38 protein-coding genes and 1 riboswitch are annotated in these 40560 nt (G+C 69.6%); of the genes, 22 read left to right on the forward strand and 16 right to left on the reverse strand.

Features of this window, described 5'->3' with window-relative positions:
• The first annotated feature begins 279 nt into the window (after positions 1–279).
• The 3 genes from G406_RS0138605 (at position 280) to G406_RS0138615 (ending at position 4062) form a co-directional block, all read left to right on the forward strand.
• Positions 280–2592, forward strand: a complete 2313-nt coding sequence (locus G406_RS0138605) for an FdhF/YdeP family oxidoreductase (RefSeq protein ID WP_051343248.1) — start codon at positions 280–282, stop codon at positions 2590–2592.
• A 62-nt stretch (positions 2593–2654) separates the two neighbouring features.
• The gene (locus tag G406_RS57540) at positions 2655–2798 is read left to right on the forward strand and encodes a hypothetical protein (protein WP_156935374.1); all 144 of its coding nucleotides are present in this window, start codon (positions 2655–2657) and stop codon (positions 2796–2798) included.
• A gap of 10 nt (positions 2799–2808) precedes the next feature.
• On the forward strand, positions 2809–4062 hold the full coding sequence (locus G406_RS0138615; RefSeq protein WP_028938005.1) for an HNH endonuclease signature motif containing protein: 1254 nt from the start codon (positions 2809–2811) through the stop codon (positions 4060–4062).
• Here the strand turns inward: G406_RS0138615 and G406_RS0138620 are convergent.
• A complete protein-coding gene (locus G406_RS0138620; protein ID WP_028938006.1) occupies positions 3960–4532 on the reverse strand; it encodes a hypothetical protein in 573 nt (190 codons plus the stop codon). The two genes, G406_RS0138615 and G406_RS0138620, sit on opposite strands and share 103 nt — an antisense overlap.
• Positions 4533–4784: 252 nt before the next feature.
• On the opposite strand from G406_RS0138620, the gene G406_RS57545 reads away from it, so the two are divergent.
• Entirely contained in the window at positions 4785–4946 is a 162-nt protein-coding gene (locus G406_RS57545; protein WP_156935375.1) for a hypothetical protein, read from the forward strand.
• 9 nt (positions 4947–4955) lie between these two features.
• Here the strand turns inward: G406_RS57545 and G406_RS52495 are convergent, their stop codons facing one another.
• From G406_RS52495 to G406_RS57555, 3 genes are all read right to left on the reverse strand, one after another.
• Positions 4956–5861, reverse strand: a complete 906-nt coding sequence (locus tag G406_RS52495) for a C40 family peptidase (RefSeq protein ID WP_051343249.1) — start codon at positions 5859–5861, stop codon at positions 4956–4958.
• A 258-nt stretch (positions 5862–6119) separates the two neighbouring features.
• Positions 6120–7124 (reverse strand): C40 family peptidase, encoded by a 1005-nt coding sequence (locus G406_RS58625; protein WP_084216697.1) that lies wholly within the window; start codon positions 7122–7124, stop codon positions 6120–6122.
• Positions 7125–7512: 388 nt separating this feature from the next.
• The gene (locus tag G406_RS57555) at positions 7513–8478 is read right to left on the reverse strand and encodes a C40 family peptidase (protein WP_051343251.1); all 966 of its coding nucleotides are present in this window, start codon (positions 8476–8478) and stop codon (positions 7513–7515) included.
• A 381-nt stretch (positions 8479–8859) separates the two neighbouring features.
• Between G406_RS57555 and G406_RS55010 the strand changes: the two genes are divergently transcribed.
• The 3 genes from G406_RS55010 to G406_RS0138660 all read left to right on the forward strand — a co-directional run bounded on the left by G406_RS55010 (position 8860) and on the right by G406_RS0138660 (position 11461).
• Entirely contained in the window at positions 8860–9723 is an 864-nt protein-coding gene (locus tag G406_RS55010) for a protein kinase family protein (protein ID WP_156935376.1), read from the forward strand.
• Positions 9724–9882: 159 nt separating this feature from the next.
• The gene (locus G406_RS52510; protein WP_084216698.1) at positions 9883–11013 is read left to right on the forward strand and encodes a nitric oxide synthase oxygenase; all 1131 of its coding nucleotides are present in this window, start codon (positions 9883–9885) and stop codon (positions 11011–11013) included.
• A gap of 88 nt (positions 11014–11101) precedes the next feature.
• Positions 11102–11461, forward strand: a complete 360-nt coding sequence (locus G406_RS0138660) for a hypothetical protein (protein ID WP_156935377.1) — start codon at positions 11102–11104, stop codon at positions 11459–11461.
• Between the two features lie 107 nt (positions 11462–11568).
• On the opposite strand, the gene G406_RS0138665 is transcribed toward G406_RS0138660, so the two are convergent.
• Together G406_RS0138665 and G406_RS0138670 are read right to left on the reverse strand one after the other, a co-directional pair.
• Positions 11569–12933: an aminotransferase class V-fold PLP-dependent enzyme gene (locus tag G406_RS0138665; protein WP_028938009.1), complete on the reverse strand. Its 1365-nt coding sequence runs from the start codon at positions 12931–12933 to the stop codon at positions 11569–11571.
• Between the two features lie 45 nt (positions 12934–12978).
• Positions 12979–13092: riboswitch (SAM riboswitch) on the reverse strand.
• A gap of 222 nt (positions 13093–13314) precedes the next feature.
• On the reverse strand, positions 13315–13908 hold the full coding sequence (locus G406_RS0138670) for a TetR/AcrR family transcriptional regulator (RefSeq protein WP_028938010.1): 594 nt from the start codon (positions 13906–13908) through the stop codon (positions 13315–13317).
• Positions 13909–14013: 105 nt separating this feature from the next.
• Between G406_RS0138670 and G406_RS0138675 the strand changes: the two genes are divergently transcribed.
• The 7 genes from G406_RS0138675 to G406_RS0138705 all read left to right on the forward strand — a co-directional run bounded on the left by G406_RS0138675 (position 14014) and on the right by G406_RS0138705 (position 24194).
• The gene (locus tag G406_RS0138675) at positions 14014–15153 is read left to right on the forward strand and encodes an acyl-CoA dehydrogenase family protein (protein WP_028938011.1); all 1140 of its coding nucleotides are present in this window, start codon (positions 14014–14016) and stop codon (positions 15151–15153) included.
• A 35-nt stretch (positions 15154–15188) separates the two neighbouring features.
• On the forward strand, positions 15189–16718 hold the full coding sequence (locus G406_RS0138680; protein ID WP_028938012.1) for an acyl-CoA carboxylase subunit beta: 1530 nt from the start codon (positions 15189–15191) through the stop codon (positions 16716–16718).
• A 21-nt stretch (positions 16719–16739) separates the two neighbouring features.
• A complete protein-coding gene (locus tag G406_RS0138685) occupies positions 16740–18662 on the forward strand; it encodes an AMP-binding protein (RefSeq protein WP_028938013.1) in 1923 nt (640 codons plus the stop codon).
• 91 nt (positions 18663–18753) lie between these two features.
• A complete protein-coding gene (locus tag G406_RS0138690; protein WP_028938014.1) occupies positions 18754–19794 on the forward strand; it encodes a 4Fe-4S binding protein in 1041 nt (346 codons plus the stop codon).
• Between the two features lie 818 nt (positions 19795–20612).
• Complete coding sequence (locus tag G406_RS0138695) at positions 20613–21284, forward strand: Crp/Fnr family transcriptional regulator (protein WP_028938015.1); 672 nt, start codon at positions 20613–20615, stop codon at positions 21282–21284.
• 58 nt (positions 21285–21342) lie between these two features.
• Positions 21343–22116: a hypothetical protein gene (locus G406_RS0138700; protein ID WP_028938016.1), complete on the forward strand. Its 774-nt coding sequence runs from the start codon at positions 21343–21345 to the stop codon at positions 22114–22116.
• 8 nt (positions 22117–22124) lie between these two features.
• Complete coding sequence (locus tag G406_RS0138705; RefSeq protein WP_028938017.1) at positions 22125–24194, forward strand: hypothetical protein; 2070 nt, start codon at positions 22125–22127, stop codon at positions 24192–24194.
• Here G406_RS0138705 and G406_RS52515 read toward each other — a convergent pair.
• Positions 24133–25008, reverse strand: coding sequence for a poly(ethylene terephthalate) hydrolase family protein (locus tag G406_RS52515; protein WP_037080743.1), 876 nt, complete (start codon positions 25006–25008; stop codon positions 24133–24135). The two genes, G406_RS0138705 and G406_RS52515, sit on opposite strands and share 62 nt — an antisense overlap.
• A 342-nt stretch (positions 25009–25350) precedes the next feature.
• Positions 25351–26190 (reverse strand): metallophosphoesterase family protein, encoded by an 840-nt coding sequence (locus G406_RS52520; RefSeq protein WP_051343253.1) that lies wholly within the window; start codon positions 26188–26190, stop codon positions 25351–25353.
• A 249-nt stretch (positions 26191–26439) separates the two neighbouring features.
• Here G406_RS52520 and G406_RS58040 point away from each other — a divergent pair, with 249 nt between their 5' ends.
• The 3 genes from G406_RS58040 to G406_RS52525 all read left to right on the forward strand — a co-directional run bounded on the left by G406_RS58040 (position 26440) and on the right by G406_RS52525 (position 27691).
• On the forward strand, positions 26440–26595 hold the full coding sequence (locus G406_RS58040; protein ID WP_169736567.1) for a DUF6131 family protein: 156 nt from the start codon (positions 26440–26442) through the stop codon (positions 26593–26595).
• 120 nt (positions 26596–26715) lie between these two features.
• Positions 26716–27336 (forward strand): alpha-ketoglutarate-dependent dioxygenase AlkB family protein, encoded by a 621-nt coding sequence (locus tag G406_RS0138725; protein ID WP_245607370.1) that lies wholly within the window; start codon positions 26716–26718, stop codon positions 27334–27336.
• Positions 27337–27385: 49 nt separating this feature from the next.
• Entirely contained in the window at positions 27386–27691 is a 306-nt protein-coding gene (locus G406_RS52525) for a DUF3040 domain-containing protein (protein ID WP_037080746.1), read from the forward strand.
• Between the two features lie 5 nt (positions 27692–27696).
• Here G406_RS52525 and G406_RS0138735 read toward each other — a convergent pair whose 3' ends face one another.
• The gene (locus G406_RS0138735) at positions 27697–28692 is read right to left on the reverse strand and encodes a zinc-dependent alcohol dehydrogenase family protein (protein ID WP_028938019.1); all 996 of its coding nucleotides are present in this window, start codon (positions 28690–28692) and stop codon (positions 27697–27699) included.
• Positions 28693–29553: 861 nt separating this feature from the next.
• Positions 29554–30186, reverse strand: a complete 633-nt coding sequence (locus G406_RS52530; RefSeq protein WP_051343254.1) for a TetR/AcrR family transcriptional regulator — start codon at positions 30184–30186, stop codon at positions 29554–29556.
• A 100-nt stretch (positions 30187–30286) separates the two neighbouring features.
• Between G406_RS52530 and G406_RS52535 the strand changes: the two genes are divergently transcribed.
• Complete coding sequence (locus G406_RS52535) at positions 30287–31945, forward strand: DHA2 family efflux MFS transporter permease subunit (RefSeq protein ID WP_084216699.1); 1659 nt, start codon at positions 30287–30289, stop codon at positions 31943–31945.
• Positions 31946–31998: 53 nt separating this feature from the next.
• Here G406_RS52535 and G406_RS55015 read toward each other — a convergent pair whose 3' ends face one another.
• The 3 genes from G406_RS55015 to G406_RS55020 form a co-directional block, all read right to left on the reverse strand.
• Positions 31999–33060 (reverse strand): sigma factor-like helix-turn-helix DNA-binding protein, encoded by a 1062-nt coding sequence (locus G406_RS55015; RefSeq protein ID WP_051343256.1) that lies wholly within the window; start codon positions 33058–33060, stop codon positions 31999–32001.
• A gap of 273 nt (positions 33061–33333) precedes the next feature.
• Positions 33334–34119 (reverse strand): non-homologous end joining protein Ku, encoded by a 786-nt coding sequence (gene ku / locus G406_RS52545; protein WP_051343257.1) that lies wholly within the window; start codon positions 34117–34119, stop codon positions 33334–33336.
• Between the two features lie 39 nt (positions 34120–34158).
• Positions 34159–35046, reverse strand: coding sequence for a hypothetical protein (locus tag G406_RS55020; protein WP_051343258.1), 888 nt, complete (start codon positions 35044–35046; stop codon positions 34159–34161).
• A gap of 118 nt (positions 35047–35164) precedes the next feature.
• Here G406_RS55020 and G406_RS58045 point away from each other — a divergent pair, with 118 nt between their 5' ends.
• Entirely contained in the window at positions 35165–35326 is a 162-nt protein-coding gene (locus tag G406_RS58045) for a DUF6131 family protein (RefSeq protein ID WP_169736869.1), read from the forward strand.
• A gap of 272 nt (positions 35327–35598) precedes the next feature.
• Here the strand turns inward: G406_RS58045 and G406_RS52555 are convergent, their stop codons facing one another.
• The gene (locus G406_RS52555; protein WP_156935378.1) at positions 35599–36639 is read right to left on the reverse strand and encodes a glycoside hydrolase family 43 protein; all 1041 of its coding nucleotides are present in this window, start codon (positions 36637–36639) and stop codon (positions 35599–35601) included.
• Positions 36640–36765: 126 nt separating this feature from the next.
• The gene (locus tag G406_RS56365; RefSeq protein ID WP_084216701.1) at positions 36766–36981 is read right to left on the reverse strand and encodes an FmdB family zinc ribbon protein; all 216 of its coding nucleotides are present in this window, start codon (positions 36979–36981) and stop codon (positions 36766–36768) included.
• 136 nt (positions 36982–37117) lie between these two features.
• On the opposite strand from G406_RS56365, the gene G406_RS0138775 reads away from it, so the two are divergent.
• On the forward strand, positions 37118–37876 hold the full coding sequence (locus tag G406_RS0138775; protein ID WP_028938020.1) for a 3'(2'),5'-bisphosphate nucleotidase CysQ: 759 nt from the start codon (positions 37118–37120) through the stop codon (positions 37874–37876).
• A 45-nt stretch (positions 37877–37921) separates the two neighbouring features.
• Here G406_RS0138775 and G406_RS0138780 read toward each other — a convergent pair whose 3' ends face one another.
• Entirely contained in the window at positions 37922–38899 is a 978-nt protein-coding gene (locus G406_RS0138780; RefSeq protein WP_028938021.1) for an NAD(P)H-dependent flavin oxidoreductase, read from the reverse strand.
• Between the two features lie 123 nt (positions 38900–39022).
• Here G406_RS0138780 and G406_RS0138785 point away from each other — a divergent pair, with 123 nt between their 5' ends.
• Both G406_RS0138785 and G406_RS0138790 read left to right on the forward strand, forming a co-directional pair.
• Positions 39023–39778: an SDR family NAD(P)-dependent oxidoreductase gene (locus G406_RS0138785; protein WP_028938022.1), complete on the forward strand. Its 756-nt coding sequence runs from the start codon at positions 39023–39025 to the stop codon at positions 39776–39778.
• 110 nt (positions 39779–39888) lie between these two features.
• The gene (locus tag G406_RS0138790; RefSeq protein ID WP_028938023.1) at positions 39889–40458 is read left to right on the forward strand and encodes a TetR/AcrR family transcriptional regulator; all 570 of its coding nucleotides are present in this window, start codon (positions 39889–39891) and stop codon (positions 40456–40458) included.
• Positions 40459–40560 lie beyond the last annotated feature (102 nt).

The following is a 40560-nucleotide window of genomic DNA, read 5'->3' on the forward strand; positions in this document are numbered from 1 at the left end:
GGCAGTGAATGTCCGCAACCAACGTCGTCAACTCCGTCGGCGGCTCCCCAGTCGGCCACAAGCGCGCGGTTGGGCGAGTCCTCGAGCCTTTTTTTCTGGGAGTACCCCAGCGAGCGTTTACGCGAGCCGGGGTGGTCACAGAAAAATATCGCGCGGAACAGGCCCAAGAGCACGAGTGGCGGAGGTCTCCCCCCTGAGGCGGGGGCGCGTTCTTCTCGCGGACTAGCATTTTGGTTGAGAGTGACGGCAATGGCGCCGTAGCAGTCGATCTCGACGCCGATGTCCGGAGGTCTCGTCCGCGTGTCCAGCAGCACCCCTATCGATGCCGAAGAAGCCGATCTGAAGGTCGGCAAGGCGAAGACCCACGCGGCCGGGCTGACCGCGGTGCGCATCAGCATGGCGACGGCCCTCAAGCAGATGGGCCCGGTCCGCACCGCGCGCAACCTGCTGCGGCTCAACCAGGTCGAGGGTTTCGACTGCATGAGCTGCGCCTGGCCGGACCCGGACAACAAGCACCGGCACACCGCCGAGTTCTGCGAGAACGGCGCGAAGGCGGTGTCCTGGGAGGGCACCCGCGACACGGTCGGGCCGGAGTTCTTCGCACAGCACTCGGTCGCCGAGCTGAACACCCAGACCGAGCACTGGCTGGAGAAGCAGGGCCGGCTGACCCATCCGATGGTGCTGCGGCCCGGCGCGACCCACTACGAGCCGATCGACTGGGACGATGCGTTCCGGTTGATCGGTGAACAGCTCAACGCGCTGGGCAACCCCGACGAGGCGTTGTTCTACACGTCCGGCCGCGCATCGAACGAGGCCGCGTTCGTGTACCAGCTGTTCGCCCGCGCGTTCGGCACGAACAACCTGCCGGACTGCTCGAACATGTGCCACGAGTCCACCGGTGTCGGGCTGTCGGAGAGCATCGGCATCGGCAAGGGCTCGGTGTCGTTGCAGGACATCCACGAGGCCGACCTGATCGTGGTGTGCGGGCAGAACCCGGGCACCAACCACCCGCGCATGCTGTCCGCGTTGGAGCAGGCGAAGCACCGGGGCGCGCGCATCCTGGCGATCAACCCGCTGCGCGAGGCCGGTCTGCTGAAGTTCAACAACCCGCAGACGCCGAAGGGCATGCTGAAGGGCGCCCAGCTGGCCGACCAGTTCCTGCAGATCCGCTCGAACGGCGACCTGGCGCTGTGGCAGGCGTTCGGCCACCTGCTGCTGGAGGCCGAGGAGCGCAACCCCGGCACGGTGGTGGACCGCGAGTTCGTCGAGTCCAGCACCGTCGGGTTCGAGCAGTACCGCAAGCACCTCGGTGAGCTGGACTGGGACGAGGTCCTCACCGCGACCGGCCTGACCCGCGAGGAGATCGAGAGCGCCGCCGAGCTGCTGGCGACCTCGAAGAAGATCGTGACCTGCTGGGCCATGGGCATCACGCAGCACCGCAACGCGGTGGCGACGATCAAGGAGATCGTCAACGTCACGCTGATGCGCGGCATGATCGGGGTACCCGGCGCGGGCCTGTGCCCGGTGCGTGGCCACTCGAACGTTCAGGGCGACCGGTCGATGGGCGTCTGGGAGCAGTCGCCCGACTCGTTCCTGGACAAGCTGCGCGACGAGTTCGGTTTCGAGCCGCCGCGCCATCACGGCTACGACGCGGTGAACGCGGTCCGCGCGCTGCGCGACGGCAAGGCCAGGGCGTTCATCGGGCTGGGCGGCAACTTCGTGTCGGCCATGTCGGACACGACGGTGACCGAGGCCGGTATGCGGTCGGCGGCGCTGACGGTGCAGATTTCGACGAAGCTGAACCGCTCGCACCTGGCGCACGGCTCGACGGCGCTGATCCTGCCCACGCTCGGCCGCACGGAGAAGGACCTGACCGGCGGGATCGTCCAGCGGGTCACGGTCGAGGACTCGATGTCCGCGGTGCACGCGTCGCGGGGCCGTTCGGAGCCGGCGGGTGAGCTGCTGCGGTCCGAGGTGGACATCCTGTGCGGGATCGCCTCGGCCACGCTGGGCGACCGGGTCGACGTGCCGTGGACGGAGTTCGCGCGGGACTACGACCAGATCCGTCAGCGCATCGGCCGGGTCGTGCCCGGGTGCGAGAACTACGCGGAGGTCATCCGGGAGCGCGGCGGGTTCACCATGCCGCACCCGCCGAGGGACTCGCGGACGTTCCCGACACCGGAGGGCAAGGCGGTGTTCACGGCCAGCCCGCTGCAGGTGCTGACGGTGCCGGAAGGCCGGGTCGTGTTGCAGACGATGCGCAGCCACGACCAGTTCAACACCACGATCTACGGCCTGAACGACCGCTACCGGGGCATCAAGTCGGGCCGCCGCGTGGTGTTCATCTCGGCGGCCGACCTCGCGGAGCTGGGCTTCGCCGACGGCGACGTGGTGAACCTGGTCAGCGAGTGGGAGGACGGCATCGAGCGGCGGGCCGACGAGTTCCGGCTGGTGGAGTACTCGACGCCGAAGGGTTGCGTCGCCGCCTACTACCCGGAGACGAACCCGCTGATCCCGCTCGACTCGACCGCGCTGGACAGCAACACACCCACGTCGAAGTGGGTCGTGGTGCGTTTGGAGCGGCGCGCCTAGCTGTCGTCGACCAGCAGCGTCGAGCTTCCGGTTTTGTCGGTGCTCGAATGTATGTTCTATGCATGAGGTCATCGGCGCAGGTCACGGGGCTGGCGGACTGTCCGCCCGGTCCCGGGCTGGCTGCCGCGCTGGCCTCGGTCGTGGTGTCCGAGGTGTGCGGCGAGGACCTGGTGGTGGTGTTGCGGGCCGAGTACCGCCAGCGCTGATTTCGCTCGGATGGTGGTGTCCGGTCTGCCGTTGGTGCATGCCGCGATGTATGGGGGCACTCTGGATCGGGCGAAGGCCTGGGTGTTCGCCGATGTGCTGGCTGATCTGACCGAGCCGCAACGGGCCGCGATCTGTGCGGACACCGTCCGGCCCGCCGAGAAGTGGACGACCGGGCAGCTCCGTGCCCGGTTGCAGCGGCTGGTGATCGAGATCGATCCCGGCTGGGCCGCCCGGCGTCACCGAGCAGCGTTACGGGAGCGTCGGGTGGTGGCCTATCTCCAGGCGAACGGCACGGTCACTCTCGCCAGCAGCGGCCTGCCCGTCTGCGAAGCCGCTGCCGCCGACCGTCGACTCGCCCACCTGGCCGACCGTATCCATCGAGCCTGGCATCCCGCCTCGAAGGCACACCTCAAGGCCGATCTGTACCTGGGCCTGCTCGACGGTTCGCTGCAGCTCTACACCGATCAACAGATCTTCGAGCTGTTCCTCGCCCGCTCGGCCGCTGAGGGGGTCCGGGCGGGTATCGAGCTGCGGGTGGGTCTGACCATGCTCCTGGGTCTGGACGAGCGGCCTGGCGAGGTTCCCGGGCTGGGCCCGGTACTGGCGTTCGAAGCGCGGGCCCAGGTGGCTCGTCAGAAACGCGGCGGGGAGTGGCGCTTCGCGGTCACCGACGCCGACGGCAGGTTGATCTACGGCGGCACGACTCGGCGCCGGCCCAGCTATCGGGGTGGCACCAGCCGCGGCGGGATCATCGAGCTGCAGGTCTCGGCCGAGTGCCTGGCCCGACTCGCCGCGAACCCGGCCGAGGGTGGGCAGTGGGCCGGGGTGATCGCCGACCTCGCCGCCCGATACGCGGTCCGGGAGCAGGCTTCGGCGCGGCTCAACAACACACGTGATCGCCGCTTCGCGCCGGCGGGGCTGGACCGCCATGTGCAGATGCGGGACCGGCAGTGCGTCGGCGTGGGCTGTCGACGAGCGGCGGCCGACTGCGACACCGACCACACCCGCGACCACGCCACCGGTGGGGAAACCACCGACGCCAACACCGGCCCGGTATGTCCTCGGCATCACGGGTACAAGACCCGAGGCTGGTGGCAGCTGAGACAGCCCCGACCGGGACAGTGCATCTGGACCAGCCCGCTGCGCCAGGCCTATCGCACTCAGGGCGAGGTCGTCATCCCAACCACGATCGCGCCGCGTCCGCGAACCGATCCCGCGGCACCGCCGGCGCCGCGGCCCCCGCCGGCCGACCCGTCATGGTGAGACCGCGGCTGCAGGGAGGGCAGGCCGAGCAGTCGGTCGGCCTTGTCGGCGGGGAACAGTAGGCGCCGGGCGTGCTCGAGGGCGTCGGTGGGGATCAGGTGGGGCCACGAGATTCCGGGGGTGATGAGGGTGTCGTCCGAATCGAGCATGATCTCCAGCGCTGGTGCCAGACCGGTGAACTTGCCCTGGCTGTAGGTGCGTTCGGCGGGGTCGGCCGCTGAGGTGGCGCGGCCGGTCGTGTAGACCGGCGCGTGCCGGATGGCTGGAGCGGCGTACTGGTACGCGGGCCCGAAGGGGCCGATCAGGCTCTCGACTTTCGTCTCCAGCCGGCTGTCCTTGCCGATCAGGACTCTGCTCGCACGCACGATCTCGTTGGTGTGGGCGAGGTTGGTGCTGCCGTACGGCCGAGGGTCGTCCGTCGGGCGATCGCCCAGTCGCTCGACCGTGCCGTCCGGACGGTCCAGGTACACGACAAGAAGGTGGTCGATCTAGAGAGCAGCGCACCTCGTTCGTTCGCGCACGGCGCGATGGCTGTGCCGGGCCTGACTCAGACCGAGGACTACATCGCCAACTTCGCACGGGCGTATCGACCCGTGCAGTCGGCGGCGGAGGTCGATGAAGAATGTCACGATGACGTTCGTCCCGTTCACCCATGGCCCCTATCACGGGCAGGAGCACGATTTCGGCGTGTTCGAGTACGACATGAGCCTGGGCAGCCAACCGTGACAGTCGGGTACGCCGAATACACGGGCGCGCTCACGGTCTTCCACGATGAGCACCGCATCGGGTGGCATCGTGGACTCGCGGCCGAGCAGTGGCGGGTTGCGCTCTCGCCGGAGCGCTCTCGCTGGTTCCTCTCGCTGCTGACCGGCGGAGATGTCTAACCGGACGAGCTAGGAGACGCGGCGGACGTTGTGGATCGGGAAGGCGTCCACAGAGGAGATCTTGACCGGCTTGCCGGGCTCGGAGGCGTGCAGCATCTTGCCGTTGCCCAGGTACATGCCGACGTGCGTGACCGGTGAGTAGTAGAAGACCATGTCGCCGGGCTTCATCTGCGAGACCGGCACCGCTGTGCCGTACCGGGCCTGGGCCGAGGAGTTCGGTGGGATCTTGATGCCGGCCTGCTTGAACGCCCACTGCATCAGTCCGGAGCAGTCGAACGCGTTCGGGCCCTTGGCGCCCCACACGTAGGGCTTGCCGAGCTTCGTGGCGGCGTTGCGCAGCGCGACCGCGCCGCTCTTGCTGCCGGCCAGGCCGACGATCGGTACCCCACCGATCTTCGCCGGCAGTGCGAGCGCGGCGTTCAGTACCGAACCGACGGCGTCGGTGACCTTGTCGACCGCCTGCGACACGGCCTGGGCCGGGTTGGCGGCCGTCACGGACCCTCGGTTGAGGTCGACCGCGCGGGACAGCGCGGCGATCTGGGAGGCGTCGCTCTGGTGCAGGTCGGTCGCCATGACCGTGCCGCCCTTCGCGCCCGTGGACGGAGCGCCGGACAACGACGACGCGTGGCGTGGCGCCGCGGCGGGGGCCAGAGCGGCCATCGGGGTGCTGGCGGCGGCGGGTTCGATGATGTGGGCGACCGGCTGCGCGTCGAAGCTGGGGATCGCGGGGAACGTGCCGGTCACGCTCGCGGCGGCCGCTCCGGCGCCTGCCGCAGCGGCGGCGGCCAGGGTGAACGCGGAGCGGTTCGGGGCGACCGTGGCGACGCCGCCGGGCGTTGCGGTGACCTGCGCAAGGATCTCGCCGACCGACCGTCCGCCTGCGGATGCGCCGTGGCGCGCGCGGTGTGCACTCATCTCGATACTCCGCGTCTGCGCAGCGCTCGTGCGGGGAGCGAAAGCGACTGCGTCCCCCGCCCTCACTTGCTGGCGGGGCGCCCGGGGGAGTGCCGGTTGGCGGGGGTGACGAACCGGCCAGGCGCACCAGCCGGCGGAGTGCCGGCTAGCCGAGGCCTACCGTAACCAATCCGTGATCGTGTTGCGCGCATCACGGCCGCGCTTTACAGCCGAACGTAACCGATCGGGCGACAAACGGTGTTATCAACGATGCCGTGCTCAGGCGATGATCCTGCGGGCGTTGTGAATGGGGAACGCGTTGACGTTCGAAATCTTGACCGGCTGACCAGCCTCGGATGCGTGCAGGATCTTGCCGTTGCCGATGTACATGCCGACGTGGCTGACCGGGCTGTAGTAGAAGACCATGTCGCCGGGCTTGAGATCCTTGGTCGACACGGGCGTGCCGAAGCTGGACTGCTGCTTCGACGTCCTCGGGATGTTGATGCCGGCCTGCTTGTACGCCCACATCATCAGGCCAGAGCAGTCGAAAGAGCTGGGGCCGACGGCGCCCCACACGTAGGGCTTGCCGAGCTTCGTCGCGGCGTTCTTCAGCGCGGTCGCGGCGCCCTTGCTGCCGGCGAGCCCCACGATCGGCACCCCGCCGATCTTCGAGGGCAGCGCCAGCGCGTTCTCCACGACCGAGCCGACCCCGCCCAGCACGCCAGCGACGGCCTGGGCGGCGTCGGGTGCGGCGGCGGGCGCCGGGGTGGCCGCCGCGCGGTTCAGGTCCATCGCGCGCGACAGCGAGGCGATCTCGTTGGCGTCGGCCTGGTGAAGGTCGGTCGCCATGACGGTGCCACCGGTGGCACCGGACTTGGCCGACTTCGGTGCGTCCAGGGCTGGCTTGGCCAGCGCGCTCGCCACGGGAACGATCGGAGCCGCCTGCGGCGCGGGGATCACCTCGGCGGCGGGGGCCTGCCGCTGCGCGGGGACCAGAGCCGGGGCGGCGGCGGGCGCCGCCTCGGCGACCGGTTCGACGATGTGGGCAACCGACTGCGAGTCGCCCGTGCCGAACAGGGTGGGCGCCTTGATCGCGGGGAACGTCCCGGTGATGCTGGCCGCCGCGGTCCCGGCGCCGACGGCGGCGGCCGCCGCGACGGTGAACACGGAACGCTGAGGTGCCAGTGCCGCCGCATGGGCCGGGCTCGTGGAGACGCGGGCAAGAATCTCGTGGACCGGCCGTCCGCCGCTGGACACACCGTGGCGCGAGCGCTGTGCAGTCATGTTCGTACTCCGCGTCTGGCGCGGCGCCGTAGCGGGGAGCGAGGCACCACGTCCCCCGCCGCATCGTGCTGGCGAGGCGCCCGGGGGAATGCCGGTTGGCGGGGGGATGACGAACCGGCCAGGCGCACCAGCCGGCGGAACACCGGCTAGCCGAGAATGACCGTAACCAATCCGTGACGCTGATGTCCCCATCAGTGGGATGCCTCACCGGCGAACGCGCCCGCGCGGGCGGCGAGCGGCGTTTATGTCACGATCAGTAATCAGTTCGATGCCCGTGCGTGTGTCAATGGGTGAATCGACCTCTGGGCGCACAATCAGCGACGGGGGTGGCTTCCTCGAGTGGGGAAGCCACCCCCGTCGCTGGCTGGGGAGCGGGAAATCCGAGAACTCAGGCGGTGACGCGCCGAGCGTTGTGAATGGGGAACGCGTTGACGTTCGAAATCTTGACGGGCTTGCCCGTCTCGGAGGCGTGCAGGATCTTGCCGTTGCCCAGGTACATGCCCACGTGGCTGACCGGGCTGTAGTAGAAGACCATGTCGCCGGGCTTCAGGTCCTTGACCGAGACGGCCTTGCCGAACTTGGCCTGCTGCGACGAGGTGCGCGGGATGTTGATGCCGGCCTGCTTGTAGGCCCACTGCATCAGCCCGGAGCAGTCGAACGCGTTCGGGCCGACGGCGCCCCACACGTACGGCTTGCCGAGCTTGGTCGCGGCGTTCTTCAAGGCGGTGGCGGCGCTCTCGCTGCCGGCCAGCCCGACGATCGGCACCCCACCGATCTTCGAGGGCAGGGCCAGCGCGGCGTCCAGTACCGAACCGACGGCGCCGGCGACGGCCTCGACCGCTCCACCGACCGGGTCGCTCCCGTTCGAGGCGGTCAGCGCGGAGGGCGACGACGAGCGGGTGAGATCGGCGACGCGGGACAGCGCGGCGATCTCCTTCGCGTCGGCCTGGTGCAGGTCCGTGGCCATCACGGTGCCGCCCTTGGCGCCGGTGCTGTAGCCCTGAGAGCGGGGGGCACCGGACAGGGCCGAGGTCACCGATGATGGCCGGGCCGCCGAATGACCGGCGGCGGGAGCGGAGGCGAGCGCGGCGGCCGGGGCGCTGGACGCGGCCGGCTCGACGATGTGGGCCACCGAATCCGAGCCGAAGCTCGGGGCCTGGATCGCCGGGAAGGTGCCGGTGACACTCGCGGCGGCGGCACCGGCGCCCACGGCGGCGGCTGCCGCAACGGTGAACGCCGACCTGGTCGGGGCCAGGGTCGCCGTGCCGCCGGGACTCGCGGTCATCTGCGCGAGGATCTCGCTGACCGACCGTCCGCCGCTGGACGCGCCGTGGCGCGCGCGGTGTGCACTCATATGCTCGAACTCCGCGTCTGCGCAGCGCCCAACGGGGGAGCGAGGCACTGCGACCCCCGCCCACTCTTGCTGGCGGGGCGCCCGGGGGAGTGCCGGTTGGCGGGGGTGAAACGAACCGGCCAGGCGCACCAGCCGGCGGAATACCGGCTAGCCGAGGATGACCGTAACCAATCCGTGACTCAGATGTATGCACCAGGGCCACGACTCGCCGTCGAACGTGGCGTAACGGTCGGTGAGCGGCGCGCTTTGGTACCAATGGGTCAGCGGAGATCGTTCCGCGTTGCAGTCGAGCGGCGGAACGGGCGGGGCGAGCTGGTGGGCGGACCGGATAACTGGGATCGGAACACGCCCGACGGGCCCCGCGAACGCACACTGCGAGAGTTGTTGTCGCAGCAACCGTTGCGGCTGTCCGAAGTGCGCCGGATCGGCAGCCAGATCGCCGACGCCTTGGCGCGAGGGCACGCGCAGGGCGCTCCACACGGCGGTGTCTCGCCGAGCACGATCCGGGTCGGGGCCGACGGCAGGGCGCGGCTCGCGGCCCCCTCCGGTCGTCCGCCCGAGGACGCCTACGTCTCGCCGGAGTACGTGCGGGGTGAGCAGGTCGGGCCGGCCGCCGACGTCTATGCGCTCGGGCTCGTGCTGCTCGAGGCGATCAGCGGCCGCCAGGTGTACCCGGGCAGCGGCCGGGCGGCCGCCGAGGCGCGGCTGGATGCGCCGCCGCTGGTCCCGAACGACGTGCCGGGGCCGATGGCGCGAGCGCTGCTGGCGATGACCGAGACGTTGCCGAGCGCGCGACCGACCGCCTCGCGCGCCGCCGCGATGCTGGCCGGTGAAGCGGTCGTGGAACAGGCGCCGGTCGCGGCGACCGGTCCGAGTGCCGGCAAGATCGCCGCGATCGGGCTGCCCGTCCTCGTGTTGCTCGTGCTGCTCGGCGTCGCGCTGTGGGGCAGTGGCAGCGCCGACACGACCGGCGGGGTCTCGCCGGACTCGACGACCAGGGCCACCGCCACACCGACCCACTCGGCGACGCGCACCGCCACGCCGACGTCGGCACCCACCAAGACCTCGACGAGCGGCAAACCCACGCACACGACGTCCCGCGAGACGCCCGGCTTCACGATGCCCTCGCTGCCGACGAAGCTGCCCGACCTGCCGGACAAGCCGGAGATCCCGTCCTCGGTCACCGACAAGGCGGAGAGCCTGTGGACCGAGATCAAGGACTGGTTCGGGAAGTTCTTCGGGTAACTCTGCGTCCTGCTTCCCGCAACGCTCGGTGACCCGGTAGAAATAAGCGGCCCCGAACGGGCGACCCTGAGCGAGTGAAGCGGAGGTTCATCGTTGACCGCATTTGCCAGCCCGTCGGTCAGCGAGACGCAGTCGGGATGCCCGGTCACCGGGCGGCAGGTGGTCCCCGCTCAGCGCTCCGGTGAACACCGCGACGGTGAGCGGCGGTCGGTCGACCTGTACGAGGCGCTGGAGTTCCTGGAGCTGTACTACACCGAGACCCGTCCCGCGTCGTCGCTGGAGCAGCGGCTGCACCAGGTGCGCGACGAGATCGCGGAGACCGGGACCTACCGGCACACGAACGCCGAGCTGACCTTCGGGGCGCGGGTGGCCTGGCGGAACTCGGCGCGGTGCATCGGGCGGCTGTACTGGCAGAGCCTGCGGGTCCGCGACCGGCGACACGTCGACACGTCGGAACGCATCGCCGACGAGTCGTTCCGGCACCTGCGCGGCACGACCCGCAGCGGGCAGATCCGGTCGACGCTCACCGTGTTCGCGCCGGACACCCCGGATCGCCCCGGGCCGCGCATCCACAACGAACAGCTGCTGCGTTACGCCGGGTACCGGTCGGCGGACGGCACCGTGCTCGGCGACCCGCGCTACGTCGACTTCACCGAACGGGTGTCCTCGTTCGGGTGGCAGCCGCCCGCGTCTCCGGGGCGGTTCGACCTGCTGCCGTTGATGATCACCGGGGCCGACGGGCACACCCAGCTGTTCGACGTGCCCGGCGATGCGGTGCTCGAGGTCGCGCTGAGCCACCCCGAGTTCCCCTGGTTCGCCGAGCTGGGGCTGCGCTGGCACGCGGTGCCGGCGATCAGCAACATGCCGCTGGTCATCGGCGGTATCCGGTACCCGGCGGCGCCGTTCAACGGCTGGTACCTGAACACCGAGATCGGCGCCCGGAACCTGACCGACACCGACCGCTACGACCTGCTCCCCGAGCTGGCCGCCCGGATGGGGCTCGACACCAGCTCGGTGCGCACCATGTGGCGCGACCGTGCGCTGGTCGAGATGGTCCGCGCGGTGCAGCACTCGTTCGACACGGCCGGGGTGAAGATGGCCGACCACCACACCGAGTCCGAGCGCTTCCTGGACCACGTGGCCAGGGAGAAGGCGGCCGGTCGCACCTGCCCGGCCGAGTGGAGCTGGATCGTGCCGCCCATGTCCGGCGGTCTGACGACGGTCTTCCACCAGGACTACGACCAGCCCAACCCGCACCTGCGCCCGGCGTTCCTGCCGCCCCAGTTGTGAGCTCAACTGCTCGACTCTGAAATGGCCTGGATGTTTTCGCCTGGAATGGCACTGGCGAAGGACCACTTGCGCGCGTAATCCTGAGTACGTGGGTTTGGTATGGACGCTCGGTGGGGTGCTGACCGTCGCGGGGGTCGGCACGTGGGCGCGGTGGTGGTACGCACCGCTGCTGCGAGTGCTGAACGGGATTCACCCGCGCTGGCTGGGGCCTGCGCACATGTCGGTCGGCGCCGCCGTCCTGCTGTACGGCTGGGCGACGGTCGTGACGTCAGCGGGTCTGCGCGCGACCCTGCTGATCTGCGCCATCGATGCGGTGGTCTCGACGATCGCCTGTCTGTCGGTGGGCTTTCGCCTGCGCGGCCACACCTCGTCCTCGGAGACCCCGCGCCGCCGCCAGTACCCCACCGGCGGCCCCCTGCGCGAGCGCCCCGACCCCTGCGATCACTGACCGCCCCGCCCCCAACGACACGGTCCCCGACGACACGAATGTGGCTTCAGGGACCTTCAGCGTCCCTAAAGCCACATTCGTGTCATTCGGAGCGGATCGTGGACCGGTCAGTGGTGGCCGCAGGCTGCGCCGGTGCTGGTTGCGGTGCCGACCGCGAACGGGTCCAGGTCGCGGGGGTCGGGGGTGGGGGCCCAGCGGCCGTCGACCGGCGCGTACGTCCAGGTGGCGCCCTCGGTGACCAGGGTGCGCAGTGCGGCCAGGAGCGTGTCGATGTCGTCGGTCGTGGTGCCAAGGCCGATGCTGGCGCGCAGTGCGTCGCCGCCGTCGGCGCTGCCGCACAGCCTGGCCAGCAGCGGGTGCGCGCAGAACTTGCCGTCACGCAGGCCGATGCCGTGCTCGGCGGACAGGTAGGCGGCGACGTAACCGGACGGGCGGTCCGCGACCAGGAAACTGATCACCGCGATGCGGTCGGCGCTGTCCGGCCAGATGCGCAGGACGGTCACGCCGGGGATGTCGGCGAGGCCGTTCTCCAGCCGGGTCAGCAGCGTGCGCTCGTGGTCGAGGGCCGGTCCGTCGAGCACCGGGGCGAGATCGCGGCAGGCCTGCGCGAGCGCCGCCGCGCCGAGGACGTTCGGCGTGCCGCCCTCGTGCCGGTGCGGCGCGGACGCCCACACCTCGGTGCGGCCGGTCACCTGACGCACGGCGCCGCCGCCCGCCAGGTGCGGCGGCGCGATGTCGAGCCAGTCGCGGCGGCCGATCAGCGCACCGGCGCCGTACGGGGCGTAGAGCTTGTGGCCGGACAGCGCGAGGTAGTCGACGCCCGTCGCGGCAAGGTCGATGCGGCGGTGCGGCGCAAGCTGCGCGGCGTCCAGAGCGACCCGGGTGCCGGCGGCGTGCGCGATCGCCACGATCCGGTCCAGCGGCAGCACCTCACCAGTCACGTTCGAGGCGCCGGTGACCGCGAGCAGCGCGGTCGGTCGCTGTGCCAGTGCCTTCTCCAGGTCGACGAGGGTCTGTTCGACGGTCTCGGCGGCGCGCAGCGTGCGGTGGCCTCGGCCGCGCCAGGGCAGCAGGTTCGCGTGGTGCTCGATGTCGAGCGAGAGGACGCTGCCCGGGACGGCGCGGGCCAGCAGGTTCAGCGCGTCGGTGGTGTTGCGGGTGAAGATGACGACGTCGTCGCGGCGGGCGCCGACGAACTCGCCGACCGTGTCGCGGGCTCGCTCCAGCAGACCGGTGCAGACCTGCGAGCCGTAGCCGGCGCCGCGGTGCACGCTCGCGTAGTACGGCAGGACCTGCGCGACGTGCTCGGCGACCGAGGTCAGCGCAGGTGCGCTGGCGGCGTAGTCGAGGTTGACGTTGCGGGTCCACTCGCCGGTGACCAGCGGGACGTTCAGGTCCCGGCCGGTGACGGCGGGCAGCTCGGCCGTCTCGGTCGTGTCGGGGGTACAGGGGCGGGCAAGGGCGAGCGTCATCACGGGCCTCCGTGTGTCACAAGGGACCCGTGCATCGTCGGTGCGGGTCCGCGCTTGCCGACGTGTGTGTCACGACGGCCTGGTCGTCACCCGGAGCACCCCACCGCGGAGGAGGGTTGCCGGCCAGCTAGCCGGGGCTGAACGCTGGCACTCTTGACCTGTTTTCGACCATACGATGCCCCTCCGCCGCCCGTCAACTGAGACCTGGCACACGCCACCGACCCGCGAGTCGGGCACGAGAGCACCGCGAGTCGGGCGTGTGGGCACACCGAGTTGCGTGTTTCAGCACACGCCTGCCACTCACCTGTGTGCCGAGAGGCCCGACTCGGTGTGCTGAGACGACCGACTCGCGGTGCTGACGACCCCGACTCGCGGAGTGGGTCAGGTGAGCACCGCCGTCAGGGTCGTTGCCAGTTGGTGGCCCAGTTCGTCGGGGGTGTTCGTGCCTCCGGGGCGGTACCACTTGTAGCACCAGTTGACCGCGCCGAGGCACATGTTGACGTACACCTTCGGCGCCATCGGCAGCCGCAGGTCCGGGTGCGCCGCGAGGTGGCGTTCGAGCTCGCCGACGAAGAAGCGCTCGAATGCCCGACGCCGCTGCAGCACCTCCTCCGCCAGCTCGGCGGGCAGTTCGTGTTCCTCCTCGAAACACACCTTGAGCAGCGCCTGGTGCTCGCAGGTGTAGACGACCCGGGAGCTGATCAGGTCGCGGACGGCGTCCAGCGGGCTCGCCGCATCGGCGACGGTCTGGCGGCCCAGGTCGAGGCTCTCGTCGAGCACGTCCGAGTAGATGCGGACGAGCAGCTCTTCCTTGCTGCGGAAGTAGTGGTAGAGCGTCGGCTTGGAGAGGCCGACGGCGGCCGCGATCTCGTTCATCGACGTCGCGCGGAAGCCACGCTTGCTGAATATCTCCGCCGCTGTCGCCGTGACCCGGGCGCGCTGAGCGTCCGCCCGGCTGGTCACCGTCTCGGTCATCCGCGCCTCCCCGCCCACACCGCACCAGACCGTACTTGACAGTCGCTCCCACCTCGGATTCGATGGTATCGACCGTCCGGTCGGTCGGGAACCCTTGGAGGTCGGATGAGCTGGGAGCTCGACCAGGTACACCAGGACTTCCAGGCGAGCGCTCGCGCGTTCGTCGACAAGGAGGTGCGCCCGCTCGTCGAACCGGCCGAGAAGGCCGGGCGGTTCCCGGCCGAGCTGTGGCCCGAGCTGGGCGCGGCAGGCATGCTCGGCCTGATCACGCCCGAGGCGCACGGCGGTGCGGACGGTGACGGACTCGCCGTGGCGCTGCTGGCCGAGGAGCTGGCCCGCGCCAGCGGTGGGATCGCGGTGACCGCGCTGGTCAGCGCCTACATGGCGGCACCGCACGTGGTCCGGCACGGCACCGAGGCGCAGCGCGAACGCTGGCTCGCCCCGCTCGCGTCCGGCGAGGCCGTGGCGGCGATCGCGGTGACCGAACCGGGCACCGGATCCGACTTGGCTCGGGTGTCGAGCACCGCGCGCCGGACCGAGGACGGCTGGGTGCTGAACGGTCGCAAGATGTTCATCACCAACGCCGGGCTGGCCGACCTGATCATCGTCGCGGCCCGCACCGGCGGTGAGGGACGCGGCGGGCTGACCCTGTTCCTGGTGGAACGCGGCACCGAGGGGCTGAGTCTCGGTGCTCCGCTGGCGAAGATGGGCTGGCACTCCTCCGACACCCGTGAGGTGCTGCTGGACGACGTCGCGCTGCCTGCCGACGCGGTGCTCGGCACCGAGAACCGCGGCTTCTACCAGATCATGGAGGCGTTCCAGCTGGAACGCGTCGCGCTGGCCGCGATGGGCGTCGGGCACGCCGCCGAATGCCTCGACCTCGCCCGCGACTACGCCGGTCAGCGCGAGGCGTTCGGCGAGCCGCTCCTTCATCTGCAGACGATCCGGCACCGGCTCGCCGAGATGGAGGTGCAGCTGGAGGCTGCCCGGTTGATCACCTACCAGGCCGCCGCCCGGCTGGACGCCGGTCATCCGGACGCACCGCGGTCGGTGGCCCGCGCGAAGTACCTCGCGGCGATCGCGGCCAACCGGATCGTCGACGACGCCGTCCAGCTGTTCGGCGGTGCGGGCTTCGTCGAGGAGTCGCCGGTCGCCAGGCACTACCGTGACGCGCGCATCCTGCGCATCGGCGGTGGCACCGATGAAATCCAGCTCGAAATCCTGACCAGAAACCTGACCCCGTGAGTGCGGCACTCACGGGTCGTGAACAGGGGAGATGCGTGAGCGACGGGGCACCGGGGATCGAAGACGTCGAGAAGGCGACCGAGCGGGCCATGGCGGGCGGTGATCCCGCGCGGTGGCCGGACAAGCTGCCGGTGCGCGACCGGCTTGCCGTGCTGTTCGACCCTGGCACGTTCGTCGAGGACGGGCTGCTGGCGACCGCGTCCGCGACCGACCATCTCCCCGCGGACGGTGTGATCACCGGCGTCGGCCGCGTCTACGGGCGGCCGGTCGCGGTCATTGCGCACGACTTCACCGTCAAAGCCGGCTCCTGGGGCGAGCTGACCTGCGAGAAGCAGATCCGCATCCTGGAGCGCGCGGACCGTGACCTGGTACCGGTCGTCTACCTCGTCGACTCCGCCGGCGGCCGGCTCACCGACCAGATGGGATTCTTCCCCGGTCGTCGCGGCGCGTCGGCGATCTTCAACCTGCAGGTCAAGCTGTCCGGGCGGGTGCCGCAGCTGTGCTGTCTGCACGGTCCGTCGGCGGCCGGCGGGGCCTACATGCCGGCGTTCTGCGACTGGGTCGGCATGGTCAACGGCAACGCCTCGATGTACCTGGCCAGCCCCCGCGTCGCGGAGAAGGTGACCGGCGAGCGCACCACCCTGGAAGCCATGGGCGGCGCGATGATGCACGCCGAGATATCCGGCTGCGGCGACGAGGTGTTCGACGAGGACTGGGAGGCGGTCGCGGCCGCGCGGCTGCTGCTGTCCTACCTGCCCGACGACTTCCGCGCCCCGCCCGCCCGGATCGAGACCGTCGAGCCGGAGAAGCCGGACTGGCCGGACGGGCTGGTCCCGCTGGACCCGAACGTCGGCTACGACGTGCGTGAGGTCATCGACCGGCTCGTCGACGGCGGCACGTTCTTCGAGATCAAGGCACGCTGGGCGAAGGAGCTGGTCGTCGGGCTGGCGCGGCTGGACGGCCGGGTGGTCGGCCTGATCGCGAACCAGCCGAGCGTGCGCAGCGGCGCGATCTTCGTCGACTCGGCGGACAAGGCCGCGCGGTTCATGTCGCTGTGCGACGCGTTCAACATCCCACTGGTGTTCCTGCAGGACGTCCCGGGCTTCATGGTCGGCGTCGAGGTGGAACGCCAGGGCATCATCCGGCACGGCGCGAAGATGATCGCCGCGATGGCGTCCGCCGAGGTCCCCAAGTACAGCGTCGTGCTGCGCAAGGCCTACGCCGCCGGTTTCTACGCGATGTGCGCACCGGGCTTCGAACCGAGGGCGACTCTGGCGCTGCCGACCGCAACGATCGGCCCGATGTCGGCCGAGGCCTCGGTCAACGCCGTGTACGCCAACAAGATCGCGGCGATCGCCGACGAGGCCGAGCGCGCCGAGTTCGTCGCGGCACGCACCGCCGAGCAGCGCGCCGACATCAACCTGCTGCGCATGGCCGGCGACCTGATCGTCGACGCGGTCGTCCAGCCGGACCGGCTGCGCGCCGAGCTGTCCGCCCGGATGGTCGACGCCGACCGCTGGACCAGGACCCCCGGCCGCCGCCACCATCTGATCAGCCCGGTGTAGAAGCCTCACGAGAGGACAACGATGTCCGACAGCTTGGCGCAGTTGATCGACACCCCGTTGCGGGAGCTGCGGCCCGAGTGGCTGGTCCCGGAGCGGGTGGACGGGCTGCGCGCCGCGCGTGCTTTCGTCGACCCGGACGACTACTGGACCTGGGTCGCCGAGCAACAGCGCTGGTCGACACCCTGGACCAGCGTCCGGACCGGTGAGCTCGCGGACATGCGGTGGTTCGACGGCGGACGGCTCAACGTCGCCGACAACTGTCTCGACCGCTGGGCCCAGGACCCGGCGACCGCCGACCGGCCCGCCGTCGTCTGGGAGGGCGAACCCGGCGACAGCCGCACCTACAGCTACGCCGAGCTCGCCGCCGAGACCGAGGCACTCGCCGCCGGTCTGCTCGACCTCGGCGTGCGCAAGGGCGACGTCGTCGCGCTCTACCTGCCGAACCTGATCGAGGCGTTCACCAGCATCCAGGCCTGCAACCGGATCGGCGCGATCTACACGGTGCTGTTCGCCGGCTTCGGTGTCGACGCGGTCGCGTCCCGGCTGCGTGCCTCGCGGGCGTCCGTCGTGGTCGTCGCCGACGCGGTGTACCGCAGGACGAAGCGGGTCGAGCTGCTCGCCACGCTGCGCGCCGCGCGCGACCGCACACCGGACGTCCGTGCGGTCGTGGTGGTCGACCGCACCGGCGACTCCGTCGCGCTCGAAGCGGGCGAACACGGCTACCGCGAGGTGTGCGCCTCGGGCAAGGCCGGAACGCCCGCCGTCGCGCTCGACCCGAACGAACCGTCGTTCCTGATCTTCACCAGCGGCACCGAGTCCCGTCCGAAAGGTGTCGTGCACAGCGTCGGCGGTTTCCTGCTCGGCGCGTGGGCGAATGCGCACTGGCAGGTCGGCTACGAGCCGGACGACGTGTACTGGGTGGCCGCCGACGTCGGGTGGCTGACGTTCCCGATTCAGGCGGTGGTCGGCGGGCTGGCGTGCGGCATGACCATCGCTTGCTACGAGGGCGCGCTGGACACTCCGAGCCCGGCGCGGTTCTACGACATCTGCGAGCGGCACCGGGTCACGAAGGTCCTCGCGGCACCGACCCTGCTGCGGATGCTGCGCCGGTTCGGCGACGACCTCGCCGCCGAGCACCCGCTGTCGGCGCTGAAGCTGATCACCGCGCAGGGCGAGCCGTTCGACATCGACACCTTCGGATGGGCCGCGACGACGTTCGACGTGCCGATCGTCAACGCCTACGGCCAGACCGAGACCGGCTCGACCTGGGCGTACCCGGTCTATGGCGTCGAGGCGATCAAGGCGGGTTCGGCGGGTACCGCGGTGCCGGGGCACGCGTTCGACATCGTCGACGACGAAGGCCTGCCGGTGCCGCCGGGAGTCAAGGGAAACCTGGTGCTGACCAGCCCGTTCCCCACCCTGGCCCGCACCGTGTGGGATGACCACGACCGGTACCTGAGCACGTACTTCAGCCGTTTCCCCGGGCGGTACGCCACCAACGACGAAGCGGTGCTGGACGGCGACGGTCACCTGTGGGTGCTCGGCCGCGCCGATGACGTGATCAATGTGGCCGCGCACCGCATCTCGACGATGGAGATCGAGGCCGCCGTCACCGCGCACCCCTCGGTGATGGAAGCAGCGGTCGTCGGCGTGCCGGACGACACGAAGGGCACCGTGCCGGTCGCGTTCGTGACCCTGAGGGCCGACACCGACCCGGACCGGATCAAGGCCGAGCTGCATCAGCGGGTCGTGGCCGAGCTGGGTGGATACGCCCGGCTCGCGGCGATCTACCCGACGCCCGCGATGCCGAAGACCCGCACCGGCAAGCTCATGCGCCGCCTGCTGCGTGACGTAGTGGTCCACGGCGCGCCGACCGGCGACACCAGCGCGATGGAGGACCCGACGGTCCTGGACACGGTCATCCGAGCGGCTCACCCCTCGTGAGTGTTGAGTGTGGCTATAGCCACACTCAACACTCACGAGCATCTGCCTGCTAAGTTGTGTTTTCGGACTTACTGCGGCAGGTGGAGGCGTTGTGTCGGTTGACAGCAGTCGGGGCCGGGCGTTGCCGGTCAAGCTCGCGGCGCATCCGTCCGTTCGGGCGGTCCAGGCCCGGCGGGTGGCGAAGCCGGGGGTGATCGACACGGCGTGGTTGCGCGAGCTGTGCCTGAACGCGGGTGCGGATGACGTCGCCGCCGTTCCGCTGGACCGGCCGGGGCTGGAGGGTGAGGTCCCGCACGCGCAGAACGCTCTGCCCGGGGCGCGCAGCCTGATCTCGCTGGTCGTACGCATGAACCGGGACAACGTCCGCTCGCCCGCGCGCAGCGTCGCCAACCAGGAGTTCCACCGCACCGGCGAGATCATCAACGAGGCCGCGCGGACCATCACCACCGCGCTGCAGGACGCCGGCCACCGGGCGATCAACCCGTCGGCGACCTTCCCGATGGAGATGGACCGCTACCCCGGCCGCATCTGGGTCGTCGCGCACAAGACGGTCGCAGTCGAGGCCGGTCTCGGCGCGATGGGCATCCACCGCAACGTCATCCACCCGAAGTTCGGCAACTTCATCCTGCTGGCGACCGTGCTGGTGGACGCCGAGGTCAGCGAGTACGGCGAGCCCCTCGACTACAACCCCTGCCTGGAGTGCAAGCTGTGCGTCGCGGCCTGCCCGGTCGGCGCGATCGGCAAGGACGGCGCGTTCGACTGGAAGGTCTGCTCGACACACAACTACCGCGAATTCATGTCCGGCTTCACCGACTGGGTGGAGACCGTCGCGGACAGCAAGGACGGCGCCGAGTTCCGGTCCAGGGTGACCGACTCGGAGAACGCCTCGATGTGGCAGAGCCTGTCGTTCAAGGCCAACTACAAAGCGGCGTACTGCCTGGCGGTGTGCCCCGCCGGCGAGGACAACCTGGAGCCCTACCTGGAGGACCGTAAGGCGTTCATGGACCTGGTCCTGCGACCGCTACGGGACAAGGTCGAGACGCTCTACGTGACGCCTGGCTCGCCGGCGAAGGAGTACGCGGAGAAGCGCTTCCCCCACAAGCCGGTCAAGGAGGTCGGGGGTCCCCGGTAGTCGTGGGTCCCAGGTAGCCGTGGTCGGGTTGGTTGGGGCTGGGGCTGTTGTGGCTGGGTTTTGCAGGTCGGGCTGTGGGGTTTTAGCGGTGGGTGAAGGTGCAGGCTGTGTTGCTTGGGCCTGTTTCGCGCGCGGTATTTTTCTGTGACCACCCCGGCTCGCGTAAACGCTCGCTGGGGTGCTCCCAGGAAAAAAGGCTCGAGGACTCGCCCGGGCGCGCGCTTGGGGGAACCCTGGGAGCCGCCCTGGCAGCTGGGTGGGTTGTTGCGGACATTCACTGCCCGGCCTTCGCCGGAACTCCTTCGGAGACTTGCGGAGCCGGCTTTACAGACGCATGTACACCCGCAGCCGAAAAAGCCGTGAGTGTTTTGGGTTGCCCTGGCAACCCGAAACACTCACGGGTCCCTACTTGCGCTGGTGTGCGTCGTGGGGTGCGCATGGCGCCTGGAGTGCCCTTAGCTTGCACCGGGAGTGTGGTGAGGTTTGGTGCATAAGGTGGCCCCGCAGAGGTGCCCGGAGGGGTTCCGCCGAAGGCGGGTAGTGCATGAGTGGCGGCTCTCAGGGTGACCACAAGCGCGCGCGTCGCCGAAGGCGACATTTTTCCGAGTGGTCCCCCATGCCCGAAGGGTATGGGGGCCCGCGAGGAAAAAGCCCAGGCAGCGACCCCGAAGGGGTTGCCGCCTGGATCGTTCCCGGTCGGCCCGAAGGGCCTTCCGGGAACGATGGCGCGCGAAACAGGCCAGACCTACAGCAAACTAACGAGTGAACGGCAGTCAATCCGGACCGTTACCCCACGTAGGAAGCGACCATAACGACTTGTGGCCACTCGAGGTTGGGACCGCCTGCGCGGTGTCGGACGTTCCGTTGCATTTCGCCGCAACGACTACCTGCTGACCGCGGGGGCGGCCAGTGACGCGGTGCTGTTACTCGAGACGGGCGTCGTCAAGGTCGTGCTGGTGGCGAGTGACGGGACCGAGTTCATCGTCGGGTTCCTCGGCCCGGGGGATCTGGTCGGTGAGCTGGGTGTGCTGAACCGTCAGCCGCGTAGCGCGCACATCATCGCGCTGACCTCGGTGACCGCGACGCAGGTGGCGGGGCGGCATTTCATCCGGTTGCGCAGCCGGCACCCGGATGTGCTTGAGCTGGTCGATCGGGTGCTCGACCGCAGGGTGCGCAACGCGGACGAGGGGCAGCTGGTGCTCGCGCGTGACGTCACGAGCAGGTTGGCGGCGTCGCTGGTGCGCTGGGCGACCGATCTCGGCGACACGACCGAGGACGGTTTGTTGATGCTCGGGATCAGTCAGCGGGACATGGCGCAGGCGATCGCGGTGTCGGAGAAGAGCGTCGAGGCGTCACTCGGAGCGCTCCGATCCGCTGGATTGATCAAGACCTGGCGTCTCGGTTACCTGGTCACCGACCCCGCCAGGCTGGCTAGCGTCACTAGGTCATCGGGTGAAGATCTCCTCGTACTCCCGGAAATCCGGGGGTAGCCGCTTTCCGCGTACCGCACAGTCAATTTGGTTGACTTGATCATGCGGAGGCAGATAGATGCAGCTCGTGCCGCAGCACCGGGCGTTGTTCGCGGTGGACGTGGTGTCCGCGGCAAGTAGGCCCGGCTACCACCTGAGGTCCATTCCCCGGGCGGTGGGCCGGATGCTGGACGAGGCGTTGGCCTATGTCGGCATCGACCCGACGGTGCAGATCCTCACCAGGGAGCACACCGGCGACGGTGCGGTGCTGACCTTGCCGAGCCGCTACCTGGGTGCGGTGCTGGAGGCGGCGCACGCGCTCGACGAGATCGCGCGGGACCGAAACCGGCGGCGTAAACCGGAGATCCGGCTGCGGATGGCGGTCGAGGTCGGTCCGGTCGGCGACGCGCCCGGCCTGTACCGGCCGAAGATCGCGCTGGCGAGGTTGCTGGAGGCGGCGGCGTTCAAGGAGCTCTTCGCGCGGTGTCTCGCCGAACGGCCGGACTCGGTCAACAGCGGGCTGATCATCTCGGGCCGGGTGCGGGAGGACGTCTTCGGCGGCAACTACACCCGTCGGGTGCGGGCAGAGGCGTTCACCGAGCTGCCGATCAGGAACAAGGAGTTCACCAGCACCGCGTGGGCCCGCATCCCGGACTTCGACGTCGCCAGCCTGTCCCGGCTGGCACTCCCCGGCCCGCCACCCGCGCACGCGGTCCAGCCGATCCCACCGCCAGAACCCGAGGACACCATCGGACCACCGGGTGACCAGGTGCTCAACCACGTGGCGGGCAACATGTCGGGGATCCAGGCGGGCGTCGTGTACGGGGGACTCACCTTCAGCCCTGGCTCATAGGCCGCCGCATGGACAAGGCGGCGCCTGCCGAGGGCACGAGCACGTCACCGGGGGGCGCGGAGCACTTCGACTATCTCGCACGAGCCGGCGCCGCCAACCTGGCGACCGGGGATGTCAGCGGCATCCAGGCGGGAGTCGTGCACGGCAACATCATCTACGGGGGGCGGCATGACCACGGCCCGGTGGTCCGCAGGGCGACCGAGGAAGAGCTGCACGAGGTGCACAAGCAGTTCGTCGAGCCGGTCCGGTTCGCCGATGCGCGGCGCGCGGTGCAGCGTCATCACGTCGCGGTGCTGTGCGGCCGGGGCAGCGGACGGTCGTTCGCGGCGCGCAGGTTGCTCGTCGAGCTGGGTGTCACCACGATCGCCGAGCTGCACCCCGACCGTGACCTCGGCGCGATCCGGGGTTCCGACCTGGACCGCGGTGGTGGGTACGTCTGGGAGGCCGACGAGACGATGTCGCGGCCGCTGCGCGACCAGGACACGGTCCGCTGCGCGAACATCATGCGTGATCTCGACTCGTGGCTGGTGATCGTGCTGGATCACCCGTCCCAGGTGCCTGAGTCGGCGGCCCGGTACTCGGTCGAGCTCGGTGCGCCCCCGCCGCTGGAGGTCGCGCAGCAGGCGATCAACTGGCGTGGTGCCGTCGACGCCCAGGCAGCCGAGCAGGCGCTGGAGGTCTGTCTCGCGGGCGAGCTGGCTGCCGGTGATCCTCCCGGTAAGGCGGTGCGGGCCGCCGAGCTGGCGATCCGGGTCGCGACCGAGCCGGACTTCACCGGTGAGCAGGCGCGCGACGAGCTGCGCGAGGACGTCGACGCCGCAGTGGTGCGCTGGGCACGGGGCCGCCGGGTGATCGACTACGCGATGTCCTTCGCGGTCGCGGTGCTGGAGAACCAGCCGTACGACGAGGTCGTCGAGCTGGCTCTGGACCTGGACATGCGGTTGCGCGAGGCCGAGCTGGTGCCGGGCGAACGAGCCGCGCCGAGGCCCGCGTTCAGCAGCGCGCGGGACATGCTGCTCGGCGAGGCGAAGGCCGAGGTGGTGCTGCGGCCGCACCCGATGCACAAGGGGCTGAGTGAGGAGACCGTCCGGTTCCGCCGCCAGGACTGGGCGGCGGCGGTGCTGCTCCACGTCTGGCGGCAGCATCCCGCGCAGCACGCGGTGCTGTGGGAGTGGATGTGCAGCCCGAAGATGCTGGCCAGGTTCACCGAGGCGACCCGCCGCGCGCTGTGCAGCATCACCGCCGAGGTGCCGGCCCACGACCCGCTGCGACTGATCGACCAGCTGGCCGCGCAGGGCCACCGCAGGGGGCACCGGTTGCTGGCGGCCTCGGCGCTGGTCCGGCTCGCCGACGAACACGACCTGCGGCCGCTGGTGCAGCAGACCCTGGACCGGTGGGTCGAGACCGGTACCGCCGCGCGGCAGTGGACCGCCGCGGTCGTCCACGGCTCGGAGTACGGGCGCCGGGACGTGCACGGCGCGCTGGTGACGTTGGAGCGGCTCGCCGGTTCGAGGTGGGCGACGCCGCGCTACGGCGTGGTGCAGGGCATGTTCGACCTGCTGATCGACCCGGAGTGCCAGCGGCCCGTCGTCGACCGGGTGCTGGCCTGGGCGGCGTCGACACACCCCGGCGCGCGGCAGGCGGCGCACAGCCTGGGGCTGCACCTGGTCGGGTTGTCCCCGGTCAACGGGTTCGACCCGGTCCGGTTCGAGGTGATGTTCCCCGCGCGGATGGGGGCGCTGTTCGAGTACGTGCTGGCCGACCGGGAGTCCGGGAAGGTCGCACTGGACCGGCTCGCGGAGCTGGCGTTCGACGCCGCGCAGAGCGAGCGTGCCGCGCTCGAACTGGTGCGGATCACCCGGCTGATCACACCGGACCTGCGGTGGTGGAAGCGATGGAGGGCCGAGCTGGCCCTGATCCGGCGGCATCTGCGCAAGGGCCCCAGGATTCACTGGGTGCTGCGGATGGCTCGTCGCCAGCAGAAGCAGCTGATCCGGACGGTCGAGCTGCGCAGGCTCAGTCCCGGCCGCGCTCGAGGCCCTTCAGCGCCTGGTCCTGCCACGCGGGGTTGGCCGTGATCTCCGGCGACGTCCCGGTGAACGCTCCCGCCGCGTAGCGATCGTCGGTCAGCTGGAACCTCAGCCAGGCCGTCAGATACCCGAGGAACCGGCCCCCGGTGCCCTGGACGGTGTTGTGGTCGGCGTTGCGCAGCACAGCCAGCGCGGCGGGAACCCGGGTCGCGTCGTAGTAGCCGCGCAGCGCGATCGGCGGAGCGATCAGCACGTCACCGGCGCCGCCGAGGTAGAACACCGTGCCGGTCAGCTTCGTGACGTCGTACATCTTGTCGCCCGCGATGACGTCGACGAGTTGGTTGGGCAACGCGATCGGCACGGTCGTGCCGATCAGCCCGCCGGAGCGCACCGCCGCGTTGACCGAACCGCCCGCGCCCTGCGAGTGCCCGACGGCCGCGATGTGGTCGGTGTCGAGCCGGTCGTGGAAGCGGCTGCCCGGGTCGCCGTCACGCTCGACCAGATACCGCGCGCCCGCGAGGATCTCGGCCCCCGTCCCGGTGTTCTTGCTGGTCGAGGCGATGACGACGAAGCCCCACGACGCGAGGTGACGCAGCAGGCCCGAGTACTGGTCGGGGACGGCGTCGGTGCCGTTGCCCCAGGTGACGATCGGGTGCCGGCCGTCGTCCAGGTCGGCGGGGAAGAACAGCTGGTACTCGCCACCGCCCCGGACCGTGACGCGGTCGGTGCCCACACCGGACGGCCCGTCCGCCATGAAGTGGGCCTCGATCGGGTTCGCCGACGAGGCACTCGCGACGGCGGGAGTCGCCAGTCCTAGAAGCGCCCCAACCACCGCACACACCAACAGCCGGATCCGAACCATCGCGCGCCCCTTCTTTTCGGCATTTTCCGCGCGGAGTTTTTCTGTGACCACCCCCTTGCTTCGCTTCGGGGGTACTCCCAGAAAAACAAGCTCCTTCGTCGCCGGGCGCGCGCTTGTGCTCGCCTTGGGAGCGGCCTCCTCGCGTCGGGAGCCTACTCGGGGACATCCACTGCGCCGGCCTTCGCCGGAACTCCTTCGGAGACTCGCGGAGCCGACTCAGCCGTGGTCCCGCCATCCGGCACCCGCGAGTCGGGCGTGTCAGCACCGCGAGTCGGGGGTTTCGGCACCGCGAGTCGGGGGTTTCGGCACCGCGAGTCGGGTGTTTCAGGCCGTCCAGCCGGGCTACAGGATCACGCGGGGGACCACGGGATTCCGGGAGCGGGCCTGCCATTCGCGGGGGTAGCCAAGGGAGACCTCCTCGAACCGCACGCCGTCCTCGTACGTCGTGCGCGGGATGTGCAGGTGGCCGTACACGCTGGCGGTGACGTTGAACCGGGTGTGCCAGTCGGCGGTCAGCTCGGTGCCGCACCACTGCGCGAACTCCGGGTACCGCAGCACCCGCGTGGGTTCACGCGACAGCGGCCAGTGGCTGACCAGGACCATCGGCACCTCGGGGTCGCAGGCTTCCAGTCGCCGCTGTGTCTCGGCCACCCGCGCGCGGCACCAGTCGTCGCGCGTCGGGAACGGGTCGGAGTCGAGCAGGAACTCGTCGCTGCACACGACACCCGTCTCCCGCGCGTAGGCCAGCGACTCCTCCTTCGTGTGCGTGCCCGGCGCGCGGAAGGTGTAGTCGTAGAGCAGGAACAGCGCCGCGACCAGCACCGGTCCGTCGGGTCCGGGCCACAGCAGGTACTCGTCCTCGGGGGTCGCCACACCGAGTCGTCGGCACAGCTCGATCAGCTGCGTGTACCGGGCGACGCCGCGCGCCGGTTCCGGATCGGACCGCGACGTCCACAGCTCGTGGTTGCCCGGCACCCAGATGACCTGGGCGAACCGCTGCGCGAGCAGGCCAAGCGCCCACTCGATGTCGTCGAGCTTCTCGGCGACGTCACCCGCGACGATCAGCCAGTCCTGCTCATTGTCCGAGGTCAGGCCCTCGAGCATCGGCCGGTTTCCCCGATGTCCGACGTGCAGGTCGCTCGTGGCCAGCAGCCGAGGCTGCCGGTCGGAGTTCGGGGTCACAGCGGCGGCTCCGAGTGGGTGCGGGCCCCGGTCGCGTGCCGGGGATCTTCGGTTCCACCGTATGCGAAGGAGGCCGCCATGGCTCGCGGGTGTGAGTACCCCGTCCAGCGGTGACTAACCCTGATTGGCGAATAAGCCACTGAAGAGAGGTAATTCGCTCGGGTGACGCATAGTCGTTCGAACCACGGGTACTCCTGGCCCACGAGGGTGCAAACGTAATTGCACCCCAGTGTTATCCACGGAGGAAAAATGATCGTCCTCGGGGTTATCCTGCTGCTCATCGGCTGGTTGACCGGTATCTCCATTCTTTACACAGTCGGGGCCATCCTGCTCGTGGTCGGCTTGGTTCTTCTGTTGCTGGGCTCGGTAGGACGCGGCGTCGGCGGACGCAGATGGTATTTCTAGCCTGAATTAGAAATGCCAGGAAGTCGGGTCGGTGATCACCGACCCGACTTTTGGCGTGCGCTAGAACAGATGTTCGAGTAGGGTTGCTGTGTGTTCTCCGGCCTCGCCTGGCAGCCGCCGTTGTTCGGCGGCGAGGGTGAGGTCGGCTTCGACCCGGAGTTCACCGGCCTGTGCCGGCGGGAGCTCGGTGGCGAGGCGTGGCTCGACGTCGTGCCCGGCTGGCTGAGCGGTGCCGACGAGCTGTTCACCACCGTGCTCGCCGGTACACCGTGGCAAGGGCACGAGGTCCGGATGTACGACAACGTCGTGCCGGAGCCGCGTCTCACCTGTCGATGGACCATCGGCGACGGTGCACCCGAAGAGACCACGGCATTGCCCCATCCGGTGCTGTCGGAGTTGGCGCGAGCACTGTCCGGCCGATACGAGGTGAATTTCACTCAGGTCGGGGCGAACCTGTATCGCAACGGTGCGGACAGCGTGGCCTGGCATGGTGATCGAATAGCGCGGGAGTTGGCATCGTCCGTGGTAGCGCTCGTTTCGCTCGGTGCGGCCCGTCCCTTCCGGCTGCGTCCCAAAGGGGGCGGACCGTCCATTGGCCTGGTGCCCGGACCGGGCGATCTGGTGGTGATGGGTGGCTCCTGCCAGAGAATGTGGCAGCACGCCGTGCCGAAAGTGCGTAGCGTGGGTCCCAGGGTCAGCCTGCAGTTCCGCCATGCATACCCGGCACAGATCACGGTTTGAGTGTCGGACTGGGGGGTAGCTCTCAAGCACGGTCTACGGAGGAACGGCCATGTTGAGCGATTCGGAGCGCAGGGCGCTGGACGAGATCGAGCTGAAGCTCGCCTCGAACGACCCTGGCTTCGCCCAGATGTTGGGGAACCCGGCCACGAGCCGGGTCAGCCGCCGTGCGCGGCTCGTCTACGACGCCCTCGCGGTGTTCTCGGTACTGCTCGGGGTGGGATGTGTGGCGCTCGGCCAGGTCGGCGCGGGACTCGTCGCGCTGGTCTTCGCGGCCGTCGTCGTGCTGGCCCGTCGCGCGCGGTTCCCGATGTTGACCGAGCAGCCCCCGATGCCTCGCACCGGGCTGATCTCCTGACCTTCTCAGTCGTTCCGGACGCGCAGGACGGGCTTGCCGGGCGCTCGGTCAGGAGAGTCTAGGTAGGTGTGTGCCTCGGCGACGTCCTCGAAGTCGAAGACGCGGTCCACCAGCGGCACGAGAGCCCCGACCGCGAGCCCGGAGCGGACGAAATGCTCCGCGCGGCGCAACGCGGCGGGATCCCCGGTGACCTCGAACAGCGTGTAGCGGCGTAGCCAGACCGGCGCGTACCGCCCGGCGGGCAGTGGCGTCTGCTCCCCGGACAGCCCACCGTGCACGATCACCACGGCACCCGGCGCGCACGCGGCGACGAGGTCCGCCACCCCGGGCCCGCCCACGGCGTCGAGTACGAGCGCCGCTCCCCGTCCGCCGGTCGCTTCCCGGATCGCGGCGCTCACATCCGCGCTGTCGGCGTCGATGACCGTGTGCGCGCCCGCCTTCAGCAGTGTCGTGCGGTCGGTTCCGTCGGCCGCCACCGCGATCGCGACGGCGCCGAGGTAGCGCAGCACCTGGAGCGCGGCCACCCCGATGCTGTTGTTCGGTGCGGTGACCACTACGTGGTCGCCGGGGCGGACGCGGGTGACCTCGGCGACCATGCCGTAGACCGTCACGTACGGCATCCAGACGGCGCATCCGGTGACCGCGTCCATGCCCGGCGGGCGGGCCATCAGTGCCCTGGCGGGCACGATGGCCTCTTCCGCGTAGACCGGGTAGTCGTTCTGGGAGAACGACGGCAGGACACAGACCTGGTCACCCTTCTCCCACCGCTCCACGCCCACGCCTACCGCGAGGACCTCGCCCGCGGCCTCGGTTCCCAGGCCCGCCGGGAGGTTCGGCTGGTCGAGGTACGTGCCCCTGCGGAAGTTCACCTCGGAGCGGTTCAGACCGATCGCGTCCACCCGGATGCGGACCTCGCCCTCGTCCGGGTCCCGGACCGGATGGTCCTCGATGCGGAGTACCTCGGGGCCGCCGAGCTCATGGAACCTGATCGTTCTGACCATGAGGTGTGAGGGTAGCCCGGGTGGGGGCGTCCCCGCTGGCTCGTCAGTGTGCTTGGTCGGGGTGGGCCGTCCCCGCTGGCTTTCAGTGTGCTTGGCGTGGCCGCCCGCTCTCAACCCCCGGCTGGCGCCGGCCTCGCGCGGGTTCTTGGTTGTACGTAGTTCGGGGGCGAGGTTTCAGGGTTGACAGCGGGCGGCCACGCCAAGTGCTTAGCCAGGATCGCGGGGATGGGGGTGGTGTGCGTGCATGTCGTTGGTGGTGGCGGGCCGATGGCGCTTTCTTTGCGCATTGGGCTGCGCCCTCGCGCGATCGCGTAGTCCCAGGAGTCTCTGTGGTCGCTTTTGTCACGCCTCGCAGAGCTACATGTTGCGTCGCAGATGTTGCAACATCTGCGACGCGACGTGAGCCTCTGCGACGTTCGCGCCGCGTTGCTCGTGTGACAGGTGGGGCGCCGGCACCGACTTTGCACACCTACGTGCTGGGTCGCACATGTCCGGACGTGTGCGAGGCAGCACGTAGACGTGCAGAGTCGGCCGCGATGGGGTGGGTGTTACTGGTGAGGCGATCTTGACGTCACCCAAGACACCTCGCGCAGGGAACGAGACCAGGCACACTCGCACCAGGAGGCTGTGGGGGCGCGGCGCAGCCGTGACCAACACAAGCGCCGCAGAGCTCCCCTTCCCCCGCGATCCTGGCTAAGCACTTGGCGTGGCCGCCCGCTGTCAACCCTGAAACCTCGCCCCCGAACTACGTACAACCAAGAACCCGCGCGAGGCCGGCGCCAGCCGGGGGTTGAGAGCGGGCGGCCACGCCAAGACACTGGAGAGCCAGCGGGGATGGACACCACAGACACCACGCACTGATCAATGAGCGATGACCAACGGGAGGACGACCTGGTCGACGACGTCCTCGATGTACTGCCGATCGATAGGCGCCCCGAACGCCAGGAACTGCTGCCGGATCAGACTGGGACCGACCTTCGCCACCAGCGGGGTCAGGGCTCCAGGCCGGACCTCCTGGCGGACGACCCCCCTACGCAGGACCTCCATCATCGGCGGCTGGGTCGCGTCGGTGAGCTCGGTGCGTAGCGTGCGCATCAGCTCGGGGCTGCGCGTCACCTCCGCGTGCAGGCCGCGCATCGCTTCGCCGCGCGGGCCCTCCAGGTGTTCGGCGATCGTGTGGAGCAGGGTCAGCAGGTCGGTGCGCAGGTCCCCGCTCTCCGGCGTGGGATACGACGGCTGCCGGCTACGCATCGCGTCGATGACCAGCTCGGTCCGGCTCGGCCAGCGCCGGTAGAGGGAGCCCTTGCTCGCCTTCGCCCTGGTGGCGATGCGGTCCATCGTCAGGTCGGTCCAGCCGACCTCGGCCAGCTCGTCGATCGTGGCCTGGTAGATCGCTTCGTTCAGCTCTTCGCCGCGCCGACGAGGTCTGCGGCGATGGTCGTCGTCCGCCGCACCGTCATCGCCCGCGCACGGGTACGGCGAGGTGGTGGTCATAGGTCCACTGTAGAGCCTTCGGCGTCCTGCGGTCAGAGTCACACTAGAGACTATACGTTCTCTGTTGAGAACTCGCAGTTCTCTATTTAAAGTAGAGGGCATGAGCACAGCAGCACCCACCACAGGGCCGGCGACCCAGCCGACCAGGCACTGGATGATCCCCATGCTGGTCCTCATGGTCGGCAGCTTCATGGCGGTGCTGGACAGCAGCATCGTCAACACGGCGATCCCGACCATGCAGAAGGACCTCGGCGCCGCACTCGACGACATCGAGTGGGTCGCCACCGGTTACACGCTGGCCCTCGGCATCGTCGTGACGGTCAGCAACTGGTTCTCCGACCGGGTCGGCGCCACGCTGGCGCACCGGTTGTCGATGATCGGCTTCGCGTTCGCCTCCGCACTGTGCGGCCTGGCCTGGAACCTGGACAGCATGATCGTCTTCCGGGTGCTGCAGGCCATCCCGGGCGGCATCCTGCCGGTCGTGACGCTGAGCATCCTGTACAAGATCGTGCCGATGGAGAAGATCGGCTCGGCGATGGGCATCTACGGTCTCGGCGTCATCGTCGCGCCGGCGATCGGCCCGACGCTCGGCGGCTACATCGTCGAGTACATGGACTGGCGGCTGATCTTCTACATCAACGTCCCGATCGGTCTGCTGGGCGCCGTCGCCGCCTACTTCCTGCTGCCGAAGATGCCGCGCGCCGAGACCCACCCGTTCGACAAGTGGGGCTTCCTGACCGTCGGCTACGGGCTGTTCGCGCTGCTGCTGGCGCTGTCCGAGGGCCAGAAGTGGGGCTGGGACTCGTACTCGATCCTGATCCTGGTGGTCACCGGCCTGCTGTCGCTCGCGCTGTTCGCGGTCATCGAGAACGAGGTCGAGTACCCGCTGATCAACCTGAAGGCACTGCTGGTCTGGCCGTTCGCCAACTCGCTGCTGATCATCAGCGTGCTGTCGGTCGGACTGTTCGCGGTGTCGTTCTACCTGCCGCAGTTCCTGCAGAACGGCCAGGGCCTGACCGCGCTCAACGCCGGTCTGCTGATGCTGCCCCAGGCGCTGGCGATGGCCGTGCTCATGCCGCTCGCCGGCCGCATCTACGACCGTTTCGGACCGAAGTGGCCCGCGCTCATCGGGCTGAGCATCGCCGCGTACGGCACCTACCTGCTGACCGGGATCAACGTCGACATGACACACGCCGAGGTGATCACCTGGACGATCGTCAGGGCGATCGGCAACGGGCTGGCCATGATGCCGATCATGACCAACGGCCTGAACTCGCTGCCGAAGGAGCTGACCGGCTTCGGTAGCGCGCTGAACAACATCGCGCAGCGCGTCTCGTCCTCGCTCGGCGTCGCCGGCATGGGTGTCCTCGTGTCGAGCCAGACCGCGCAACTGTCCGCCGACCAGGGTGCGCTGCTGCAGAGCAACTCGTCGCTGCCGCAGGTCCAGCAGCTGCAGGAACAGGGCCAGGGCGCGCTGCTCGGACTGTGGCAGCAGATTCAGCTGCACGTGCAGGGCATGGCCTACAGCGACGTCTTCCTGGTGTGCGCCGCGCTGACCGGGCTGAGCGTCCTGCTGGCGATCGGCCTGCGCAAGCCGGTCGCGCAGGCTCCGGTGGTCGAGGCACCGGCGCCGGTCGTCGTACCGGAACCGGAGAAGGTGCTGCTCACCGCTCCGGGGTCGGCTCCGGTGGCCAGCGAGACCATTCCGCGGACGGTGTTGCCGGAGGCGGAGGTCCGTCAGCCGGTTGGCGTCCGGTAGCCGGACGGACACGACCGAGGCCGCGGCTCACGAGAGCCGCGGCCTCGGTCGTGTCATCGTGGCCCGGCGTTCGCGCCAGGCTGGGGGCGTTTGGCCGGGGTCTGTGGGGTGTTCGGTTTCGTCGTCGGACCGGACCGCCGAGCGGTCGACGTCGCCGAAGGGCGCCGGGGCAGCTCGCCGTCGCGCGTGTGGTCGGTGCCGATGAACGGCAACGGCTCCGGTGGAGAGGTCGGCCCGCCGGTATGACGCGGGTCTCCCGGTGTCCCGAGATGTGACCCGGCCGCGGGTACGACCTCGTCCGGCGCCGGTGTCGCCACGGCGGGGCCGTCGGACACCGCTTCGAGACCGGGCGGCAGCAACTGGGGTACCTGCTGCGGTTGGGCGGAGGCGACGGTCACCGCGGCGCTGGCTCCGAGCACGACGGTCACGACACCCAGCGCGACCCCCGCGCGTCCGTTCCAGCTCAACCGGCGAGCCGGTGCCGGCGGGGTCAGGGAGCCCGGCCGAGGGGTCAACCGCAGCTCCAGATAGCTGAGCTGGCGCGCGACCCAGTCGTCGATCGACGCCGTTGCCCATCGACCCGAGCTGATGTCGACGTCCCCGCTGGAGGTCTGGTCGAGCGTCAGCTTGTGGCCCAACGCCACGCGGGCGTGCCCGAGGCGTAGCGCGATGGTCTGTTCCGAGACGCCCTCCTCCTCGGCGATCCGCTCGGGGCTGAGCTTGGCGAGGTAGTGCAGGACCAGGGTCCGTCGCTGGACCTCGGGCAGCTCGGACAGCGCGCTGAGCAGCGGGACCGTGGGCTTGATCGGGTTCGCCGGGTAGCGGGTCCGCAGGATCGGCAGGTGACGCAGCCGGGTACTTCGGCGCGCGTGGCGCAGCGCCCTGCCCCGTACCCAGCTCGACGCGTCGGACATCGCGCTGACCTCGGTCCACCGTGCGGCGGCGTCCGCGAATGCCCTCCGCGTGACCCGCTGGGCCTGCTCGCCGTCGGCGAGGATCGCGTGCAGCTGGGCCACCATCGGTGGGAACGCAGACCTGAAGTACATCGGGAAGTCGTGCGTCGGGGAGGTCGTCGACTTCGGCTTGGCATGGCGTGCCCTGCGTTGACCGGTCATCCGCCGTCTCCTCCCGGGCGCCGCAGGAATTTGCTTCGGCAAAATGTGTGTGCGGCTAATTTTTGCATTACTCCCGGCGTTCGTGGAGACCGGCCGTCGTAGTCAAAATGTGTTTGCCAACGAAATCATTTTGCTGGTGCGGCTGAGAACTCGACGTATTCATGGGGAGGCTGGGACGGCGATTGTCCCGACAGCGAACCCTGGCCATACAGGGCATTGTCAACCAACACAAGAGCTGGCGTGCCGCGAACAAAGCAGGGATTTGCGCGAAGTTCAGGACGCGCGGCGGGCCTCGACGCTGCGTTGCAGCGCTTCCAGCAGATCCGTGACGTCGGTGGGAGCGGGCGCCGCCGACTCGGCGACCACCTCGTTGCCCGCCCGCTTGTCGTCGATCAGCTGCTTGACCCGCTCGGTGTAGGTGTCCTCGTAGTCCTCGGGACGCCACGGCGCGCTCATCGACTCGATCAGGGTTCGCGCCATGTCGAACTCGCGGCCGGTCTGATCGGCGGGCTCGGGCAGGTGGTCGAGCTGGTCGTGCGGATCCCGGACCTCGGCCGCGTAGTACAGCGTCTCCAGCGACAGCACACCACGCTCGGAGCGGACCGCGCACAGGTACTGCTTGCCGCGCATCACGAAGTTGGCGATGGCCACCCGGTTCGTGGCCTCCATCGCCGCCGCGAGCAGCGCGTAGACCTTCGCGTTCTCTTCCTTCGTAGGTGCCAGCCAGTACGTCTTCTGGAAGTAGATCGGGTCGATGTCGTCCAGGTCGACGAAGGCGGTCACGTCGATCGAGCGGGACCTGCCGGGCGCGATCTGATCCAGCTCCGAGGGCTCGACGATGATCGTCTGGCCGTCGCCATCGTCGTGTCCCCGGACGATGTCCCCGAACGCCACCTCTTCACCGGTGCGCTCGTTGATGCGCCGGTACCGGATCCGGTCGGTCGTGCCGCGCTCGTACTGGTGGAACGACACGGCGTTGTCCTCGGTCGCGCTGAACAGCCCGACCGGCACGGTGACCAGGCCGAACGAGATCGATCCTGTCCAGATGGCACGGGGCACGGTCTGTCCTCCAGACGTCGGCGTGTTGCCTGCTGGGGGTCACTGTTCCAGTGCGGCGAGCCGGTCGCGTGCCAGGGTCGCCCTGCGCCGCGCGTCGCGCAGCTCGCGGTCACGGTCCTCGCGTTGCCGACGGACGAACCGGGCCCGCTGCCGGGCGCTCTGTTCGGCCTGTTCGGCGGCGACGAGCTCGGCCCGGCGATGCGCGACGGCCTGCCGCGCGTCGGTCTCCTCGGCGGCGGCCTCGTCGTAGGCGTCGCGTGCGTCCGCGTGCAGCCGCTCGGCTTCGGCCAGCGCGTCCTCGGTGCGGGTCAGCTCGGCCCGGGCCCTGGTCAGCGCCGCGTTCTCCTTCTCATCCGCCGGCGCGTCGGCGGGCTCGGGCCGTCGCTCGGCGGGCTTCGACGGGACCAGCGCGGGCCGGGGACGCGCGCCCGGCGCCGAGGTGGGCCAGTTCGACTCGTCCCGCGCGGTCTCGACGTCCTTCGCGGAGCTCAGGTGGCCGCCGGCGAGTGCGTGCCACGCGGCGGGCTCGGCGAGCGCGGCGGTGAACATCGCCTCCAGCTCGCGCCCGGTCGCGTCACTGACCGGGCTGTCGTGTGCCGCGCCGACCCCGTGCAGCGCGTTCAGCCACTCGGTGAGCAGCTCCCTGCGCCGGGTGGACAACTCGCGCAGCGCGGCGCCGTCGAGCTGTTCGTGTGCGGTGCGCAGCCGGGAGCCGAGATCGGCGAGCGCGTCCACCTCGGTCGTGCGATCCCTGACCAACTGGTTGGTCAGCCAAGCCGCCACCGTCGGGCGGCGCAACGCCGTGATCGCGGAGGCGAGTTGTTTGTCCCCGGTCGCCTTGGCCCGCTTCGCCCATTCGGCGCGAGCCGGGGTGAACTCCTCCCGTGGCAATGCATAGAGCTCGTCGACGATCGCATCCCACTCCATACGCGCAAACGTTATCTTTCCGAGGGTGCTTTCGGTGCACACCCCGAGTAGCGTCTCGATCACTCAGAGCCCCGGCGACTCCAGCCGGGGCTCGGGCCTTGGCGAAGGAGCGCACAACGTGATCGTGCTCGGAATTATCTTGATCCTGCTCGCCTGGCTGGTGCCGGGAATTCCCAGCATCATTTCGACGATCGGCATCATCCTGCTGGTTATCGGGCTGGTGCTGTTGGTACTCGGCCGTACCGGACACGCAGTCGGCGGACGCTCGAACTGGTTCTGATTTTCGGGCCTGTTCCGCGCTCAAAATCCTGAAGAGGCCCCCTTCGGGGGCCGTCTTCAGGATTTTCGGCCTTCGGCCCAAGCGCGCGCTTGTGGTCGCCTTCTGGTTCGCCTGTTGCGTTATCTGCAGTGCTTCGCACTGAACCCCCTGCGGGGAGATTCGCGGAGTCGACCCGGGAACGCGTGTCACGGGTGAGCCCCGCAGAGCGCCCGAAGGGGTCGGGTAGTGCTTAAGGGGCGGCTCCCAAGTTGGGGCGCGCGGAACAGGCCGAATCACGGCGCGTCTTCGGGGGTTGCCATCGGGTCATAGGCCGCCTTGGACTTGTCGCCCAGCTGTAGGACCGGGTTGCCGTCCTTGTCCCAGGTGAGGCCCACCACGAACATCGAGCGGGTCGTGGGGGTCGTGTAGGCGTGGAAGGCCATGTAGTCGTGCTTGTGGCCGGGTAGGACGTCCTCGCCGCCGGGGTTCAGATACTTGCCGCCGAAGGTGTCCTTGTTCAGGAACTGGCCGTCGCGCTTCTCGAACGTCGCGGCCAACGACGACGCGGTCGCGTAGTTGATGAAGTACTTGCCGCTGTTGTAGGCGTTGCCCGAGTAGAAGAGCACGTACTTGTCCTCGTGGTGCACCAGTACCGGCGCCTCCACGATGTTGCCCTCCTCCGGCCGGTCGGACTGGATGAGCGCGCGTCGCTGCCCGATCGAGGTGATGCCGTCCGCGGAGACCTGCTGCAGCCAGATCGTGGCCTTGCCCCGGCCGCTGGTGTAGAGCAGGTACTGCTTGCCGTCGTCGTCGGTGAACGCCTGCGGGTCGATGCTGTCGACGTCCTCGGGGCGGCAGACCAGCGGCTCGGAGCTGGGGGACTTGAACGGGCCCCTCGGCGAGCTGGCCAGCGCGACGCCGATGCACTGGACGTTCTTCGCGCCGGAGTGCGCGGTGAAGTAGAGGATGTAGCTTCCGTCGCTGCGCGCCGCGACCTCGGGCGCCCACACCCGGCCGTCCCCTGTCGCGTCCTTCGCCACCCAGGCGGGCAGCTGGGGCATCGCGTCGTTGGTCGCCACCCACTTGCTGGTGAGGCTGCTCGACTTCGCCACCGGGACGTGCCAGACCTTGCCGTTGTACGTACTCATCGTCGAATACGCGTAGTACGAGTTGTCCAGCGCGAGAATCGTTGGGTCCGGGAAGTCGTGGCTAATGGTCGGCTGAATTGATGGCGCGGCCACCGTCGTCGCAGCGGTCAGTGCGGCCACCGCGGCGAACACCGAGGGACCGGTTGTGAGTAGGCGCGCCCAGCCGCCGCGAGGAAGGGGAGACATCAGCACAGAGGGTAGTTGAATTCCCCGAGTCGACCCTAGTTCGTTTACTCGAAAGTGTTACCGCTCACGTGTCGCTGCTACCTGACGCAACAAGTTGGGCCGTTCGGCGGTACCGTCGGAGTGGGGTCAGCCGCAGCCGCAACCACCGCCGCAGCATCCGCCGGAAGGGGCTGGACCTGCGGAAACGGTGCGTGCCGATCCGGTGACCGCCACGGTGGACAGCAGCTTGACGGTGTCCTGGTGGCCGGTGGGGCATGCTGCCGGATCGCCGGAGGCGCTCATCGGGCGATTGACCTCGAACACGGAAGAGCACTCTCGGCAACGAAACTCATAACGCGGCACGCGTCAATTCTACTCCATTGATTCGGGTGAGTCACGTATCCGCGTTCTTGGCGTGTCGCCACGCCGAAAGAATCGTCAATCGTTGCCGATTCGTTCTGTTGGTGAGGCCGGCTCGGCGAATGGGTTACCGTGCGGTATGCCCAGGTCTGAGTACCAGTCGGATGCGGAACTCGCTCGCGAGCTGGCCACCGAGGCGGGCGAGGCGCTGCTGGAGGTCCGAACACGCGGCGCCTCCTGGTACCCCGACGCGTTGCGCGACGAGGGTGACCGGGTGGCGCACGAGCTGCTCGCCGCGCGGCTCGCCGCTCTGCGGCCGCGGGACGGTCTGCGGTCCGAGGAGGCGGCGGACTCGGCCGACCGGCACACCGCCGACCGGGTGTGGATCGTCGACCCGCTGGACGGCACCCGGGAGTTCGGCGAGCGGGGCCGAGACGACTGGGCCGTGCACGTGGCGCTGTGGGAGCGTGGCGAGCTGGTCGCGGGCGCGGTGGCACTACCGGCGCTCGGCGAGACCTTCGGGACCGACAAGCCGCCCGCGCTGGCTCCGCGCAACGGCCGGGTGCGGTTCGTGGTCAGCCGCAACCGCAGGCCGAGGTTCGTCAGTGAGCTCGCCGCCCGGTTCGACGCCGAGCTGGTGCCGATGGGCAGCGCGGGCGCCAAGGTCATGGCCGTGGTGCGCGGCGACGTCGACGCCTACCTGCACTCGGGTGGGCAGTACGAGTGGGACTCGGCCGCGCCGGTCGCGGTCGCCACGGCGACCGGGCTGCACGCCGCGCGTCTCGACGGCTCGCCGCTGCGCTACAACCGATCGGACCCGTGGCTGCCCGACCTGTTCGTCTGCCACCCGACTCTCGCCGAGCCGCTCCAGGCCGCCCTGTCCGACACACGCTCGTGAGTGTTGAGTATGGCTATAGCCACACTCAACACTCACGAGGTTGGGTCAGGTGCGCATGGCGGCCAGGCGGGTGCCGATGATCTCCTCGGCGTCGGCGACGATCCTGGCGACGACCTCGGCGCAGGACGCGACCTCGTTGATCAGGCCCTGGGACTGGCTGGCCCACCACATGCCGCCGTCCATGTCGCCCTTGCCCAGTACCTCTGCGCGGCCGCGCGCGCCCGCCGCCAGCTCGGCCACGTCGGAGAACGTCGTACCCTCCTGGCTCTCGATCTCGGCGATCTGATCCGAGATCGCGTTGCGGGCCACGCGGGCGCTGTTGTGGAACTTGCGGAACACGACCTTCGTCGCGCGCTCGTCGTTCGCAACGATCTGCTGCTTGACGTTCTCGTGGATCGGCGCCTCGGTGGTCGCCATGAACCGGGTGCCCATGTTGGCCGCGTCCGCGCCGAGGGCGAGCGCGCCGGCGAGGCCCCGGCCGTCGGCGATCCCACCGCTGGCGATGATCGGGATGGTCAGCTTCGCGGCCGCCGCGGCGATCAGCACCAGGCCGCCGATGTCGTCCTCGCCGGGGTGGCCCGCGCACTCGAAGCCGTCGATGCTGACCGCGTCGACGCCCAGTTTCTCCGCCTTCAGCGCGTGACGTACCGCGACTGCCTTGTGGATGACCTTGACCCCCGCCTCCTTGAACGAGGGCAGGTGCGGCGCGGGGTTCGAGCCGGCGGTCTCGACGATCTTGATGCCACTGTCGATGATCGCGTCGCGGTACTCGTCGTAGGGCACCGGGGTGATCGTCGGCAGGATCGTCAGGTTCACCGCGAACGGCTTGTCGGTCAGGTCCCTGGTGCGGGCGATCTCCTTGGCCAGCGCCTCCGGCGTCGGCTGGGTGAGTGCGGTCAGGCAGCCGAGTGCGCCCGCGTTCGCCACGGCGGCGATCAGCTCGGCGGTGCCGACGGCGGTCATGCCGCCGCAGACGATCGGGTGCTCGATGCCGAAGGTCTCGGTGAAGCGCGTGGTCAGCACGGCTGTATCCCCATCTCCCTGGTAGACCTGATTGTCGAGTGCTCGACTACTACTTCGACGATCGTCGCACACTTCTGTTGCGCTTCGGGCGCGCTCCGGCGAAGTCACAGGCACTCTTGCTCCATGACGGATTTGAGTGGGATCACGGCGGTCGTCACCGGCGGCAACCAGGGCATCGGGCTGGCACTCGCGGTCGGCATGGCACGCGCCGGCGCGGACGTCGCGGTGTGGGCCCGTAACGCCGAACGCAACGCCGAGGCGGTCGAACGCCTGAGCAGCTTCGGGGTGAAGGCGATCTCGGTCGCCTGCGACGTCGCCGACGAGGACGCGGTCGCGGCAGCCATGGAGGAGACGGTCGGACGGCTGGGCCCGCTCGGCTGCTTCGTCGCCAACGCCGGGATCGCGGACAGCGCGCCGTTCGCCGACACGACCCTGGACCAGTGGCGACACGTGCTTCGCACCAACCTGGACGGCAGCTTCCTGTGCACGCGCGAGGCCGCGCGGCGGTTCATCGCGCAGAACAGCGGCGGCTCGATGGTGGTCGTCGGGTCGACCGTCTCCCGCTACGGCGCCGCCGGGCAGGTCGCCTACTCGGTCAGCAAGACCGGCCTGCTCGGACTCGGCCGCACGCTGGCCGTCGAGCTGGCGCGGTACCGGGTGCGGTGCAACATCCTGATCCCCGGCTGGACCAGCACGGCGATGACCGAGCCGGGCAGGGCGAACGAGAAGTTCCTCGCCGCGACCACCGGGCGCACGCCGGTGCGGCGCTGGGCGGAGCCGGAGGAGTTCGAAGACGTCGCCGCGTTCCTCGCCGACCCGACGCTCACCTTCCACACCGGCAACGAGGTCGTCGTGGACGGTGGCTACACGATCTTCTGAAGGGCTCGGTCGACCGAACCGGACACGGGGCCCGGCATAGCGCACGGTGGTCGTCGCACGACGCGACGGTGCACCGCCGGGCGTCGGCGGCGTCGCTAGAGTAGACCGACGTGGCAGGTCCAAGGGTGCGCCTGGACGCTGACGACCGGCGCGAACAGATTCTGTCCGCCGCGCAGCGGCTGTTCGCCGAACGCGCGTACGAGACCGTGTCCACGAGCGACCTGGCCGCCGCGGCCGGCACCACCCGGACGAACCTGCACTACTACTTCGGCACCAAACGCGGGCTGTACCTTGACGTCCTGCGCCGGTTCGGCCGGCTGCCCCCGCCGCCAGCCGCGAGCCGCGCCACCGGGCCCGAGGAGATCGACAGGCTGTTCTCCCGGTGGCTGGACGTCGTGGAACAGAACCGCGAAACGGTCATCACCATGGTCAACGCGACCAACCCGCACGCGGACCCGGACATCGAGCAGGTGCTGCGGGACGGCAAACGCGCCTGGGAGGATCGGCTGCTCGCGGTGCTCGCACTGCCCGACACCCGGGTGAACCGGGCGACCATCCGGGCGTTCCAGGGGCTGGTCTCGTCGGCGGTGGACGAATGGCTGCGCCGAGGAACCCTGGCGAAGCCCGACGTCCACCGCCTCCTGACCCGCACCCTCCAATCCCTCCCCTCCCCCTCGTGAGTGATGAGGGCGTCTACCGCGAAGCGGCGCCGAAGGCGTAGCCGGAGTGGGCACTCACGACAGCTTTTCCGTCGTGAGGGTCCAGTCCGGCTATAGGCGCCC

This window comes from Actinospineispora spinosispora DSM 44797, from assembly GCF_000429025.1.
In the GTDB taxonomy this organism is placed as follows: Bacteria; Actinomycetota; Actinomycetes; order Mycobacteriales; family Pseudonocardiaceae; genus Pseudonocardia; species Pseudonocardia spinosispora.

What these genes read in the sequence shown, in the direction of transcription:
- G406_RS52515 (WP_037080743.1), bottom strand. Translation starts at nt 25,008, where the DNA reads ATGGTTCGGATCCGGCTGTTGGTGTGTGCGGTGGTTGGGGCGCTTCTA.
- G406_RS0138785 (WP_028938022.1), top strand. Translation starts at nt 39,023, where the DNA reads ATGACGGATTTGAGTGGGATCACGGCGGTCGTCACCGGCGGCAACCAG.
- G406_RS0138605 (WP_051343248.1), top strand. Translation starts at nt 280, where the DNA reads ATGTCCGGAGGTCTCGTCCGCGTGTCCAGCAGCACCCCTATCGATGCC.
- G406_RS0138775 (WP_028938020.1), top strand. Translation starts at nt 37,118, where the DNA reads ATGCCCAGGTCTGAGTACCAGTCGGATGCGGAACTCGCTCGCGAGCTG.
- G406_RS0138735 (WP_028938019.1), bottom strand. Translation starts at nt 28,692, where the DNA reads ATGGTCAGAACGATCAGGTTCCATGAGCTCGGCGGCCCCGAGGTACTC.
- G406_RS0138670 (WP_028938010.1), bottom strand. Translation starts at nt 13,908, where the DNA reads ATGACCGAGACGGTGACCAGCCGGGCGGACGCTCAGCGCGCCCGGGTC.
- G406_RS0138675 (WP_028938011.1), top strand. Translation starts at nt 14,014, where the DNA reads ATGAGCTGGGAGCTCGACCAGGTACACCAGGACTTCCAGGCGAGCGCT.
- G406_RS52535 (WP_084216699.1), top strand. Translation starts at nt 30,287, where the DNA reads ATGAGCACAGCAGCACCCACCACAGGGCCGGCGACCCAGCCGACCAGG.
- G406_RS0138615 (WP_028938005.1), top strand. Translation starts at nt 2,809, where the DNA reads ATGGTGGTGTCCGGTCTGCCGTTGGTGCATGCCGCGATGTATGGGGGC.
- G406_RS0138685 (WP_028938013.1), top strand. Translation starts at nt 16,740, where the DNA reads ATGTCCGACAGCTTGGCGCAGTTGATCGACACCCCGTTGCGGGAGCTG.
- G406_RS58040 (WP_169736567.1), top strand. Translation starts at nt 26,440, where the DNA reads ATGATCGTCCTCGGGGTTATCCTGCTGCTCATCGGCTGGTTGACCGGT.
- G406_RS57555 (WP_051343251.1), bottom strand. Translation starts at nt 8,478, where the DNA reads ATGAGTGCACACCGCGCGCGCCACGGCGCGTCCAGCGGCGGACGGTCG.
- G406_RS0138700 (WP_028938016.1), top strand. Translation starts at nt 21,343, where the DNA reads ATGCAGCTCGTGCCGCAGCACCGGGCGTTGTTCGCGGTGGACGTGGTG.
- G406_RS0138705 (WP_028938017.1), top strand. Translation starts at nt 22,125, where the DNA reads ATGGACAAGGCGGCGCCTGCCGAGGGCACGAGCACGTCACCGGGGGGC.
- G406_RS57540 (WP_156935374.1), top strand. Translation starts at nt 2,655, where the DNA reads ATGAGGTCATCGGCGCAGGTCACGGGGCTGGCGGACTGTCCGCCCGGT.
- G406_RS55015 (WP_051343256.1), bottom strand. Translation starts at nt 33,060, where the DNA reads ATGACCGGTCAACGCAGGGCACGCCATGCCAAGCCGAAGTCGACGACC.
- G406_RS55020 (WP_051343258.1), bottom strand. Translation starts at nt 35,046, where the DNA reads ATGGAGTGGGATGCGATCGTCGACGAGCTCTATGCATTGCCACGGGAG.
- G406_RS0138665 (WP_028938009.1), bottom strand. Translation starts at nt 12,933, where the DNA reads ATGACGCTCGCCCTTGCCCGCCCCTGTACCCCCGACACGACCGAGACG.
- G406_RS52555 (WP_156935378.1), bottom strand. Translation starts at nt 36,639, where the DNA reads ATGTCTCCCCTTCCTCGCGGCGGCTGGGCGCGCCTACTCACAACCGGT.
- G406_RS58625 (WP_084216697.1), bottom strand. Translation starts at nt 7,124, where the DNA reads ATGACTGCACAGCGCTCGCGCCACGGTGTGTCCAGCGGCGGACGGCCG.
- G406_RS52530 (WP_051343254.1), bottom strand. Translation starts at nt 30,186, where the DNA reads ATGACCACCACCTCGCCGTACCCGTGCGCGGGCGATGACGGTGCGGCG.
- G406_RS52495 (WP_051343249.1), bottom strand. Translation starts at nt 5,861, where the DNA reads ATGAGTGCACACCGCGCGCGCCACGGCGCATCCGCAGGCGGACGGTCG.
- G406_RS52525 (WP_037080746.1), top strand. Translation starts at nt 27,386, where the DNA reads ATGTTGAGCGATTCGGAGCGCAGGGCGCTGGACGAGATCGAGCTGAAG.